General features: G+C 62.0%; 54 protein-coding genes and 1 tRNA gene (2 of these 55 only partly in view). 19 read left to right on the plus strand and 36 right to left on the minus strand.

Annotated elements, in window-relative coordinates; genetic code table 11:
• From rplD to ACFQ3C_RS14065, 21 genes are all read right to left on the minus strand, one after another.
• A protein-coding gene (rplD, locus tag ACFQ3C_RS13965; protein WP_380792990.1) for a 50S ribosomal protein L4 crosses the window boundary here: on the minus strand, positions 1-203 show its 5' end (the start). The gene continues 415 nt to the left of window position 1, outside the view; only the first 203 of its 618 coding nucleotides appear in the window; the start codon lies at positions 201-203; its stop codon lies off the left edge, out of view.
• Positions 200-937 (minus strand): 50S ribosomal protein L3, encoded by a 738-nt coding sequence (gene rplC, locus ACFQ3C_RS13970; protein ID WP_380792993.1) that lies wholly within the window; start codon positions 935-937, stop codon positions 200-202. Before rplC ends, rplD begins: the two co-directional genes overlap by 4 nt.
• Positions 938-954: 17 nt before the next feature.
• Positions 955-1269: a 30S ribosomal protein S10 gene (gene rpsJ, locus ACFQ3C_RS13975; RefSeq protein WP_068289216.1), complete on the minus strand. Its 315-nt coding sequence runs from the start codon at positions 1267-1269 to the stop codon at positions 955-957.
• An 80-nt stretch (positions 1270-1349) separates the two neighbouring features.
• Positions 1350-2525 (minus strand): elongation factor Tu, encoded by a 1176-nt coding sequence (gene tuf, locus ACFQ3C_RS13980; RefSeq protein ID WP_380793348.1) that lies wholly within the window; start codon positions 2523-2525, stop codon positions 1350-1352.
• An 86-nt stretch (positions 2526-2611) separates the two neighbouring features.
• Positions 2612-4735, minus strand: coding sequence for an elongation factor G (gene fusA / locus ACFQ3C_RS13985; RefSeq protein WP_380792997.1), 2124 nt, complete (start codon positions 4733-4735; stop codon positions 2612-2614).
• 14 nt (positions 4736-4749) lie between these two features.
• On the minus strand, positions 4750-5220 hold the full coding sequence (gene rpsG, locus ACFQ3C_RS13990; RefSeq protein WP_068289614.1) for a 30S ribosomal protein S7: 471 nt from the start codon (positions 5218-5220) through the stop codon (positions 4750-4752).
• Between the two features lie 14 nt (positions 5221-5234).
• On the minus strand, positions 5235-5606 hold the full coding sequence (gene rpsL / locus ACFQ3C_RS13995; protein ID WP_068289616.1) for a 30S ribosomal protein S12: 372 nt from the start codon (positions 5604-5606) through the stop codon (positions 5235-5237).
• Positions 5607-5913: 307 nt separating this feature from the next.
• Entirely contained in the window at positions 5914-6822 is a 909-nt protein-coding gene (locus tag ACFQ3C_RS14000; protein ID WP_380793006.1) for a DMT family transporter, read from the minus strand.
• Positions 6823-6941: 119 nt separating this feature from the next.
• A complete protein-coding gene (gene rpoC, locus ACFQ3C_RS14005; RefSeq protein WP_380793008.1) occupies positions 6942-11183 on the minus strand; it encodes a DNA-directed RNA polymerase subunit beta' in 4242 nt (1413 codons plus the stop codon).
• Between the two features lie 73 nt (positions 11184-11256).
• Positions 11257-15402, minus strand: coding sequence for a DNA-directed RNA polymerase subunit beta (gene rpoB, locus ACFQ3C_RS14010; protein WP_380793011.1), 4146 nt, complete (start codon positions 15400-15402; stop codon positions 11257-11259).
• A gap of 237 nt (positions 15403-15639) precedes the next feature.
• Positions 15640-16020 (minus strand): 50S ribosomal protein L7/L12, encoded by a 381-nt coding sequence (gene rplL / locus ACFQ3C_RS14015; RefSeq protein ID WP_068289620.1) that lies wholly within the window; start codon positions 16018-16020, stop codon positions 15640-15642.
• A gap of 69 nt (positions 16021-16089) precedes the next feature.
• The gene (gene rplJ / locus ACFQ3C_RS14020) at positions 16090-16605 is read right to left on the minus strand and encodes a 50S ribosomal protein L10 (RefSeq protein ID WP_380793015.1); all 516 of its coding nucleotides are present in this window, start codon (positions 16603-16605) and stop codon (positions 16090-16092) included.
• Between the two features lie 249 nt (positions 16606-16854).
• On the minus strand, positions 16855-17553 hold the full coding sequence (gene rplA / locus ACFQ3C_RS14025; protein WP_380793018.1) for a 50S ribosomal protein L1: 699 nt from the start codon (positions 17551-17553) through the stop codon (positions 16855-16857).
• The gene (gene rplK, locus ACFQ3C_RS14030) at positions 17553-17978 is read right to left on the minus strand and encodes a 50S ribosomal protein L11 (RefSeq protein ID WP_380793021.1); all 426 of its coding nucleotides are present in this window, start codon (positions 17976-17978) and stop codon (positions 17553-17555) included. The genes rplA and rplK overlap by 1 nt, the downstream gene beginning before the upstream one ends.
• A gap of 105 nt (positions 17979-18083) precedes the next feature.
• Positions 18084-18617, minus strand: coding sequence for a transcription termination/antitermination protein NusG (gene nusG / locus ACFQ3C_RS14035; RefSeq protein WP_380793024.1), 534 nt, complete (start codon positions 18615-18617; stop codon positions 18084-18086).
• A 194-nt stretch (positions 18618-18811) separates the two neighbouring features.
• Positions 18812-19009, minus strand: coding sequence for a preprotein translocase subunit SecE (gene secE / locus ACFQ3C_RS14040; RefSeq protein ID WP_380793027.1), 198 nt, complete (start codon positions 19007-19009; stop codon positions 18812-18814).
• Positions 19010-19170: 161 nt separating this feature from the next.
• Positions 19171-19246 (minus strand) — tRNA-Trp (locus tag ACFQ3C_RS14045).
• Positions 19247-19291: 45 nt separating this feature from the next.
• Positions 19292-20065, minus strand: a complete 774-nt coding sequence (locus ACFQ3C_RS14050; protein ID WP_380793030.1) for a hypothetical protein — start codon at positions 20063-20065, stop codon at positions 19292-19294.
• Complete coding sequence (locus ACFQ3C_RS14055; RefSeq protein ID WP_380793033.1) at positions 20049-21119, minus strand: GSCFA domain-containing protein; 1071 nt, start codon at positions 21117-21119, stop codon at positions 20049-20051. Before ACFQ3C_RS14055 ends, ACFQ3C_RS14050 begins: the two co-directional genes overlap by 17 nt.
• Before the next feature lie 146 nt (positions 21120-21265).
• Positions 21266-22441 carry an elongation factor Tu gene (gene tuf, locus ACFQ3C_RS14060; protein ID WP_380793348.1) on the minus strand — a complete coding sequence of 392 codons (1176 nt, stop codon included), beginning with the start codon at positions 22439-22441 and terminating at the stop codon, positions 21266-21268.
• 118 nt (positions 22442-22559) lie between these two features.
• A complete protein-coding gene (locus tag ACFQ3C_RS14065; RefSeq protein ID WP_380793036.1) occupies positions 22560-23282 on the minus strand; it encodes a hypothetical protein in 723 nt (240 codons plus the stop codon).
• Between the two features lie 142 nt (positions 23283-23424).
• On the opposite strand from ACFQ3C_RS14065, the gene ACFQ3C_RS14070 reads away from it, so the two are divergent.
• Complete coding sequence (locus ACFQ3C_RS14070) at positions 23425-24813, plus strand: cytochrome P450 (RefSeq protein ID WP_380793039.1); 1389 nt, start codon at positions 23425-23427, stop codon at positions 24811-24813.
• Positions 24814-24834: 21 nt separating this feature from the next.
• On the opposite strand, the gene ACFQ3C_RS14075 is transcribed toward ACFQ3C_RS14070, so the two are convergent.
• The gene (locus tag ACFQ3C_RS14075; protein ID WP_380793042.1) at positions 24835-27159 is read right to left on the minus strand and encodes a DNA topoisomerase IV subunit A; all 2325 of its coding nucleotides are present in this window, start codon (positions 27157-27159) and stop codon (positions 24835-24837) included.
• A gap of 404 nt (positions 27160-27563) precedes the next feature.
• On the opposite strand from ACFQ3C_RS14075, the gene ACFQ3C_RS14080 reads away from it, so the two are divergent.
• The 6 genes from ACFQ3C_RS14080 to ACFQ3C_RS14105 all read left to right on the plus strand — a co-directional run bounded on the left by ACFQ3C_RS14080 (position 27564) and on the right by ACFQ3C_RS14105 (position 31571).
• Positions 27564-27971, plus strand: a complete 408-nt coding sequence (locus ACFQ3C_RS14080) for an SH3 domain-containing protein (protein ID WP_380793045.1) — start codon at positions 27564-27566, stop codon at positions 27969-27971.
• A gap of 52 nt (positions 27972-28023) precedes the next feature.
• The gene (locus ACFQ3C_RS14085; protein WP_380793048.1) at positions 28024-28857 is read left to right on the plus strand and encodes an SDR family NAD(P)-dependent oxidoreductase; all 834 of its coding nucleotides are present in this window, start codon (positions 28024-28026) and stop codon (positions 28855-28857) included.
• An 87-nt stretch (positions 28858-28944) separates the two neighbouring features.
• The gene (locus ACFQ3C_RS14090) at positions 28945-29148 is read left to right on the plus strand and encodes a twin transmembrane helix small protein (protein WP_380793051.1); all 204 of its coding nucleotides are present in this window, start codon (positions 28945-28947) and stop codon (positions 29146-29148) included.
• Between the two features lie 3 nt (positions 29149-29151).
• The gene (locus ACFQ3C_RS14095) at positions 29152-29724 is read left to right on the plus strand and encodes a cob(I)yrinic acid a,c-diamide adenosyltransferase (protein ID WP_380793054.1); all 573 of its coding nucleotides are present in this window, start codon (positions 29152-29154) and stop codon (positions 29722-29724) included.
• A gap of 162 nt (positions 29725-29886) precedes the next feature.
• Positions 29887-30645: an electron transfer flavoprotein subunit beta/FixA family protein gene (locus tag ACFQ3C_RS14100; protein WP_380793057.1), complete on the plus strand. Its 759-nt coding sequence runs from the start codon at positions 29887-29889 to the stop codon at positions 30643-30645.
• On the plus strand, positions 30645-31571 hold the full coding sequence (locus ACFQ3C_RS14105) for an FAD-binding protein (protein ID WP_380793060.1): 927 nt from the start codon (positions 30645-30647) through the stop codon (positions 31569-31571). Before ACFQ3C_RS14100 ends, ACFQ3C_RS14105 begins: the two co-directional genes overlap by 1 nt.
• A 75-nt stretch (positions 31572-31646) precedes the next feature.
• Here the strand turns inward: ACFQ3C_RS14105 and ACFQ3C_RS14110 are convergent, their stop codons facing one another.
• Positions 31647-32522 (minus strand): DUF6473 family protein, encoded by an 876-nt coding sequence (locus ACFQ3C_RS14110; RefSeq protein WP_380793062.1) that lies wholly within the window; start codon positions 32520-32522, stop codon positions 31647-31649.
• Positions 32523-32701: 179 nt separating this feature from the next.
• On the opposite strand from ACFQ3C_RS14110, the gene ACFQ3C_RS14115 reads away from it, so the two are divergent.
• The gene (locus ACFQ3C_RS14115) at positions 32702-33577 is read left to right on the plus strand and encodes a 3-hydroxybutyryl-CoA dehydrogenase (protein WP_380793065.1); all 876 of its coding nucleotides are present in this window, start codon (positions 32702-32704) and stop codon (positions 33575-33577) included.
• 79 nt (positions 33578-33656) lie between these two features.
• Here ACFQ3C_RS14115 and ACFQ3C_RS14120 read toward each other — a convergent pair whose 3' ends face one another.
• Genes ACFQ3C_RS14120 through ACFQ3C_RS14150 form a run of 7 tightly spaced genes read right to left on the minus strand, consistent with a single transcriptional unit; the run spans position 33657 to position 39126 of the window.
• Entirely contained in the window at positions 33657-34532 is an 876-nt protein-coding gene (locus ACFQ3C_RS14120; RefSeq protein ID WP_380793350.1) for a lysophospholipid acyltransferase family protein, read from the minus strand.
• Positions 34533-34583: 51 nt separating this feature from the next.
• Positions 34584-34862 carry an HPr family phosphocarrier protein gene (locus ACFQ3C_RS14125; protein WP_380793068.1) on the minus strand — a complete coding sequence of 93 codons (279 nt, stop codon included), beginning with the start codon at positions 34860-34862 and terminating at the stop codon, positions 34584-34586.
• Complete coding sequence (locus tag ACFQ3C_RS14130; RefSeq protein ID WP_380793071.1) at positions 34859-35263, minus strand: PTS sugar transporter subunit IIA; 405 nt, start codon at positions 35261-35263, stop codon at positions 34859-34861. The genes ACFQ3C_RS14125 and ACFQ3C_RS14130 overlap by 4 nt, the downstream gene beginning before the upstream one ends.
• Positions 35264-35275: 12 nt before the next feature.
• Positions 35276-36229 (minus strand): RNase adapter RapZ, encoded by a 954-nt coding sequence (gene rapZ, locus ACFQ3C_RS14135; protein WP_380793075.1) that lies wholly within the window; start codon positions 36227-36229, stop codon positions 35276-35278.
• A 17-nt stretch (positions 36230-36246) separates the two neighbouring features.
• Positions 36247-36720, minus strand: coding sequence for an HPr kinase/phosphorylase (locus tag ACFQ3C_RS14140; protein WP_380793078.1), 474 nt, complete (start codon positions 36718-36720; stop codon positions 36247-36249).
• 1 nt (position 36721) lies between these two features.
• Complete coding sequence (locus ACFQ3C_RS14145; protein WP_380793080.1) at positions 36722-38425, minus strand: ATP-binding protein; 1704 nt, start codon at positions 38423-38425, stop codon at positions 36722-36724.
• Positions 38425-39126, minus strand: a complete 702-nt coding sequence (locus ACFQ3C_RS14150; protein ID WP_380793084.1) for a response regulator transcription factor — start codon at positions 39124-39126, stop codon at positions 38425-38427. Before ACFQ3C_RS14150 ends, ACFQ3C_RS14145 begins: the two co-directional genes overlap by 1 nt.
• Positions 39127-39499: 373 nt before the next feature.
• Here ACFQ3C_RS14150 and ACFQ3C_RS14155 point away from each other — a divergent pair, with 373 nt between their 5' ends.
• From ACFQ3C_RS14155 to ACFQ3C_RS14165, 3 genes are all read left to right on the plus strand, one after another.
• Positions 39500-41098 carry a phosphoenolpyruvate carboxykinase gene (locus tag ACFQ3C_RS14155; protein ID WP_380793087.1) on the plus strand — a complete coding sequence of 533 codons (1599 nt, stop codon included), beginning with the start codon at positions 39500-39502 and terminating at the stop codon, positions 41096-41098.
• Positions 41099-41283: 185 nt separating this feature from the next.
• The gene (locus ACFQ3C_RS14160; RefSeq protein WP_380793089.1) at positions 41284-42900 is read left to right on the plus strand and encodes an FAD-dependent monooxygenase; all 1617 of its coding nucleotides are present in this window, start codon (positions 41284-41286) and stop codon (positions 42898-42900) included.
• Positions 42897-43085: a hypothetical protein gene (locus tag ACFQ3C_RS14165; protein WP_380793091.1), complete on the plus strand. Its 189-nt coding sequence runs from the start codon at positions 42897-42899 to the stop codon at positions 43083-43085. The genes ACFQ3C_RS14160 and ACFQ3C_RS14165 overlap by 4 nt, the downstream gene beginning before the upstream one ends.
• A gap of 20 nt (positions 43086-43105) precedes the next feature.
• On the opposite strand, the gene ACFQ3C_RS14170 is transcribed toward ACFQ3C_RS14165, so the two are convergent.
• Positions 43106-43813, minus strand: coding sequence for a hypothetical protein (locus tag ACFQ3C_RS14170; RefSeq protein WP_380793093.1), 708 nt, complete (start codon positions 43811-43813; stop codon positions 43106-43108).
• Between the two features lie 69 nt (positions 43814-43882).
• The gene (locus ACFQ3C_RS14175) at positions 43883-44731 is read right to left on the minus strand and encodes a helix-turn-helix domain-containing protein (RefSeq protein ID WP_380793095.1); all 849 of its coding nucleotides are present in this window, start codon (positions 44729-44731) and stop codon (positions 43883-43885) included.
• Positions 44732-45015: 284 nt separating this feature from the next.
• Here ACFQ3C_RS14175 and ACFQ3C_RS14180 point away from each other — a divergent pair, with 284 nt between their 5' ends.
• On the plus strand, positions 45016-45393 hold the full coding sequence (locus tag ACFQ3C_RS14180; protein WP_380793097.1) for a helix-turn-helix domain-containing protein: 378 nt from the start codon (positions 45016-45018) through the stop codon (positions 45391-45393).
• A 41-nt stretch (positions 45394-45434) separates the two neighbouring features.
• On the opposite strand, the gene ACFQ3C_RS14185 is transcribed toward ACFQ3C_RS14180, so the two are convergent.
• Positions 45435-46205, minus strand: a complete 771-nt coding sequence (locus tag ACFQ3C_RS14185) for a sulfite exporter TauE/SafE family protein (RefSeq protein WP_380793099.1) — start codon at positions 46203-46205, stop codon at positions 45435-45437.
• A 157-nt stretch (positions 46206-46362) separates the two neighbouring features.
• Here ACFQ3C_RS14185 and ACFQ3C_RS14190 point away from each other — a divergent pair, with 157 nt between their 5' ends.
• The 4 genes from ACFQ3C_RS14190 to ACFQ3C_RS14205 all read left to right on the plus strand — a co-directional run bounded on the left by ACFQ3C_RS14190 (position 46363) and on the right by ACFQ3C_RS14205 (position 50310).
• Complete coding sequence (locus ACFQ3C_RS14190) at positions 46363-48051, plus strand: acyl-CoA dehydrogenase family protein (RefSeq protein ID WP_380793102.1); 1689 nt, start codon at positions 46363-46365, stop codon at positions 48049-48051.
• A gap of 192 nt (positions 48052-48243) precedes the next feature.
• Positions 48244-48756 carry a twin-arginine translocation pathway signal gene (locus tag ACFQ3C_RS14195; RefSeq protein ID WP_380793104.1) on the plus strand — a complete coding sequence of 171 codons (513 nt, stop codon included), beginning with the start codon at positions 48244-48246 and terminating at the stop codon, positions 48754-48756.
• Positions 48757-48865: 109 nt separating this feature from the next.
• Positions 48866-49372, plus strand: coding sequence for a ferric reductase-like transmembrane domain-containing protein (locus ACFQ3C_RS14200; RefSeq protein ID WP_380793106.1), 507 nt, complete (start codon positions 48866-48868; stop codon positions 49370-49372).
• A 107-nt stretch (positions 49373-49479) separates the two neighbouring features.
• Positions 49480-50310: a BKACE family enzyme gene (locus tag ACFQ3C_RS14205; RefSeq protein WP_380793108.1), complete on the plus strand. Its 831-nt coding sequence runs from the start codon at positions 49480-49482 to the stop codon at positions 50308-50310.
• Between the two features lie 33 nt (positions 50311-50343).
• On the opposite strand, the gene meaB is transcribed toward ACFQ3C_RS14205, so the two are convergent.
• Positions 50344-51327, minus strand: coding sequence for a methylmalonyl Co-A mutase-associated GTPase MeaB (meaB, locus tag ACFQ3C_RS14210; protein WP_380793110.1), 984 nt, complete (start codon positions 51325-51327; stop codon positions 50344-50346).
• A gap of 100 nt (positions 51328-51427) precedes the next feature.
• Between meaB and hrpB the strand changes: the two genes are divergently transcribed.
• The 3 genes from hrpB to ACFQ3C_RS14225 all read left to right on the plus strand — a co-directional run bounded on the left by hrpB (position 51428) and on the right by ACFQ3C_RS14225 (position 56068).
• Entirely contained in the window at positions 51428-53890 is a 2463-nt protein-coding gene (gene hrpB, locus ACFQ3C_RS14215; RefSeq protein WP_380793112.1) for an ATP-dependent helicase HrpB, read from the plus strand.
• Positions 53891-54038: 148 nt separating this feature from the next.
• Complete coding sequence (locus ACFQ3C_RS14220) at positions 54039-54497, plus strand: NUDIX hydrolase (RefSeq protein WP_380793114.1); 459 nt, start codon at positions 54039-54041, stop codon at positions 54495-54497.
• An 89-nt stretch (positions 54498-54586) separates the two neighbouring features.
• The gene (locus tag ACFQ3C_RS14225; RefSeq protein WP_380793116.1) at positions 54587-56068 is read left to right on the plus strand and encodes an inorganic phosphate transporter; all 1482 of its coding nucleotides are present in this window, start codon (positions 54587-54589) and stop codon (positions 56066-56068) included.
• A gap of 78 nt (positions 56069-56146) precedes the next feature.
• Here ACFQ3C_RS14225 and argF read toward each other — a convergent pair whose 3' ends face one another.
• Together argF and ACFQ3C_RS14235 are read right to left on the minus strand one after the other, a co-directional pair.
• A complete protein-coding gene (argF, locus tag ACFQ3C_RS14230; protein WP_380793118.1) occupies positions 56147-57073 on the minus strand; it encodes an ornithine carbamoyltransferase in 927 nt (308 codons plus the stop codon).
• A gap of 118 nt (positions 57074-57191) precedes the next feature.
• Positions 57192-57671, minus strand: the end of a protein-coding gene (locus tag ACFQ3C_RS14235; RefSeq protein ID WP_380793120.1) for an aspartate aminotransferase family protein. Its footprint extends 702 nt past the window's final position; the window shows 480 of its 1182 coding nt (coding positions 703-1182); its start codon lies beyond the right edge, outside the window — the gene reads right to left on this strand; its stop codon occupies positions 57192-57194.

The raw sequence follows: 57671 nt of genomic DNA on the forward strand, positions 1-57671 counted from the left end.
CCCTTCTGGCGATAGATCTTCTTGGTCGAATAGGAGGTCTCCGAACGGGTCTTCACCTTGTGGGTGCCGGCCTGCGCATTGTTGCGCTGCCAACGGACCACGCGGTGCAGGATGTCGGCGCGCGGCTCAAGACCGAACAGCGCCTCGTCCAGATCCACGGAACCGGCTTTGCTGCCGTCCAGATTGATCACATCAAGTTTCATGCTTCACCCCCTTCGGCGGGCGCTTCTGCGGCCGGTGCCTCGGCGGCAGCCGCGGCCATGGCCGATTTCAGGGCCGCCGGGAACGGAACGTTCTCGGGCAGCTTCTTCTTGACGGCGTCCTTGATCGTGACCCAGCCACCCTTGGAGCCGGGAACCGCGCCCTTGACCATGATCAGGCCACGTTCAGCATCGGTTTTCACGACTTCAAGGTTCTGCGTGGTCACACGCACGGCACCCATGTGGCCGGCCATCTTCTTGCCCTTGAACACCTTGCCGGGGTCCTGGCACTGACCGGTCGAACCATGCGAACGGTGGCTGATGGACACACCGTGCGAGGCCCGCAGACCGCCAAAGTTGTGGCGCTTCATCGCACCGGCAAAACCTTTACCGATGGATGTGCCTGCAACGTCGACCTTCTGACCTGCAACATAATGTTCGGCCGAGATTTCCTCGCCCACACCGATCATGTTGTCGGGGCTGACGCGGAATTCCGCGATCTTCCGCTTGGGGGCCACGTTGGCCACCGCGAAATGACCACGCATGGCCTTCGAGGTCCGCTTGGCCTTGGCATTGCCAGCGCCCAGCTGAACGGCGGTATAGCCGTCCCGCTCGGGCGTGCGCTGTGCCACGACCTGCAGGTTCTCAAGCTGGAGAACGGTCACAGGGATCTGCTTTCCGTCTTCCATGAAAAGCCGGGTCATGCCGACTTTCTTTGCGATTACACCAGAGCGCATCCTGGATACCCTCCTTCTTACGACTGCAGCTTGATCTCGACGTCCACACCAGCGGCCAGGTCGAGCTTCATCAGCGCGTCCACGGTCTGGGGGGTCGGATCAACGATGTCGAGCAGACGCTTGTGCGTGCGGATCTCGAACTGATCGCGGGATTTCTTGTCGATGTGCGGCCCACGGAGAACCGTGAACTTTTCGATCTTGTTCGGCAGCGGAATCGGGCCACGCACCGTTGCGCCAGTGCGCTTTGCGGTGTTGACGATTTCCTGCGTGCTGGCGTCCAGTACGCGGTAATCGAATGCCTTCAGCCGGATGCGAATGTTTTGGCTTTGCATAGTCTAGCCTTTCGCGGCGTTGGAGTTGATAGGAGGACCACCGGCTCATCCGGTGGCCCTCTTCGAACCCGAAGTGGTCTTTACTTCAGAATTTTCGACACGACACCCGCGCCGACGGTACGGCCGCCTTCACGGATGGCGAAGCGCAGGCCGTCTTCCATCGCGATCGGTGCGATCAGTTCGACGGTGAACTTCAGGTTGTCGCCCGGCATCACCATCTCGGTGCCCTCGGGCAGCGTCACGGTGCCGGTCACGTCGGTCGTGCGGAAGTAGAACTGCGGACGGTAGTTCGCGAAGAACGGCGTGTGACGGCCGCCTTCTTCCTTCGTCAGGATGTAGGCTTCTGCCTCGAACTGGGTGTGCGGGTTCACGGACTTCGGCTTGCAAAGAACCTGACCACGCTCAACGCCTTCACGGTCGATACCGCGCAGCAGAACGCCCACGTTGTCGCCGGCCTCACCACGATCCAGCAGCTTGCGGAACATTTCCACGCCCGTGCAGGTCGTCGTCTTGGTGTCCTTGATCCCCACGATCTCGATGCTGTCACCGACGTTGATCACGCCACGCTCGATACGGCCGGTCACAACGGTGCCACGACCCGAGATCGAGAACACGTCTTCGATCGGCATCAGGAACGGCTTGTCCACGGCGCGTTCGGGCGTCGGGATGTAGGTGTCGACCGCTTCCATCAGAGCGCGGATCGAGTTCTCGCCGATCTCCGGATCACGGCCTTCCATCGCCGCAAGAGCCGAACCCTTGATGATCGGAATATCGTCGCCCGGATACTCGTAGGAGGTCAGCAGCTCGCGGATCTCCATCTCCACCAGCTCCAGCAGCTCCTCGTCGTCAACCTGGTCAACCTTGTTCATGTACACGACCATGTAGGGGATGCCCACCTGGCGGCCCAGCAGGATGTGCTCGCGCGTCTGCGGCATCGGGCCGTCAGCGGCGTTCACAACCAGGATCGCGCCGTCCATCTGCGCCGCACCCGTGATCATGTTCTTCACATAGTCAGCGTGGCCGGGGCAATCGACATGCGCGTAGTGGCGCGTCTCGGTCTCGTATTCCACATGCGCCGTCGAGATCGTGATCCCGCGCGCCTTCTCTTCCGGTGCGCCGTCGATCTGGTCGTAGGCCCGGAACTCGCCGAAATACTTCGTGATCGCAGCCGTCAGCGTCGTCTTGCCGTGGTCAACGTGACCGATCGTGCCGATGTTAACGTGCGGTTTGTTACGTTCAAACTTTGCCTTGCCCATCAGGGAACTCCTTGTTTTGTCGTCGGTGGTGGGCATCGGCCCACCCTACGGGGTTGTGGTAGGGTGGGGGTGACCCCCACCAACCGTTATGCGTATTTCTTCTGGATCTCGTCCGAGATGTTCTGCGGCACAGCCTCGTAATGGTCGAACTGCATGGTGAAGTTCGCCCGGCCCGAGGACATCGAACGCAGCGTGTTGATGTAGCCGAACATGTTGGCCAGCGGCACGAAGGCGTCGATGACGTTCGCGTTGCCGCGGCTGTCCTGCCCGTTGACCATGCCACGACGGCTGGTCAGGTCGCCGATGATGCCGCCGGTATATTCTTCCGGGGTCACGACTTCCACGCGCATGATCGGTTCCAGCAGCTTCGCGCCGGCTTTCTTCAGGCCTTCGCGCATCCCGGCACGTGCCGCGATTTCGAACGCCAGAACCGAAGAGTCGACGTCATGGTAGGCACCGTCGATCAGGGCCACCTTGAAGTCGATCACCGGGAAGCCTGCCAGCGGACCGGAGTCCATGACCGACTTGATGCCTTTTTCGACACCGGGGATGTATTCCTTCGGCACCGAACCACCAACGATCTTGCTTTCGAACGAATAGCCTTCGCCCGGCTCGGTCGGCATGATGACCATCTTGACGCGCGCGAACTGACCCGAACCACCCGACTGTTTCTTGTGGGTGTAGTCGATCTCGGCTTCACGGCTGACGGTTTCACGATACGCCACCTGCGGTGCACCGATGTTCGCCTCGACCTTGAACTCGCGCTTCATGCGGTCGACGAGGATGTCGAGATGAAGTTCGCCCATGCCCTTCATGATCGTCTGACCGGATTCGAAATCGGTCTCGACGCGGAATGACGGATCCTCGGCGGCCAGGCGTGCCAGGGCGATGCCCATCTTTTCCTGGTCTGCTTTGGTCTTGGGCTCGACAGCGATCTCAATCACCGGCTCGGGGAAGGTCATGGTTTCCAGAACCACCGGATCCTTCTCCGAACACAGCGTGTCACCGGTCGTGGTGTCCTTCAGACCCGCAAGCGCAATGATGTCACCTGCATAGGCTTCATCGATCTCTTCGCGGTTGATGGCGTGCATCATCATCATCCGGCCAACGCGCTCTTTCTTGCCCTTGGTCGAGTTCAGCATCGCATCACCCTTCCGCAGAACGCCCGAGTAGAGACGCGTGAAGGTCAGCGAACCGACGAAGGGGTCGTTCATGATTTTGAACGCCAGGCCCGAGAAGGCCATGTTGTCGTCCGCGCGGCGCGGGATGTTGCGGGTTTCAGTCTCGTCGCCCGGCTTGAAGCCCATGTAATCGACCACGTCCAGCGGGCTGGGCAGGAAGTCGATCACGGCGTTCAGCAGCGGCTGGACACCTTTGTTCTTGAACGCGGAACCGGCCATCACGGGAACGAAGCTCAGCGACAGGCAACCCTTGCGGATCAGCTTGCGCAGCGTGTCCTCGTCGGGCTCGTTGCCCTCAAGGTAGGCTTCCATCGCCGCATCGTCCATTTCGACTGCGATCTCGATCAGGTTGGCGCGCCATTCGTCGGCCAGATCCTTGAGCTCGTCACGGATCGGCTGACGCACCCAGGACGCGCCCAGGTCTTCGCCTTTCCAGACCCACTCTTCCATCTTCAGCAGGTCGATGATGCCTTCCAGCTTGTCCTCGGCGCCGATCGGCAGGGCGATCGGTGCAGGGATCGCGCCGGTGCGGTCCTTGATCATCTTGACGCAGTTGAAGAAGTCGGCGCCGATCTTGTCCATCTTGTTGACGAACACGATGCGCGGCACCTTGTAGCGGTCAGCCTGACGCCACACGGTTTCGGTCTGCGGCTCGACACCGGCGTTGGCGTCCAGAAGGCAAACGGCGCCGTCCAGAACGGCCAGCGAACGCTCGACTTCGATGGTGAAGTCCACGTGGCCGGGGGTGTCGATGATGTTGAAGCGATACTTGGTATCCGACGTGCCTTCGACGCTGGGATCTTCCTGGCGCTGCCAGAAAGTCGTGGTCGCGGCCGAAGTGATCGTGATGCCGCGTTCCTGCTCCTGCTCCATCCAGTCCATCGTGGCGGCGCCGTCATGGACTTCGCCGATCTTGTGGGACTTGCCGGTGTAGTAGAGGATGCGCTCGGTCGTCGTGGTCTTGCCCGCGTCGATATGGGCCATGATCCCGAAGTTGCGATAACGCTGCAGCGGATATTCGCGTGCCATCTGGGGTGCTCCTCTTACCAGCGATAATGGCTGAACGCTTTGTTCGCGTCGGCCATCTTGTGGGTGTCTTCCCGCTTCTTCACGGCGGAACCGCGGCTGTTGACTGCATCAAGCAGCTCGCCAGCCAGGCGTTCTTCCATCGTGTTCTCGTTGCGGGCACGCGAGGCGTTGATCAGCCAGCGAATCGCCAGGGCTTCACGACGCTCGGGGCGCACTTCGACGGGAACCTGGTAGGTGGCACCACCAACACGGCGCGACCGGACTTCGACCGAGGGCTTGATGTTGTCGAGCGCTTCGTGGAACACTTCCACGGGCGCGCGCTTGATCTTGTCCTCGACGCGGCTCAGCGCGTTGTAGACGATACGCTCGGCGGCGGACTTCTTGCCGTCGATCATCAGGTTGTTCATGAACTTCGTCAGAACCCGATCACCATACTTGGCATCGGGCAGGATTTCGCGTTTTTCAGCGGCGTGACGGCGGGACATCTGTTTAGATCCTCTTACTTCGGACGCTTCGCGCCGTACTTCGAACGACGCTGCTTACGGTTCTTGACGCCCTGGGTATCCAGAACACCGCGCAGGATGTGATAGCGGACACCGGGAAGGTCTTTCACGCGGCCGCCACGGATCAGAACCACAGAGTGCTCCTGAAGGTTGTGGCTTTCACCGGGAATGTAGCTGATGACCTCAAAGCCGTTGGTCAGGCGCACCTTCGCAACCTTCCGCATGGCCGAGTTCGGTTTTTTCGGCGTCGTCGTATAAACGCGAGTGCAGACGCCACGCTTTTGCGGGCACTGCTCCAGGTGCATCGACTTGGACCGTTTGACTTTGGGCTGCCGCGGTTTGCGGATCAGCTGCTGGATCGTTGGCATTGGGCTTCTTTCCCCGTCTATCAACACATGTGTCTGCGCGGGCATCCCCGCGGGTTAATCTTGAGCACTTTGCGCGTCCACAAAGCACAATCACCGCCATCGTTCCCATTCCGAGGTGAACGACGCGGTGAGTTTCCAGAGGATCGAGGCAGCATTAGCCCGGATCTTGTCCACTACAGTTCTGAATTCGGCAAAGGGCACACGCCCGGCCGGATGGGGCGCGTATAGGGGGAGTCGCAGGGGTTGTCAACACACCGCCCCCCACCTGCCCAACATCGCGCAAGAACCGGTTCTTGCAACGTCCGGGTCAGTGTCCGATGCCCGTCCGCAGACGTGTCTCGGTCGCGATGCGGCGCTTCAACTGGGCTTCGCGATAGAGCATGAAAACCCCGCTGCCCACGACGATCACGGCTCCCAGCAGGGTCAGGGGCGCGGGCCAGTCACCGAAGACCAGCCACCCCAGGACAAGCGCCCAGATCAACCCCGTATAGCGGAACGGCGCCACGAAGCTGATCTCGCCCACGCGCATCACCATGACCGAAAACACATAGCCGAAGACAACCATGACCGCAGCCCCCAGTGTCATGGCGCTGCGATGCAGTGTCAGCGGCACCCACTCCACCGTCATGCTGGCGAGGCCAAAGGCAATCAGAAGCGCCAGCGAGGTGATGAAGGTCACCATCATCGAATGGGTCGCCCCCGACACGCGCCGCGTGACCAGGTCGCGCACCGTGACGAAGGCCACAGCGATCAGGGCATAGACCGAAAAGATATTGAAGCCTTCGGTGCCCGGCCGCACGATCAGCAGAACCCCGCAAAGGCCAACCATGATCGCCGTCAGGCGTCGCCAACCCAACTGTTCGCTGAAGAACAAGGCTGCGGCCAGTGTCACCACCAGCGGCAGCGACTGCATGATCGCACTCACATTGGCCAGTGGCATGTTGTAAAGCGCCGTCAGGAAGAAATAGGCCGAGCCAACTTCGGACAGCGCCCGGATCACGATCAGCCACCGGTCCCGCCGCGGAATACGCAGATGCAGCGCACCCAGATAAAGCGCCATCCCGCCGATGGCGACGGTCGTGAAAATGCTGCGCATGAAGATCAGCTGGAACAGCGGCATGTCGCCTGCCAGCGTCTTCATGAATGTGTCGTTCAGGGTGAAGGCGGCCATGCTGGCCATCATCAGAAGCGCGCCGCGCGTGTTGTCTGTCAGCATCGCTCTGCTCCGGATCGTGGCTTGCCGACGTTATCCTTGCCTGCGGCCGCCGCAAGGGGCTGACATGAAAAAACCCCCGCCACTGGCGGGGGTCTTCATTTTACGTGACCAGGAAGATCTTATTCTTCCCGGCTTTCCGGCGTATCGACCAGCGTGTCGAACGCGTCGCCACCGACGACATCGTCAACCGGTGCGGCCAGCGCGGCGGCGGCTTCGGCCTCCTCGCGGCGGGCTTCGATCACGACGTTGTCACGCTCGGCCGCGATGCGACGCACGCGGGCCGTGGCGCCACCTGTCCCGGCCGGGATCAGACGGCCAACGATCACGTTCTCTTTCAGGCCGACCAGCTTGTCACGCTTGCCCTGAACCGAGGCTTCGGTCAGCACGCGCGTGGTTTCCTGGAACGAGGCCGCCGAGATGAAGCTGCGGGTCTGCAGCGACGCCTTGGTGATCCCCAGAAGGATCGGCGCGCCCGTTGCCGGACGACCGCCCTTGGCCATGATCTTGTCGTTCACGGCGTCGAACTCGGCCTTGTCCAGATGCTCGCCCTTCAGCAGCGTGGTATCGCCGCTTTCGTCGATCTCCCACTTCTGGAGCATCTGGCGCACGATGACTTCGATGTGCTTGTCGTTGATCTTCACGCCCTGAAGACGGTAGACGTCCTGCACCTCGTCGATCATGTAATCGGCCAGCGCCTCGACACCCATGATGGCCAGGATGTCATGCGGCGCGGGGTTGCCGTCCATGATGTAGTCGCCCTTCTGCACGAAGTCGCCTTCCTGCACCGGGATGTGCTTGCCTTTCGGCACCATGTATTCGACCGGCTCCATCCCCTCGACCGAGGGTTCGATCGTGATGCGGCGCTTGTTCTTGTAGTCCTTGCCAAAGCGCACATAACCGTCGATTTCCGCGATGATCGCGTGATCCTTGGGGCGACGGGCTTCGAACAGTTCCGCCACGCGGGGAAGACCCCCGGTGATGTCCTTGGTCTTGGCACCCTCGCGCGGAATACGCGCAACCACGTCACCGGCCTTGATGTCCTGCCCTTCTTCGACGGACAGGATCGCGTCCACCGACATCGGATAGGTCACCGGGTTTCCGGCCTCGTTGCGGACAGGCTCGCCATCGGTGTCGACCAGGATGATCTCGGGCTTCAGCTCGTTGCCCTTGGGGGCCGCGCGCCAGTCCATCACGATCTTCTGGGTCATGCCAGTGGCATCGTCGGTTTCGTCGCGCACGGCGATACCGGACACCAGGTCGACATATTTCACCTGACCTGTCTTCTCGGCGATGATCGGCAGGGTGTAGGGGTCCCACTCGAACAGCTTGTCGCCGCGGGCAACCTTGGCGCCTTCCTTGACGAACAGCTTCGAGCCGTAGCCCAGCTTGTGGCTGGCACGCTCTTCACCGCTATCGTCACGGATGATCAGCTTCATGTTCCGGCCCATGACCAGCGTCTCGCCATTCGAGTTCTCGATGGTCGAGGCGTTTTCATAGGTCACGGTCCCGGCCTGGCTTGCTTCCAGGAAGGACTGCTGACCACCCTGGGCAACGCCGCCGATGTGGAAGGTCCGCATCGTCAGCTGGGTACCGGGTTCACCGATCGACTGCGCCGCGATGATGCCCACGGCTTCGCCGACGTTCACCATCGTACCGCGCGCCAGGTCACGACCATAGCAGGTGGCGCAGACGCCATCCTCGGCTTCACAGGTCAGCGGGCTGCGGATGCGGGCCGTCTGCAGGCTGGACACTTCGATCATGTCGGCCATGCGCTCGTCAATCAGAACGCCACGGGCCACCATCACCTCGCCAGTGGCGGGGTTGACCAGGTCCTCGGCCGCGACACGGCCCAGAACACGCTCAGCCAGCGAAGACACGACCTCACCGTCGTTCACCGCCGCTTCGGCCGTGATCGCACGTTCAGTGCCGCAATCCTTCTGACGCACGATGCAATCCTGCGCCACGTCCACCAGACGGCGTGTCAGGTAACCCGAGTTCGCAGTCTTCAGAGCGGTGTCCGACAGACCTTTCCGCGCGCCGTGGGTCGAGTTGAAGTATTCAAGAACGGTCAGACCTTCCTTGAAGTTCGAGATGATCGGCGTTTCGATGATGTCGCCGTTGGGCTTGGCCATCAGGCCGCGCATCCCGCCCAGCTGCTTCATCTGCGTGACCGAACCACGGGCGCCGGAGTGGGCCATCATGTAGACCGAGTTCGGCTCCAGTTCGGCACCATTCTCATCGTGCTTGCTGGCCGAGATCGTGCTCATCATGGCTTCGGTGACCTTGTCGTTACACTTCGACCAGGCATCCACGACCTTGTTGTACTTCTCACCCTGGGTGATCAGACCGTCCATGTACTGCTGTTCGAAATCCTTGACCTGATCACGTGTCTGATCAACGATCGTCCACTTGTTGTCGGGCACCACCATGTCGTCCTTGCCGAAGGAAATCCCGGCCTTGAACGCTTCGCGGAAACCCATGGTCATGATCTGGTCACAGAAGATGACCGACTCTTTCTGACCGCAGTAGCGGTAGACGGTGTCGATGACCTGCTGCACCTCTTTCTTGCGCAGAAGCCGGTTGACCAGTTCGAACGGCGCCTTGGCGTTCATCGGCAGAAGCGCACCCAGCCGGACACGGCCCGGGGTGGTTTCGAACCGCTTGACGACTTCGTTGCCTTCTTCGTCGATCTGGGTGACGCGCGCGGTGATCTTGGCGTGCAGGTGCACGACACCGGCATCCAGCGCGTGCTGGACTTCGTCGATCGAGGCAAAGGACATGCCCTCGCCCTTCATGCCTTCGCGCATGATCGAGGTGTAGTAGAGACCAAGGATCATGTCCTGCGAGGGCACGATGATCGGCGCGCCGTTTGCGGGCGACAGCACGTTGTTCGTGGACATCATCAGAACGCGCGCTTCCAGCTGGGCCTCAAGGCTCAGCGGGACGTGCACGGCCATCTGGTCACCGTCGAAGTCGGCGTTGAATGCCGAACAGACCAGCGGATGCAGCTGGATCGCCTTGCCTTCGATCAGGATCGGCTCGAAGGCCTGGAAACCAAGACGGTGCAGGGTGGGCGCACGGTTCAGCATCACGGGATGTTCGCGGATCACCTCGTCCAGGATATCCCAGACTTCGGGGCGTTCCTTTTCCACCAGCTTCTTGGCCTGCTTGACGGTCGAGGACAGACCCTTGGCTTCAAGGCGCGAATAGATGAACGGCTTGAACAGCTCCAGCGCCATCTTCTTGGGCAGACCGCACTGATGCAGTTTCAATTCCGGGCCGGTCACGATGACCGAACGACCCGAGAAGTCGACGCGCTTGCCCAGAAGGTTCTGGCGGAAGCGACCCTGCTTGCCTTTCAGCATGTCCGACAGCGATTTCAGCGGGCGCTTGTTGGCACCGGTGATCACGCGGCCACGACGGCCGTTATCGAACAGCGCATCAACCGATTCCTGCAGCATCCGCTTTTCGTTACGCACGATGATATCGGGCGCGCGCAGTTCGATCAGGCGCTTCAGACGGTTGTTGCGGTTGATCACACGACGGTAAAGGTCGTTCAGGTCGGAGGTCGCGAAACGGCCACCATCCAGCGGCACCAGCGGGCGCAGTTCCGGCGGAATGACCGGGATCACGGTCAGAACCATCCATTCCGGACGGTTGCCGGATTCCAGGAAGGATTCCACGACCTTCAGACGCTTGATGATCTTCTTGGGCTTCAGCTCGCCAGTGGCTTCCTTCAGCTCGGCGCGCAGGGTCTCTGCTTCCTGCTCAAGGTCGATGGCGGCCAGCATTTCGCGGATCGCCTCGGCGCCGATATTGGCGGTGAAAGCATCCGCGCCATAGGCATCCTGGGCGTCCATGAATTCTTCTTCGGTCAGCATCTGGCCATAGGTCAGATCGGTCAGACCGGGCTCGATCACAACGTAATTCTCGAAATAGAGAACCCGCTCCAGATCGCGCAGGGTCATGTCCAGCATCAGGCCGATGCGGCTGGGCAGCGACTTGAGGAACCAGATATGCGCCACCGGCGAGGCCAGTTCGATATGGCCCATCCGCTCGCGGCGGACCTTTTGCAGCGTGACTTCAACGCCGCATTTTTCGCAGACGACACCGCGATATTTCATGCGCTTGTACTTGCCGCACAGGCATTCGTAATCCTTGATCGGGCCGAAGATACGCGCGCAGAACAGACCGTCACGCTCGGGCTTGAACGTGCGGTAGTTGATGGTTTCGGGCTTCTTGATCTCGCCATAGGACCAAGACAGGATACGTTCTGGCGATGCCAGAGATACCTTGATCTCGTCAAATGTCTTGACGGGGGCAACCGGGTTGAACGGGTTGTTCGTGAGTTCCTGGTTCATTTTCAAATCCTTGATTTGGGGCAAAGGCAGAGCGGTCGAAGGGGCGCGCGGATTGGGCCGCGCGCCGCCCTGATCACTCGTCCTCGGCGTCCAGGAGTTCCATGTTCAGGCCAAGGCCGCGCACTTCTTTCACCAGAACGTTGAACGACTCGGGCACACCGGCCTCGAAGTTGTCTTCGCCCTTGACGATCGACTCGTACACCTTGGTCCGGCCTGCCACGTCATCCGACTTGACGGTCAGCATTTCCTGAAGCGTGTAGGCGGCACCGTAAGCTTCCAGTGCCCAGACCTCCATCTCGCCCAGACGCTGGCCACCGAACTGGGCCTTACCACCCAGCGGCTGCTGCGTGACAAGGCTGTAGGGCCCGGTCGAACGTGCGTGGATCTTTTCGTCCACCAGGTGATGCAGCTTCAGCAGGTACTTGATGCCCACGGTCACGGGGCGGATGAACTGCTCGCCCGTGCGCCCGTCGAACAGGATCGACTGACCGGATGTATCGAACCCTGCGCGCTTGAGCGCATCGTTCACATCCGCTTCCTTCGCACCGTCGAAGACCGGCGTCGCGATCGGCACACCCTTGGTGATCGTGCTGGCCGCCTCGACCAGCTGGACCTCGTCCATGCCTTCGATGCCTTCGTCATAGACATCGTCGCCGTAAGCCTGGCGCATCGCATCGCGCACCGGGGTCAGATCACCCGACCGGCGGTATTCCTGCAACGCCTCGTCCACCCGCAGACCCAGCGTACGCGACGCCCAGCCCATGTGGGTTTCAAGGATCTGACCGACGTTCATGCGCGACGGCACGCCCAGCGGGTTCAGACAGATATCGACCGGCGTACCGTCGGCAAGGAAGGGCATGTCCTCCATCGGGATGACCTTGGACACAACACCCTTGTTGCCGTGACGGCCGGCCATCTTGTCGCCCGGCTGCAGCTTGCGCTTCACCGCGATGAAGACCTTGACCATCTTCATCACGCCCGGCGGCAGATCGTCGCCACGGCGGACTTTTTCGACCTTGTCCTCGAACCGTGCATCAAGGGTCCGCTTCTGCACTTCGTACTGTGCGTTCAGCGCTTCCATGATCTGCGCGTCGGCCTCGTTCTCAAGCGCCAGCTGCCACCACTGGCCACGGCTGAGCATCGACAGCATATCTTCGTCGATGACCGAGTTCGGCTTGACGCCTTTCGGGCCTTTCACGGCCACCTTGCCCAGGATCATGTCCTTCAGACGGGCATAGATGTTGCGGTCCAGGATCGCCAGCTCGTCGTCGCGGTCACGCGCCAGACGCTCGACTTCTTCACGCTCGATCTGCAGCGCGCGTTCGTCTTTTTCCACACCATGGCGGTTGAACACGCGGACTTCCACGACCGTGCCGAAATCGCCGGGCTTCACGCGCAGCGATGTATCGCGCACGTCAGATGCCTTTTCACCAAAGATGGCGCGCAGCAGCTTTTCTTCCGGCGTCATCGGGCTTTCGCCTTTGGGCGTGATCTTGCCCACAAGGATGTCGCCCGGTTCGACGTCGGCACCGATATAGACGATCCCCGCCTCGTCAAGGTTGCGAAGGGCTTCCTCGCCGACGTTGGGGATGTCGCGCGTGATCTCTTCCGGCCCAAGCTTGGTGTCACGGGCGGCGACTTCGAATTCCTCGATATGGATCGAGGTAAAGACGTCATCGCGCGCGATACGCTCGGAAATCAGGATCGAGTCTTCGTAGTTGTAGCCATTCCACGGCATGAACGCGACGATGACGTTCCGGCCGACGGCCAGTTCGCCCATGTCGGTGCAGGGGCCATCGGCAATCACTTCGCCCTTGGCAACCACATCGCCCACCTTCACCAGCGGACGCTGGTTGATGCAGGAGTTCTGGTTGGACCGCTGGAACTTGCGCATGCGATAGATGTCCACACCCGCATCGCCCAGTTCCAGATCTTCCGTGGCGCGCACAACGATACGCATCGCGTCGACCTGGTCGATCACACCGGCGCGGCGCGCCATGATCGCAGCACCGGAATCCCGTGCCACGATACCTTCGATCCCGGTCCCGACCAGCGGCGCCTCGGTCTGCACCAGGGGCAGCGCCTGACGCATCATGTTCGACCCCATCAGGGCGCGGTTCGCGTCGTCGTTTTCAAGGAAGGGGATCAGCGATGCCGCAACCGACACCAGCTGCTTGGGGCTGACGTCGATCAGATCGACCTGCTCGCGCGGGGCCAGCGTATAGTCGCCCGACTGGCGCGTGGTGACCAGTTCGTTGACCAGGTTGCCATCTGCATCCAGCGTCGCGTTGGCCTGCGCCACGGTGTGACGCATTTCTTCCGTCGCGGACAGATACACAACCTCATCCGTCACCTTACCCTCTTTCACAAGACGGTAGGGTGTTTCGATGAAGCCGTACTTGTTCACGCGCGCATAGGTCGCGAGGCTGTTGATCAGACCGATGTTCTGACCTTCGGGCGTTTCAATCGGACACATCCGGCCATAGTGGGTCGGGTGAACGTCGCGCACCTCAAAGCCCGCACGCTCGCGGGTCAGACCGCCCGGCCCCAGCGCCGACAGGCGGCGCTTGTGCGTCACTTCGGACAGCGGGTTGGTCTGGTCCATGAACTGCGACAGCTGCGAAGAGCCGAAGAATTCACGCACCGCCGCAGCCGCCGGCTTGGCATTGATCAGGTCTTGCGGCATCACCGTGTCGATCTCGACCGAGGACATGCGCTCCTTGATGGCGCGCTCCATCCGCAGCAGACCGACGCGGTACTGGTTCTCCATCAGCTCACCGACAGAACGGACACGACGGTTGCCAAGGTGGTCGATGTCGTCGATATCGCCCTTGCCATCGCGCAGTTCGCACAGCGCCTTGATGCAGGCCACGATATCTTCGCGGCGCAGGGTACGCATCGTATCCGCGGCATCCAGGTCCAGACGCATGTTCATCTTGACGCGGCCCACGGCGGACAGGTCATAGCGATCCGCATCGAAAAACAGCGTGTCGAACAGCGCGCTTGCGGCCTCGACCGTGGGCGGCTCGCCGGGACGCATCACGCGGTAGATGTCCATCAGCGCGCCTTCGCGGCCGATGTTCTTGTCAGCCACCATGGTGTTGCGGATGTAGGGACCCACATTGATGTTGTCGATGTCCAGAACCGGGATGTCGGTGATACCCGCATCCATCAGCTCCTTCAGCGACCCACCGGTGATCGCACCGTCCTTGTCGCGGGTCAGCGTCAGCTCGTCGCCGGCTTCGACATAGATCGCGCCGGTTTCCTCGTTGATGATGTCCTTGGCGACGAACTTGCCCAGGATGTTCTCGAAGGGCACCAGCAGTTGGGTAACCTTGCCCTCATCCTTCAGCTGCTTGACCGCGCGGGGGGTGATCTTCTTGCCAGCCTCGGCAATCACCTCGCCAGTGGCGGCATCGACCAGGTCAAAGGTCGGACGGGTGCCACGCACACGATCCGGGAAGAACTTGGTCACCCAGCCCTGGCCGGCGCCCTTGGTCTTCGACAGCTTGTACTGAACCGTATCGTAATACGCGTCCATGATCGTTTCCTGGTCCATGCCGAGGGCATAGAGCAGCGTCGTCACCGGCAGTTTGCGGCGACGGTCGATCCGCGCGAACACGATGTCCTTGGCGTCGAATTCGAAATCCAGCCAGGAGCCGCGATAAGGAATGATCCGGCAGGCGAACAGCAGCTTGCCCGAGCTGTGCGTCTTGCCCTTGTCGTGGTCGAAGAACACGCCCGGCGACCGGTGCATCTGGGACACGATGACCCGCTCGGTCCCGTTCACCACGAAGGTGCCATTGGGCGTCATCAGGGGCATGTCGCCCATGAACACGTCTTGTTCCTTGATGTCCTTGACCGACTTCGCGCCAGTATCCTCGTCGACATCGAACACGATCAGACGCAGCGTGACCTTGAGCGGCGCGGCATAGGTCATGTCGCGCTGCATGCATTCATCAACATCGTATTTCGGCTTTTCCAGCTCGTATTTCACGAATTCCAGAACGCTGGATTCGTTGAAATCCTTGATCGGGAAGACGGACTGGAACACGCCCATGATCCCTTCGCCGTCAGCAGGCTGCAAGCCGCTGCCAGAGTTCAGGAACAGGTCATACGAGGATTTCTGCACCTCGATCAGGTTCGGCATTTCCAGCACTTCGCGGATCTTGCCGTAATATCTGCGCAAACGTTTCTGGCCGAGGAAGGTCTGAGCCATGGTCGATGTCACCTTTCGTTTCTCTCCGGTCACGCAGGTCGTCGGGCCACGACAGCGCACCTCTTTGAAACAGGACTGTTCTGATCCATTCGCGGCCCCTGTCCCACCAGAGGCCTCCCGATCCTTGAACCGCACCTTGGAAAGGGCTTTCGATAAAGCCCTTGCCGAGACGGGTTAGGCTGGGCCCGGAAAAACCGGACCCAGCCAAATCAGATTTCCGGGTTTCCCCGGAACCGATTACTTCAGCTCGACGGTGGCGCCAGCTGCTTCCAGCTTTGCCTTGATGTCGTCGGCTTCGGCTTTCGAAACCTGCTCTTTGACAGCCTTGCCGCCTGCATCGACCAGGTCCTTGGCTTCTTTCAGGCCCAGACCGGTGATGGCGCGGACTTCCTTGATCACGTTGATCTTGGAAGCGCCGGCATCCTTCAGGATGACGTCGAATTCGGTCTGCTCTTCAGCAGAATCGGCAGCGCCACCAGCGGCGGGGCCAGCCATCATCACTGCGCCGCCAGCTGCGGGCTCGATGCCGTACTCATCCTTCAGGATGGTTTTCAGTTCTTGTGCTTCGAGAAGCGTCAGACCAACGATCTCTTCTGCCAGTTTCTTCAGATCAGCCATTTTACTGTTTCCGTTCGTTTAAGATGTGTTCCAACGTGCGGGGTTTTCCACACGCAGATCAAAGGTTGCTCACGCAGCCGCCTTGTCCTCGATCGTGGACAGGATGGACGCGATATTCGAAGCAGGCGCACCAATCGCACCGGCGATGTTCGCAGCGGGTGCCCCAATGCAGCCCACGATGGAAGCGATAAGCTCCTCGCGCGACGGCATTTTCGACACGGCTTCGACACCGGCCCGGTCCAGAGCCGTGCTGCCCATAGCCCCGCCAAGGATTTCAAACTTCTTGTTGTCCTTGGCGAAGTCCTCGGTCACCTTGGCTGCTGCCACGGGATCCTCGGAATAGGTCAGTACGGTCATGCCCGTCAGAAGATTGGCGATGCTTTCGCAAGGCTTCCCTTCAAGGGCGATCTTGGCGAGCTTGTTCTTGGCGACGCGGACGGACCCACCCACTTTACGCATACGCGCGCGCAGGTCCTGCATCTCGGCAACCGTGAGACCTGCGTAATGGGCTACGACCACAACGCCAGAGCTTTCAAAGATCTGGCCGAGTTCCTCGACCACTTTCTCTTTTTGTGCTCTATCCACAGTTTCACTCCAAATTTGGGGGTCTCCCCCCGGCTCAGTTTTGCCCCCTGCGAACAAGGGGCGTTCGGGTCCAATTTCAGGGTCCCGAGGCCAGATCTACCCGAGGGATCACACCCAACGGTCAGGTTGTCTCGTTCCCCATCTCAGGAAGGATTTATTCAGGCGATTGCCTGAACCCTCCGTCTCGGACAGGACAGGGCCGGTAAAGGCCCCGTCATTCGACCCCGGGACAGGCCCGGGGCGGAATTCTTATTCAGCGCTGGCCGAGGCCAGGTCGATCGACACGCCCGGGCCCATCGTCGAGGACACCGACACCTTGCGCAGATAGGCGCCCTTGGCACCTGCCGGTTTGGCGCGCGACACGGCGCCCACGAAGGCGCGAATGTTTTCGACCAGTTTCGCCTCGTCGAAGGACACCTTGCCGACACCTGCGTGCACGACACCGGCCTTTTCGACCTTGAACTGCACTTCACCGCCCTTGGCAGCCTGCACAGCGGTTGCGACATCCATCGTCACCGTGCCGACCTTGGGGTTCGGCATCAGGTTGCGCGGACCAAGCACCTTGCCCAGACGACCGACGACCGGCATCATGTCAGGGGTGGCGATGCAGCGATCAAAGTCGATCTTGCCGGACAGGATTGTTTCCATCAGGTCCTCGGCACCGACGATGTCGGCACCTGCGGCGGTGGCTTCGTCAGCCTTGGCGCCACGTGCGAACACGGCGACGCGGACGTCCTTGCCGGTGCCGTTCGGCAGACCGACAACACCGCGAACCATCTGATCGGCATGACGGGGGTCAACGCCCAGGTTCATCGCGATCTCGACGGTTTCGTCGAACTTCGCCGTTGCATTCGCCTTGATCAGCTTGACGGCTTCTTCAACGCTCAGGTCTTCCTTGCCGGCCATGGCTTCGCGAGCGGCGCGGGTACGTTTTCCAAACTTCGCCATTACTTCACCTCGATGCCCATGGAGCGGGCAGAGCCCAGGATGATCTGCATTGCGCCTTCGATGTCGGTGGCGTTCAGATCGACCATCTTCGCTTCGGCGATTTCCTTCACCTGGGCGACGGTCACGGTGCCGGCGGTGGCGCGACCGGGGGTCTTGGACCCGGACTGCAGCTTTGCGGCCTTCTTCAGATAGTAAGACGCGGGCGGCGTCTTGATGTCCATCGTGAAGGATTTGTCCTGATAATAGGAAATCACGACCGGGGTCGGGGCACCAGGCTCGATGTCTGCGGTCTTGGCGTTGAACGCCTTGCAGAATTCCATGATGTTGATGCCGCGCTGACCCAGGGCCGGGCCGACAGGCGGGGAGGGGTTGGCTTGCCCGGCTTTCACCTGAAGCTTGAGCTTGCCGATCAGTTTCTTGGCCATATGGCCTCTCCTTTTTTCCAACGCCAGGCTGACGCGTCAGCCGGCACTTCGTGGCGTGGTCCGGTCCGGCGGTCGCGACCGCCTCGCCTCCCACGATCTACACACTCAGATCTGCTTGGAGACCTGGGTGAATTCCAGTTCGACCGGGGTTTCCCGGCCAAAGATCGAGACAGCAACCTTCAGACGCTGGTTGGCCTCGTCGATTTCTTCGATCATGCCGTCGAAATCTTCGAACGGGCCGTCGTTGACCTTCACCTTCTCGCCGATCTCGAAATGGATCAGGGTGCGCGGGCTTTCCTCGCCCTCCTGAACCCGGCCCAGAATCGACTGAACCTCGGCATCGCGCATCGGCATCGGGCGACCTTGCGGGCCCAGGAAGCCGGTGACGCGGTTGATCGAGTTGATCAGGTGATAACCCTTGTCGGACATCTCCATCCGCACCAGAACGTACCCCGGCATGAAGCGACGCTCGGTCGTCACCTTCTTGCCGCGGCGCACTTCGATCACCTCTTCAGTCGGCACAAGAACTTCTTCGATCTGATCTTCCAGACCGTTTTCGATGACGGCTTGCCTGATCTGTTCGGCGATCTTCTTCTCGAAGTTCGAGAGAACGCTCACCGAATACCACCGCTTAGCCATCGCTGTTCCAGTCCTCAACTTCCGACCTCGGTCGGTATTTCCTTTAATTTCCAAGAGCTTGTCAAAGCTCTCCCGAAAACAAAAATCGGCGTGCAACACGAATCGCCGCACGCCATTTCCGGATCAGGTGTGTCCCCTACAAAGGAAACGCTCCGGATTCAAGGGCAAGCGGTGCTTTTTGATCCGATCGGCGCTTAGCCAAACATGCCAAGAACAGTCCGCAGACCAAACTGGATCGACAGATCGACCAAAGAAAAGAACAGCGCCGTGAGCGCGGCCAGAATGAAAACCATCACGGTCGTCAGCAGAACTTCGCGACGGGTCGGCCAGACCACCTTGGAAACTTCCGCGCGGACCTGCTGGATATACTGAATAGGGTTGGTACGTGCCATGGATACGTCTTTTCTATCTGGGTCAGGGCAGCACATACGCGGGTGGGATGCGGATTTCAAGGCCCGCTGCACTGGGGTGTAGCACGGGGGTGTACCACGGGTTGCACGGGTGCTGGGCCTGGATAAGCCTGACCCATGGTCTTGTTGCACTGACGTGAAGGTGGCAGGGGCAGCAGGGCTCGAACCCGCGACCTACGGTTTTGGAGACCGTCGCTCTACCAGCTGAGCTATACCCCTAAGGCCGGAGCATCCGATACGACGCGCCGCCATCAATATCAAGGGCTAATCGTTGGTTTTCTCGCATCCACCCTGACTTGCTGTCGCAAGAAAGCTCCGCAGCATCAGGGCCGCGAATTCGGGCGATTTGTGCCCGGCATCACCGCTGGCCTGCGCCCCGTCGATCGCAAAGCGGGCATCCGTGAAGGCACCGTTCACCACCGTTTCATCCGGTTGCGCGATCAGCGTGATACCGTCCGACGCAAGGATCCGGGTGAACATCCCCCAGATCTGTGCCCGATCCTCGGCTGTTGCCGCGGCAGCGCAGGGATAAAGCGCCAGTGGCATGCCTGGCGCGGTTTGATCCAGCACCCCGTCCGTCATCAGCGGGGCGGGTGCAAAATATACCCTTGCCTTGCCACTTGCCGCGAAACTGCGGGCAATTCTGACCGCGCGGCATGACACCAGAAATTGCGCGGCCGCGGCCTGCATCACGTCACGGCTGACCGCGCGGTGCGGATCGCGCATGTAGTGCAGGTAAGGCAGCATGAATTCCGCGCTCCGCAGGCGCGCGCCGTAGAAGACGAAACAGTCGAAATCCGATGGTGCCAGGCTTGTGCGGCCCTTGGCGTTGACCATGGCAACGGCTTCGGCCGCCTCTTGGCCGATCGGGCGCACGACACCGTTCTTGATGTCGATCTGCCGGAACAACGGACCGGCTGCGCCCCAGAATTCGACCTCGTAGCCGTCCAGCCGCACAAGCCCCGCATCCAGGGCCCTGCGGACGCTGCCGATATGGCTGTCACCGAAAATGCACAGGGTTTCAGGTGGCGAAGGCACCCAGCAACTCCTCTTCACAGGTCACGTCATCATGATCCACGGCAATTGCTGCCGCCTTGCGCCGGTGCCTTGCCTTGACAGGTCCAAAGACACGGGCCTGATCGGCGAAGAAATGTTGCATCACGGTTTCGACACCCTGCGGCGCGACACTGCGCATGTTGGGGGCATAGAACATGCCCCGAAACACGGGATGTGTGATGATTTCATAAGATGGGAAATAATCGACCGCCTTCGTTTCCGCCTCAAGCTGGCCGGCCAGCGCACGCAGCACGGATTTCGAATAGGAGGTGGCCGTCAGCACATGCTGCCCCGAGGCCGTGGCCGTCAGCGGAACGGGCGAGACAGTCAGCAAAATCCTGAGTCTGGGGTTCTTGGCCCGCATCAGCTTGATCGCGGCCTGCATGTCGCGCAGCAGGGGCCGAAAGCCGCTGTTGCGGAACACATGCTTTTCGGGATCGAAGGCACAGCCTTTGACGGTGCCGGGGCATAGCGCATATTCCAGGCCGGTTTCAGCATTTGCCCAGGATTCCGTCAATCCAAGCGTGAACACGAAAATGTCCGCGCCGGTGACGGCGTCCCGCAGGGCCGCCAGCGTGGTGGCGCGGGCCGCGCGCAATTCAGCCTCGGAGGCAAAGCCATCAGGTTCGATCACAGGACGCAGCGGATCGAAGAAACGCCCGTCCTGCTGCCATATCTCGTCCGGCAGGTCGCTCTGTTCAAATGCCAGTTCAAGCCATTGCCGCAGCATCCTGGGCGTATAGATGTTGCCCGTGCGAAAACTGAAGACGCCATAGTTGAAACGACGCGCATCATGCGCGGCCAGGAAAGGCGGCGCAGGCTCGGCATCGACCCAGTCATAGCCGCGGCCAACCAGCGCCCGCCCGATATGCTGCGCGAAACAGCTACCCGCCGTGACGATGCGATCCTTCGGCAAAATGCGGAACTTGGGCGTCCACAGACCGGTCAGCCCAAAGGCCCCGACATCGGCGACAGCCGGGCGCCAATAGGCGCGGTCTTCAAGACCCAGATAGGGGTTCTTCAGATCATCGGACATGAGGGAACTCATAAGAGCGAAGCAATACTGGTCAATGTGAGAGAGGCTAGCAGCGAAGCATCAAGCCTTCAACAGGGCGCGGGATGACAAAAAAGGGCCCCCGCGAAGGGGGCCCTTTCCTGCAGGCTCAGCACCCGAAGTGGTCTTTACTTCAGAATTTTCGACACGACACCCGCGCCGACGGTACGGCCGCCTTCACGGATGGCGAAGCGCAGGCCGTCTTCCATCGCGATCGGTGCGATCAGTTCGACGGTGAACTTCAGGTTGTCGCCCGGCATCACCATCTCGGTGCCCTCGGGCAGCGTCACGGTGCCGGTCACGTCGGTCGTGCGGAAGTAGAACTGCGGACGGTAGTTCGCGAAGAACGGCGTGTGACGGCCGCCTTCTTCCTTCGTCAGGATGTAGGCTTCTGCCTCGAACTGGGTGTGCGGGTTCACGGACTTCGGCTTGCAAAGAACCTGACCACGCTCAACGCCTTCACGGTCGATACCGCGCAGCAGAACGCCCACGTTGTCGCCGGCCTCACCACGATCCAGCAGCTTGCGGAACATTTCCACGCCCGTGCAGGTCGTCGTCTTGGTGTCCTTGATCCCCACGATCTCGATGCTGTCACCGACGTTGATCACGCCACGCTCGATACGGCCGGTCACAACGGTGCCACGACCCGAGATCGAGAACACGTCTTCGATCGGCATCAGGAACGGCTTGTCCACGGCGCGTTCGGGCGTCGGGATGTAGGTGTCGACCGCTTCCATCAGAGCGCGGATCGAGTTCTCGCCGATCTCCGGATCACGGCCTTCCATCGCCGCAAGAGCCGAACCCTTGATGATCGGAATATCGTCGCCCGGATACTCGTAGGAGGTCAGCAGCTCGCGGATCTCCATCTCCACCAGCTCCAGCAGCTCCTCGTCGTCAACCTGGTCAACCTTGTTCATGTACACGACCATGTAGGGGATGCCCACCTGGCGGCCCAGCAGGATGTGCTCGCGCGTCTGCGGCATCGGGCCGTCAGCGGCGTTCACAACCAGGATCGCGCCGTCCATCTGCGCCGCACCCGTGATCATGTTCTTCACATAGTCAGCGTGGCCGGGGCAATCGACATGCGCGTAGTGGCGCGTCTCGGTCTCGTATTCCACATGCGCCGTCGAGATCGTGATCCCGCGCGCCTTCTCTTCCGGTGCGCCGTCGATCTGGTCGTAGGCCCGGAACTCGCCGAAATACTTCGTGATCGCAGCCGTCAGCGTCGTCTTGCCGTGGTCAACGTGACCGATCGTGCCGATGTTAACGTGCGGTTTGTTACGTTCAAACTTTGCCTTGCCCATCCTGCGCAGCGCCTTCTGTTCGGGGGCCGCCCGGTCGTCGGACAAACCCGTTTTCTATCTCCGCGCGCCGTTTATTGACTTGGGCGGGGAAAATCAAGCGTCTCTTGGCAAAGGCAGATTACTCGGCAGGCAGCGGGGCAACTTCCGGTTCATCCAGGATCGCACCGGCAGGAGGCGCGATGCGCGGCGGCTGCGGCACGGGGCGCAACGGCGGTTTGGTCGCGGACGCGGATGCGGCCACCGCAACTGCGGGCGCGTCGTCGCCGACCGGCGCGGCATCCGCATCCCCGGCCGCGTCATCCGCAGGACCGAACCAGCCTTCCGACGCGCGCCGACGCACCAGAAAGTTCTGGATCTGCTTGGCCGCATTGCGGCTGAGATTGCGCATCTGCACTTCCTTGGATTGGGTCAGACCCGAACCAAGGATCGTATTGCCTGAAATCGTCTCGATCACGGTGATCTGTTCGGGGGGGGTGTTCATCTTCTGGCTGGCCGCGTCATCCCAGACCGTCAGCAGCAGGATCAGGACCGAATTCGGCGATGCCACGATCGGAATGCCGGGTTGCGCCAGCACGTAACCTTCGACGCTGACCCCAAGGTGATAAAGGCGGTCACCCTCGTAACGACCGAAACGTTCGTCGATCGCGCCTTTCAGCGATTCCTGCCATTCCTCGGGCGTCGCCTCGCGCGATACCGGCCCGCGCGTCATCTTCGAGGCGACAACCACGTTATGGCCAAGACGGAAATCACCCAGATCGGCCGGCGCCTCATCCAGATCGTTCGGATTGGTGCATGCGGCCATAAACAGGACCGAGGAAAGCAGGGCAAGCAGGCGGAGCATGACAGTGTCCTTCGAAGCGATGCGTCGGGCATACCGCAGCGAACAGACCGGCGCAACGCGCCTGCGGCAGCTTGGCGCGCGCCGTGGCCAGTTTGCCGAACGCCACCGCGCGCTATATCCTGCACCAAGGAGGCATTTGCCCATGTCGCATGTTGAAACCCTCGTGCCGAACGATGCCGCACCGACACGCCTGCCCGTGCGTGTTCCCCTTGTCACGGAACCCTGGGGATTGCTGAAAAGCCTGAATGCCGCGCGCCAGAACGTGCTGTCGATCATCCCGCAGATCGCAACCCGCCAGCCCATGGTCAGCGGCAAGACCGGCAAGCGCTGGCACATGGTGATGGATCCGGACGCTATCCGCCACATGCTGCTGGAACGGCTGGAGGAATATCCGAAATCCGATGTCACCAAGAACCTTTTGCGTCCGGCCATCGGCGAATCGCTGTTTGTCGCGGAAGGCGCGCATTGGCGCTGGCAGCGCCGTGCGGCGGCACCGGTCTTTTCGCATCGCAACGTGATGAACCTGGCGCCGATCATGACGGCGGCGGCGGAACGATCCGCGGAACGGGTCGCGGCGGCAGGCCCGCGCGCCGTGGACATGTTCGACGAGATGGTGCGCGCCACATTCGACGTGATCAGCGACGTGACGTTTTCGGGCGGCGGCGGCTTTGACCGCGACGCGGTGCACAAGGCGATCGACGCCTACATCAGCGAGGCCGGCAAGATCAGCCTGTTCGACATCCTGGGCTTTCCCGACTGGGTGCCGCGTCCCGGGCGCATGATGTCCGGGGCGGCTCTGAAGCAGATGAAGGGCGTGGCCGATCAATCCATCGAACAGCGGCGGCATGGCGGGCGCGCCAAGGCGGTGCCCGATCTGCTGGACCTGCTGATGGCCGGGCAAGACCCCGAAACCATGCGGCAGATGGATACCGGAGAGCTGCGCGACAACCTGCTGACCTTCATCGTCGCGGGGCATGAAACCACCGCCCTCACCCTGGGCTGGGCGCTCTATCTATGCGCCTTCGATCCGCAGGTGCAGGACCGTGCCCGCGCCGAGGCGCAATCGGTTCTGGGCCAGCGCGCCGCGACCGGCGCCGATGTCGAGGCGCTTCCCTTCATCCGCCAGATCGTGGACGAGGCGTTGCGCCTCTACCCCCCTGCAGGCATCGTGTCGCGCACGGCACAGGCCGCCGACACCCTGGGCGGGCGCGAGATCAGGCCCGGCGATACCGTGATGATCCCGATCTATGCCCTGCACCGCAATCATCTGCTGTGGGACGATCCCGACGCGTTTCGGCCAGAACGGTTTGCGGATCGCAAGGCCGTTCCGCGCTATGCCTATCTTCCGTTCGGGGACGGGCCACGCATCTGCATCGGCGCCAGCTTTGCCTTGCAGGAGGCTGTCATCATCCTGGCCACATTGCTGGCGCGCTTCCGCTTTCGCCCGGTGCCGGGGCGGGATCCGAAACCCGTGATGATCCTGACCCTGCGGCCCGAAGGCGGCGTATGGCTGCAAGCCGACCCAGCCTAGACCGGCACGGCTGCGGCGGCGTCAGGTGAACTTGTTGTCGCGGGGGAAGCCGCGTGGCGCCATGCGGCCCGCGCTGGCGCGCTTGGCCAGCCATTCGGACAGGTCGCCTTCGGTGCGGGTGCGCCCGGCCGGATCGTGCCAGCTTAGCCCATCGGCAAGCGCGAAGGTGATGGCGTCGGACAGCCCGCCATCCTTGAACTTCTGCAGCCGCACGCCCTTGCCCCGCGCCATTTCCGGCAACTCGTCCAGCGGAAAGACCAGGACCTTGCGGTTCTCGCCCACGCAGGCCACGTGATCGCCCGACACCGGACGGCACACCAGCGCGCGCGCATCGCCCGACAGGTTCAGCACCTGCTTGCCGGCGCGGGTCTGGGCGACAACCTCATCCTCGGACACGACGAAACCATCACCTGCAGAGGACGCGACCAGCAGTTTGCGTCCCGGCTTGTGGATCAGGATATCCACGATCTGCGCCTCGTTCGGCAGATCCACCATCAGGCGCAGGGGTTCCCCCATGCCGCGCCCGCCCGGCAGGTTCATCGCGCCCACCGTGTAGAAACGTCCGTTCGATGCGAAGACCAGCAACTTGTCGGTGGTTTCCGCATGGAAGGCGAAACGCGGCCCGTCACCATCCTTGAACTTGATCTCGCGGGTCAGGTCGATATGGCCCGACATCGCCCGGATCCAGCCCATCTGCGAACAGATCACGGTCAGCGGCTCACGTTCGATCATCGCCTCCAGCGGCACATCCTCGACCTCGCCCGCCTCGGCGAACTGGGTGCGGCGCGCGCCACCGGGGCTGGACGCGCCGAACTGTTTACGCACGTCGCGCAATTGATCGGCAATCGCGGCCCATTGCAGCTTTTCACTGTCCAGCAGATCCTCAAGCGCGGCCCGCTCTTCCATCAGCGCATCGCGCTCGCGGATCAGCTCGATCTCCTCCAGCCGCCGCAACGACCGCAGGCGCATGTTCAGGATCGCCTCGGCCTGCACTTCGGACAGCGACGGCTCTTCAGCCTCGGGGATGGTCCGCGCCGTCAAGGGCGAGACATAATCCTTTTCGGATGTCGCCCGCGCATGGGGCTTGCCCCAGTCTTCGAACATCAGCGCCCGCTTGGGATCGTCGTCATAGCGGATGATGTCGATGACGCGGTCCAGGTTCAGGAAGGCAATGATGAACCCTTCCAGCACCTCAAGCCGGTGGTCGATCTTTTCCAGCCGGTGCCGCGACCGACGCTGCAACACCTCGCGCCGGTGATCCAGGAAGGCGCGCAGCACCTCTTTCAGCGAACAGACCTTGGGCGTCAGCCCGTCGATCAGCACGTTCATGTTCAGGCTGAACCGCAGCTCGAGGTCGGAGTTGCGGAACATCATCCCCATCAGCACGTTTGGATCGACCGTGCGCGCGCGCGGTTCCAGAACAAGGCGCACATCATCGGCGGATTCGTCGCGTACATCGGCCAGAATCGGGATCTTCTTGGTCTGGATCAGTTCCGCGATCTTTTCGATCAGCTTGGATTTCTGCACCTGATAGGGGATTTCCGTGACCACGATCTGCCACTGGCCGCGGCCCAGATCCTCGACCTCCCACTTGCAGCGCAGACGGAACGCCCCGCGCCCGGTGCGGTAAGCCTCGGCGATGCTCTCGCGCGGCTCGACGATCACGCCGCCGGTCGGGAAATCGGGACCCGGCACATATTGCAGCAGTGTCTCGTCGCGCGCATCGGGTGACTTGATCAGATGCAGGCAGGCGCCAACCAGTTCTTCGATGTTATGCGGGGGAATATTTGTCGCCATCCCTACGGCGATACCGGATGACCCGTTCGCCAGAAGGTTCGGAAAAGCCGCCGGAAACACGACAGGTTCTTCCAGCGTGCCGTCATAGTTGGGCCTGAAATCGACGGCGTTTTCCGCCAGCCCTTCCATCAGCGCCTCGGCGGCGGCGGTCATGCGCGCTTCGGTGTAACGCGCGGCGGCGGGGTTGTCGCCGTCGATATTGCCGAAGTTCCCCTGCCCGTCCACCAGCGGATAGCGGACGTTGAAATCCTGCGCCAGGCGGGCCATCGCGTCATAGATCGCCGCATCGCCATGCGGGTGATAGTTCCCCATCACATCGCCCGAAATCTTGGCCGACTTGCGGAATCCGCCGCTGCTGCTCAGGCGCAATTCGCGCATCGCATAGAGAATGCGGCGGTGAACCGGCTTCAGGCCATCCCGCGCATCGGGCAGCGCCCGGTGCATGATCGTCGACAAGGCATAGGTCAGGTAGCGCTCGCCAATGGCGCGGCGCAGCGGTTCGGACACCTCGGAAGGGTTCGGTACATTGTCGTCGATCAGATCGCTCATGCGACAGGTGATAGACGCCCGCCGCGACGGGGTAAAGCAACCAGCGCACCGAGACGGCGCGATTTCGGAAAAAATGCACGGAGGAAAAGCGCGAATCGGGTATAGGCGAGACCCTGCCCAGTCCGTTTTCGGCTGTTTCGTTGTGTTTTGTATGTTTGGGGGTATGCGGCATGTGGCGCTTTATCATTGCGACTTTTGCTTTTTTGGGATGGTCTTTCTACAGCTTGAGCGGCGGTGCCGACTACCAGCCGAAAGAAGGATCGCGTCAAGCCGAAGCCCGGAAGCAGCCCGCCGAATCCGCTGGACCAGCTGCAATCGCCCACGCGATGCCTGCGGCAGCGCCGAAATTGGCGCCCCTGCCAGACCCGGCGTCAGGGCCTGAAACCCCGCCCGAAACCCTCCAGATGGCAAGCATGGTCAATGCGGGCGCGACGATAGGCGCTTTTGGAAACCAACCCCTGGACAAGACGGTACGGGCAAGCGCCGCAACTGCGCCGCCACAGGACCCCGATCGCTGGACCGCGACACTGAACCTGGCGCAGCCTGCGACCCCCACGGATGTTGACCAGATCATCCAGACAGCCGCATCCCAAGAACGAGAGATCTCGCGCGATATCCGCAAGATCACCGCAGGACGCGTCAATTACCGCAACGGACCGGGCACCAGATATGGCGTGCTGGGCAAGCTGTCGCGCGGCGATGAGGTCGAAGTGCTGGAAGTTTTCGAAAATGGCTGGGTCAGGCTTCGCATACCGGACAGCAACCGCATCGGGTGGGTCGCCGGATCGCTGGTGTCCGGCGGTGATGGCTGACCCCCGCAAACCTGCCCTTGCAGCGGGGCGCGCCATGTATCATTGAAGCGCCATGAACCAGAAAACTATCCTTATCACTGGCTGCTCTTCCGGGATCGGCTATGACGCGGCGCACAGGCTCAAGGCTCGTGGCTGGCGTGTCTTTGCCACCTGCCGCAAGCAAACGGACGTTGACCGCCTAATCGCCGAAGGGCTGGAGGCAGTTCAGCTGGATTACGCCGATCCCGCGTCCATCCGCGCGGCCCTTGCCCATGTGCTGGCGCAGACGGGTGGCACGCTTGACGCGCTTTACAACAACGGCGCCTTTATCAGCCACGGTGCGGCCGAAGACCTGCCGCGCGAGGCATTGGCCGAGATATTCGAGGTCAATGTCTTCGGATGGCATGATCTGATCCGACTGGTGATCCCCGTGATGCGGGCACAGGGGCATGGTCGCATCATCAACTGCTCATCAATACTGGGATTTATCGTGGTCCCGTGGCGATCGGCCTACAATGCGACGAAATACGCCGTGGAAGCGCTCAGCGATACGCTGAGGATCGAGATGCGCGGCACCGGGATCCACGTGATCCTGATCGAACCGGGCCCCATCGCCAGCCGCATCGACGCCAATTCCATCCCGCATTTCGAACGCTGGATCGACTGGGAGAACAGCCCGCGGGCTGACCAGTACCGCGCGATACTTCTCAAGCGGCTTTATGAACCCAAGGTCCGAAAGGACCTGTTCGAATTGCCGCCATCTGCCGTGACGGCCAAACTGATCCGCGCCCTCGAAGCGCCACGCCCGAAGGCCCGGTATTACGTGACCATCCCGACCTATACGATGGGCATCCTGCGCCGCATCCTGCCCACATGGGCCCTGGACTGGCTGCTGGCCAAAGTCTGACGGAACAAAGCCGTCACGTAAAATCAGGTTCGCTTTTTGCCGCGCGCCCTCTACATGGGGCGTGACAAGGAAAGAAGGACTGAAGAGATGAGGGACGATCCCCTGTTTTATGTCGTGGTCGCGGCCTGCCTTGCCGTGCTGGGTATCCTGCTGCTGGGTATCGGCGGCTTTGCCAAGGGTGGCGAGTTCAACCGCAAATATGCCAACAGGATCATGCGCTGGCGCATCGGTGCACAGCTGGTTGCCGTCGTGCTCATACTTCTGTTCGTTTGGATCCGCAGACAGGGATAAGACATGATTGTTCTGAACAAGATTTACACCAAGACCGGCGATGATGGCGAAACCGCGCTGGGCAATGGCGCGCGCGTTGCGAAACATTCGATGCGCGTGACCGCTTACGGCACCGTGGACGAGGCGAATGCCACGGTCGGCATGGCGCGTCTGCATGCCGACCCTGACCTGGACGCGGCGCTGGCCCGCATCCAGAACGACCTGTTCGACCTTGGCGCGGATCTGTGCCGCCCCGATATGGAACGTGACGCGGATGCCGAATACCCGCCGCTGCGGATGGTCAAGGCGCAGGTGGACCGGCTGGAATCCGAAATCGACGCGATGAACAGCCGTCTTGAACCCCTGCGCAGCTTCATCCTGCCCGGCGGGTCCGCGCTGGCGGCCCATCTGCACCTGTGCCGCACGGTCAGCCGTCGCGCGGAACGTGAAACCGTGGAACTGGCGACGATGGAAACCGTGAACCCGGATGCGGTCAAATACCTCAACCGGCTGTCAGACTGGTTCTTCGTCGCGGCCCGCGTCGCCAATGATGACGGACGCGCCGATGTACTTTGGGTTCCGGGCGCAAATCGCTGAAATACCGCCCCCAGGGACGTCGCGAAAAGAAAACGCGGCGTCTTATGGACATGACGTGACGATTTTGCCCTGTTTCGCCGGCGCGCAAGATTATATCAACGCGCAGAGTGTTATCTGGGGAGTCGCAAACCGTCTTCCCGCAATCTGAGGGAGACCACGCCAATGAAGGTACTCGTGCCTGTCAAACGTGTGATCGACTATAACGTGAAGGTTCGCGTCAAGGCGGACGGAAGCGGTGTCGATCTCGCCAATGTAAAGATGTCGATGAACCCGTTCGACGAAATCGCTGTCGAAGAGGCGATCCGCCTGAAGGAAGCGGGCAAGGCCGACGAGGTCGTGGTTGTCTCCATCGGCGTGAAGCAGGCGCAGGAAACCCTGCGGACCGCGCTGGCGATGGGTGCGGATCGCGCGATCCTGGTCGTGGCCTCGGATGATGTGCACAATGACATCGAACCGCTGGCCGTGGCCAAGATCCTCAAGGCCGTCATCGCCGAGGAAGCCCCCGGTCTGGTGATCGCGGGCAAGCAGGCCATCGACAATGACATGAACGCGACCGGCCAGATGCTGTCGGCGCTGCTGGGCTGGTCCCAGGCGGCCTTCGCCTCGGACCTGGATGTGCAGGACGGTCATGCGCTGGTCACCCGCGAAGTGGACGGCGGCCTGCAGACCATCAAGGTGAAGATGCCCACGATCGTGACGGCCGACCTGCGCCTGAACGAGCCGCGCTATGCCAGCCTGCCCAACATCATGAAGGCGAAGAAAAAGCAGCTGGATGAAAAGACAGCCGCCGATTACGGCGTCGATGTCACCCCGCGCCTGACCGTGGTCAAGACCTCGGAACCGGCGGCGCGCGCGGCAGGTATCAAGGTGGGCTCGGTCGACGAGCTTGTGGCGAAACTCAAGGAAGCGGGGGCTGTGTAATGGCTGTTCTTCTGATTGGTGAAGTAACTGACGGCACGCTGGCGGTGGACGCCACCGCGAAAGCCGTGACCGCGGCCAAGCAACTGGGCGATGTGACCGTGCTTTGCACCGGCGCTTCGGCCAAGGCAGCAGCCGATGAGGCCGCCAAGATCGAAGGCGTGTCCAAGGTGCTGGTCGCCGAGGATGCACTTTACGGTCACCGCCTGGCCGAACCCGTGGCCGCCCTGATCGTCAGCCTGGCAGGCAATTATTCGCATATCGTGGCCCCTTCCACGACGGATGCGAAGAACATCATGCCGCGCGTGGCGGCCCTGCTGGACGTGATGATCCTGTCCGACGTGGTCGGCGTGGTCGATGCGGACACGTTTCAGCGTCCGATCTATGCCGGCAACGCGATCCAGACGGTGAAATCCACCGATGGCGTCAAGGTGATGACGATCCGCACCTCGACCTTCGATCTGGCCCCGATGGGCGGCTCCGCCCCGGTCGAGGCGATCGCAACGGGCGACAACCCCGGCCTGTCCGAATGGGTTGAAGACAAGGTTGCAGCCTCCGACCGTCCCGAACTGACCAGTGCGGGCGTGGTCGTGTCCGGCGGGCGCGGGGTGGGATCCGAGGCGGACTTCGCCCTGATCGAGAAACTGGCCGACAAGCTGGGGGCCGCCGTTGGCGCTTCCCGCGCGGCTGTTGACTCGGGCTATGCGCCGAACGACTGGCAGGTCGGACAGACCGGCAAGGTCGTGGCGCCGGATCTTTATGTCGCGGTCGGCATTTCGGGTGCGATCCAGCACCTGGCCGGCATGAAGGACAGCAAGATCATCGTCGCCATCAACAAGGATGAAGAGGCCCCGATCTTCCAGGTCGCCGATTACGGCCTGGTCGCAGACCTCTTCACCGCAGTGCCGGAACTGATCGAAAAGATCTGAGATCTGATACCGCGCGCAAGCGATCACCATAAGGCCCGCCATCACTGGCGGGCCTTTGTTCTTGCGGGGCAGGACCTATCGCGCCAGGGACCGCCCCCCCATCATCCGCTGCAAGCAGGGACCAAGAACATCAGCCACCTCCTGATGCGCCAAAGGACCCATCAGGCCCGCCGCAGCCGGGGCTTCCAGCGGCGAAAAGATCATGCCTTCGGTTCCGCGGGCAAGCGCCTGCGGGCTGGCCGAAACCTCGACCACCTCGGTGACCAAGGGGCGCAACACATCAATCATCTGTCCATCGACAAACAATGGATCGCGCCCAAGATCATCCCCCGGCGCGAATTTCAGGACGTCATCGCAAGTATCGGCCTGCCGTGCGGGATGATCGGCGAACCAAAGCAATACCGTCCGCCCGCCTATGCCCTGCAACAAGTGGCGCATGCGCGCGACCCAGGCTTCCTTCAATTCTTCCCGGATCATGAGGTAGCGATCAGGTGACAACTGCCGCAACGCCGATAGCATGTGCCGGTTAAAGGTGAAATCGGTGAAATCCACATCGCGGAACATCTGCTTCATCAAGCCGGACGCGTTCAGAAACCGGTCATTGCGCCGGGGATGCACCGCATAGAACCGGTTGGACATGTTCTGCGCGCCCATGATCTGCACGACCGTAACCCGCGCCTGGCTTGCAACCTCCATGACCGTGGCATCGTTCAGAAAGGCATCCACCCCGGCATTCTGCCAGCCGAAATTGACGCATTTCAGGCCGGTCGCGTCTTCGATCAGCGCGGGAAAAGGTTTCGCTATGAACCGGCCATATGTTTCGGTTCCCCCGAGAAACAGGGCATAATCCCCGGCAAGCCGCCGCCTTGGTCCGCGAAACAGCAGCCGCGACCGCCCGTAACGGCACGGAAAATAGTCCAGGCCACCCTGGCCAGTTGCATCATAAGTCATCCATCCCACCCGATTGTTCAAACTCACCCAGGGACAGAATCACGCAAACAGCTTGCGATTTCCCTAAACGCACAATTGATCGAAATTATTAACGATCCCTCCCGGCGCCTGTGCTCTTGCACGGCCCCGCCGCCCCGGCCTATTGTCACCGCCAGCAGGCATGAGGGAGCAGAACGCGCATGGATATTCAAAGCATCGGCATCGTTGGCGCAGGCCAGATGGGCAATGGCATCGCACATGTCATGGCCCTGGCCGGTTATGACGTGCTGATGACCGATATCAGCCAGGACGCGCTTGATGCCGCCGTGGCGCTGATCTCGCGCAATCTTGACCGTCAGGTCGGCCGCGGCAAGATCAGCCAGACCGACAAGGATGCCGCCATGGCGCGCATCCAGACGACACTCACGCTGACGGATCTGGGCCCCTGCGACCTGATCATCGAGGCGGCAACGGAACGCGAAACCGTCAAGCAGAAGATCTTCGACGACCTGCTGCCACACCTGGCCCCCCACACGATCCTGACGTCAAACACCTCGTCGATCTCGATCACCAGGCTGGCCAGCCGTACAGATCGGCCCGAACGATTCATGGGCTTCCACTTCATGAACCCGGTGCCGTTGATGCAGCTGGTCGAGTTGATCCGCGGTATCGCCACGGATGAACCGACCTATGCCGCCTGCCTCAAGGTGGTCGAGAAGCTGGGCAAGACGGCCGCGTCGGCCGAAGATTTTCCGGCTTTCATCGTCAACAGGATCCTGATGCCGATGATCAACGAAGCGGTCTACACGCTTTACGAAGGCGTCGGATCGGTGAAATCCATCGACGAATCCATGAAACTGGGGGCAAATCACCCGATGGGCCCGCTGGAGCTGGCGGATTTCATCGGGCTGGACACCTGTCTTGCCATCATGAACGTGCTGCATGACGGGCTGGCGGATACGAAATACCGCCCCTGCCCCTTGCTGACAAAATATGTCGAAGCGGGCTGGCTGGGTCGCAAGACGCAGCGCGGATTCTACGACTACCGGGGCGAGGTTCCGGTTCCCACGCGCTAGGCTTCTTCTTGCCCGAAATATCCTCGGGGGAAGTCCCGAAGGGACTGGGGGCAGACAGCCCCCTGCGCGCGTCTCCAGGTCAATCCCGCAGGGCCAGCGTGTGCTCTCGTAGCCAGGCCATGAACGCGCGCGGGTCGCGGCCACGGTGATCGGCTTCTTCGGGCGATATGGGATGACCGATGACGGGTGCCTGCGGCTTGTCGAAGGCATGCACGACTTCATGCAGCAAAAGACCCTGGCGCAAGACCGGCGAAATGCGGTTGGCAATCTGGTACCAGCGCGAATTCGACCCCGGGAAATAGCAGGGCACCACAGTCGCCCCGGAGCGCCGGATCATCTTTGCCGTGAAGACATTCCATTCCGCTTCTATCGCGGGGCCGAACATCGTTTTAGACGTCGCCACCACGCCCGAGGGGAATAGCGCGATCAATCCGCCCTGCCCCAGGTGATCCATCGCGGCATTTCGCATCTCGATCATCTTGCGCTGGGCATCGGGTTCATGCGGGAACGGAACCGGGATCATGTAGCTTGCGGCACTTTCGTCGATTCCCGTCAGCAAGGACCGCGTCAGGATTCTGTAGTCGTTGCGGACCCGGCCGATCAGATCGGCCAGGATCATGCCATCCACCAGACCATGCGGATGATTGGCCACGAACACGACCGGCCCTTCAGCCGGAATGCGCGCCAGCTGTTCGGCAGGGGTCAGCAGGTCGATACCCATGACGTCCATCGTTGCCGGCCAGAAGGCTTGACCGCTTGGCGCGCCGCGACGTTCGAATTCCTTGACACGCCGGATGATGCTGATCTTGCCGGTCATCCATTCCATCATGCGGATGATGGTCCCGTGCATCGGGCTGTCGAACGTATTCGAATAGGTCAGGCTGCCACGGTCATAGACAGGCTGATGGGGCGCAGCAGTGCCGTCATGCTCCGTTGCTGGGCTATGTTCTTGAATATCGACCACCTCGATCTCGCTGTCGTGCCGTCTTACGTTGCCAGGGCCGGCCTACATGCCTTCGCCGAACCTGTCGGCCACAAGGGCCTCAAGGGCGTCGGCAAGGGCCCCGGCATCCGGGCCGCTGGTCTGAACCTCAATAGTGGTTCCTTTCGATGCTGCCAACATCAAAAGCCCCATGATGCTGTCACCCGAGGCGCTGAGCCCCTCGCGGCTGACCTCGGCCGTGGCGTCGAAGCCTTCCACGACTTCGACCAGTTTGGCCGACGCGCGTGCGTGAAGACCCTTTTCATTTATGATCTTCAGGCGGCGATGCACTGTTTCCGTCATGGTTGTTCCAGGTCCGACGTTATGTTTTGCGTGTCAATGTACTTGCGCCCCGCTTCCAGCGCATGGCGCACGGCATCAGCTATCGGCAGATGGCGGCTTTTCGCCAGCTTGATCAGCATGGGAAGATTGGCGCCGTATAGAATGCGCCGGTCATCCGGGGCGCAGGCGCGCAAGGACAGATTGCTGGGCGAGCCGCCAAACATGTCCGTCACAACCACGACACCGCTGCCGGTGTCCACCGCATCGGCGGCTTCCATGATTTCCTGCTGTTTCTGGGCGCGGTCGTGATCAGCCTCGATCGAGATGGCAAGAATACCCTTTTGCTTGCCGACGACATGCTCGACTGCGGCAAGATATTCCTTGGCCAGACCACCATGGGCGACGATCACGATACCGATCACTGATGTTTTCCCTCACACCGATGTTGCGCCGGCCACGGGCCGGTTTGCTGGCAACGAGGCATTGCGTCGCTCCAGTTCGCGATGCCTTATTGACACTTGCCAGCCTTCCTTAGCAAGGGCCAAGGCCAGCTTTTCGGTCATGGCCACGGACCTGTGCTGGCCCCCGGTGCAGCCGAAACCGATTGCGAAATGGGATTTTCCTTCGTCCTTGTAGGCTGGAAGCAGCAAAAGCATCAGGTCAAGCACCTTGGCAAAAAATGCCTCTTCGCGCGGATCGCCGGCAATATGGGCCGCCACTTGGGGATCGCGCCCGTCCAGGGCGCGCAGGCTTTCTTCCCAATAGGGGTTCCGCAGGAAGCGGCAATCGATGACCATATCCATACCGCGCGGCATGCCCCGCTTGTAGGAAAAGGAATTGATCGTGACCGCAAGATGCGGCCCGCCGCCCCCGGTGAACATGCGCTCGATCTCGGCGCGCAATTCATGCGGGGTCAGATCCGACGTGTCGATCAGGATATCGGCCCGTGCGCGGATCGGCCCCAAGAGGTCAAGCTCGCGCGCGATGCCGATCTCGGGGCTTTCCGCGGGCGCCATCGGGTGACGGCGCCGCGTTTCGGAATAACGCCGTTCCAGAACCTCTGCCCGGCTATCAAGGTAAAGCAGCGCAGGCACGAAACCGGGGGTCAGGCCAAGCCTGTCGATCGTTTCGATCAGGGCATTGGTGGAAAAGTCTCGGTTGCGCACATCGATACCCAGGGCCAGGGGGCGGCTGATCGGCGGGCCGTCCAGCAGGCGCGGCAGCATCGACAAGGGCAGGTTGTCGATCGCCTCGAAGCCCGAATCCTCCAGCGCGTTGATCGCGGTTGATCGTCCGGCACCGGAAGGACCGGTCACCAGAACCACGCGCTGCCCCGGATTGGCCGGTTGCGGGTCTTTTTGCGTCGTCTGTGCCGTCTTGACGGTCATGTTGGTTCGCCTTTCGCCTAGGCCACACGCCCTGCAACAAGATATTGCAGAATTCCGGCAGGAAAAGCGGGTGTCTCGACCCTGTGAAGAAGCGGCAGGGCTATACCCAGAATCTCGGCTGTCCGAAAGGGCGGCAGGCGCGCCTCCTCGGTCCGGTCGAGATCCACGATCAGGCCGATTCGACAGGGTCCGACCGCCGCAGCGCCCAGGATACCGATCCCGCGCGCCTCGATCCGGCCGCGCAGCACGTCGGGCGCATCCGCAACGATCTGGCCTCCTTCGGCGCCGTGATCCTCCCGCCAGATGCAGGTGCGATCATCCGCGACAAGCCCGGCGCCAAGCGCCATCAGGTGCAGCGCCAGCGATGACTTGCCCTGCCCGGACGCACCTTTGATCAGAACACCGGCACCATGCAGGGCAACCGTGGTGGCATGCAGGACGAGCCGTGTATCGCTACCGGCTGGTCCGGCATCCTGCCGATGCTCCTGCATCTCAGACTGGCAGGCCCACGACAAAACGCGCGCCTAGCGGTTCGGATGTCGGATCCGCATCTGTGGGGCGGATGTTCTCTGCCCAGATCACGCCGTCATGCGCTTCGACGATCTGCTTGGAAATGGCCAACCCAAGACCCGAATTGTTGCCGAACTGGCCTGCGGGCCGTTCCGAATAGAAACGCTTGAAGACTTTCGTCAGCGCCTCTTCGGGGATGCCGGGGCCGGTATCCTCGACCACGACAAGAACACGGTTCTCGCGTTGCCGGGCCCAGACACGGATCGCGTCGCCGTCTTCACAAAAGCTGATCGCGTTGGTGATCAGATTGACGAAAACCTGTGCCAGCCGCGCTTCAAGCCCATGCACGACAATCGGCTCGTCGGGAAGATCGGTGATGAAGTCGATCCCCTGCGAGCGGGCTTCCTGACCCAGGTAATCCCCCAGATTGCCCAGCATCTTGAGAAGATCGAAGGGCTCCTGTTCTTCCTTGACCAGTTCACTGTCCAGACGGGATGCGTTCGAAATATCCGAGACAAGGCGATCCAGCCGGCGCACGTCATGTTCGATCACGTCCAGCAGCTTTTCCCGCTGATCGTCGCGCTTGGCGACACGCAATGTCCCCACCGCCGACCGCAGCGATGCCAGCGGGTTCTTGATCTCATGGGCCACATCCGCGGCAAACTGCTCGTTCCCGTCGATACGGTCATAAAGCGCCGAGACCATCCCGCGCAGCGCGCCCGACAGGCGCCCGATCTCGTCGGGGCGTGCGGTCATGTCCGGGATCCGGATGCGTCCGTTGGCGGCCTTGCGACGGTCGCGGTCGCGCCCAATCTCGGCTGCGGCCGCCAGATCGGAAATCGGATTGGCGATGGTCGAGGCAAGAACGATGCTCAGCCCGATCGATACCAGCGTCGCGATCAGGAACATCTGCAACACGCGTTCCCGCTCGACACGCACCAGTGTGTCGATCTCGCCACCCGCGTTGACCAGGGCGACGGCCCCGAAGGGTTTTCCATCCTTGATGACCGGGCTTGCCACGGTAAACGTCGTCGTCCCGCTGACGTCTTGCGCCGTGCTGAAGGTTGTGCCGTTGGCCAGCGCCAGTTCAACCTGGGCGCGCGCCAGCTGCTCATGGGTCAGCCCGGGCTTGTCCTCACCGAAAGGCGTCAATCCGGCCACGCCAGACCACAGCCAGGACAGGAAATCGACGATGATGGTCGGCTCTTCGCGCACCTTGCCGCCCGATTGCAGGATACCTGCACCGGTTCCCTGGCTCAAAAGGGTGCCCGCCGGATCGAAGACGAAGACTTCAAGACCGCTACGCAGGTCCAGCGCGTTGATCGTAGAGGCCGCATTCGCGCCCACATCCCCTGCCAGGCCGGTTGCGGCCTGCACTTCGAAGACGCTTGCGATCAGCTCTGCCTCGCCCAGAAGGCTGTTGATGCGCTGCACCGCCAACGGCTCCCGAGAGGAGTTCATCAGCAGGATACCCGCCACCAGGATGTTCAGGGCCACAAGATTGAACGTAATGATCTTGCGGGTCAGCGGAGAGTCCTTGAGTGAGAACAAACCCCGCCGCTCGCGCCGGTGACGCAACTCCCCCTGGCCAATGGCATCCGGGGCGACGAAATCGTCACCCAGAATGACATCACCGTCCCGACGGGGCGTCGCGTCGCGCAAGCTGATCCTTTCTGCGAGTGCCATTACTCTTCGTTGTATCTGTAGCCGATACCATACAGGGTCTCGATCGCCGAAAATTCAGGATCTGCCGTCCGCATCTTCTTGCGCAGCCGCTTGATATGGCTGTCGATCGTGCGGTCATCCACATACACCTGATCATCATAGGCCACGTCCATCAGCTGGTCACGGCTTTTCACGAAACCGGGACGCTGGGCCAGGGCCTGAAGCAACAGGAATTCGGTGACCGTCAGCGAAACGTCACGGCCTTTCCAGGTCACGGAATGGCGCAGCGGATCCATCCGCAATTCGCCCCGCTCCATCACCTTGGTTTCCTCGGTATCCCCGACAATGTCACCGGCGACGGCATCCTGCCGGCGCAGAAGGGCGCGGATACGCTCTACCAGAAGGCGTTGCGAAAAGGGTTTCTTGACGTAGTCATCGGCCCCCATCCGAAGGCCCAGCACTTCGTCGATCTCATCATCCTTGGAGGTCAGGAAAATGACCGGCATCGAGGTCTTCTGGCGCAACCGCTGCAGAAGATCCATCCCGTCCATGCGTGGCATCTTGATGTCCAGCACGGCCATATCGGGCAATTGCTTGTTGAATGCATCGAGGGCGGATTGCCCATCGTTATAGGTTTCGACTTCAAATCCCTCGGCCTCGAGGGTCATGGCAACCGATGTCAGAATATTCCTGTCATCGTCCACAAGGGCGATTTTTGACATGGCGGATTTCCTTGTACTGCTCGTTACGCCTGATTTTTTCCTTAATTCATCGCCCTTTTGGTCTTTGCAATCAATCCCTAACTGCGAATCGGGTCCAAGCTGTGTCTCATTTGATCACAAAATAACAAAGCAATGGCTAAATTGCATCAGTTACAGTTTCGGCTGCAGCGACAGTCAAACGGGGATTTCCGCCATGGTTGCGCTAACCTGCGATTGGTTGCGCTAACTGCGAAAAACCCTTCTGTTACTCTATCGGACCATCATGTTAAGAGGCGTGGCATCGGCCCCGGTAGAGGCCGGAATGACGGGCATTTGCCCGCAAGACGTGAACACGGGACCGCCGCCCCAAGCGCGGCTACAGGAGTTTGGCAATATGGCATTTGGACGGGTAAACCCGCAATTCCGGCTTGAAGATCAAGGGATCAGCGGGCTGGGCAATGTCTTTTACAACCTTATGGAGCCTGCGCTGATCGAATCGGCGCTTAAAAATGGCGAGGGCACGCTGGGCAACGGCGGCGCTTTCCTTGTGACCACCGGCAAGTTCACGGGCCGCTCGCCCAAGGACAAGCACGTGGTTCGCACCGCATCGGTCGAAGACAGCATCTGGTGGGAAAACAACGCCGCCATGTCGCCCGAAGGCTTTGACGCGCTCCATGCCGACATGCTTGAGCACATGAAGGGCGGCACCTATTACGTGCAGGATCTTGTTGCCGGCGCCGACCCGGAGCTGGCGATCAACGTGCGTATGGTGACAGAGCTTGCCTGGCACGGCCTGTTCATCCGGCATCTGCTGCGCCGCCCCGAGCGCGAAGCGCTGGACCGGTTCACGGCCGATTTCACCGTGATCAACTGCCCCAGCTTCAAGGCCGATCCCGCGCGGCACAACTGCCGCTCCGAAACCGTCATCGCGATGAACTTCGACGCCAGGATGATCCTGATCGGCGGCACCGAATATGCAGGTGAGAACAAGAAATCCGTCTTCACCCTGCTGAACTATCTTCTGCCGGAAAAAGGCGTGATGCCGATGCATTGCTCGGCCAACCATGCCACCGGCAATCCGGTCGACACGGCCGTGTTCTTCGGCCTTTCGGGCACTGGCAAGACGACGCTGTCGGCCGATCCCGCGCGCACGCTGATCGGGGATGACGAACATGGCTGGTCCGATCGTGGCACCTTCAACTTCGAAGGCGGCTGCTACGCCAAGACCATCAACCTCAGCCCCGAGGCTGAACCCGAGATCTATGCCACCACCACCAAATTCGGCACCGTGATCGAAAACATGATCTTCGATCCCGAAACATTCGAGCTGGATTTCGACGATGACAGCCTGACCGCGAACATGCGTTGCGCCTATCCGCTGGGCTATATCTCGAACGCGTCCGAGACAGCGCTTGGCGGACATCCGAAGAACGTCATCATGCTGACATGCGATGCCTTCGGTGTTCTGCCGCCGATCGCGCGGCTGACACCGGCGCAGGCGATGTATCATTTCCTGTCGGGCTTCACCTCGAAGGTCGCTGGAACCGAGCGTGGCGTGACCGAGCCCGAGCCCACCTTCTCGACCTGCTTCGGCGCCCCCTTCATGCCGCGCCGCCCCGAGACATATGGCAAGCTGCTGCAAGCCAAGATCGCCAAGCATGGCGCGACCTGCTGGCTGGTCAACACCGGCTGGACCGGCGGCGCCTATGGCACCGGCAGCCGCATGCCCATCCGCGCGACCCGCGCACTTCTGACCGCAGCACTGGACGGAAGCCTGAACGACGTCGAGTTCCGCAAGGACGAGAATTTCGGCTTCGACGTGCCCGTGTCCGTCGATGGCGTGGCCGAAGTCCTGCTGGACCCGCGCCGGACCTGGCACGACCCGGAGTCATACGATCGTCAGGCCGCCAAGCTGGTCCAGATGTTCGCAAACAACTTCGCCCAATACGTGCCCTTCATCGACGATGACGTCAAAGCCGCTGCAATCGGCTGATCCGACTGCACGTGCTGATGTTCTGACAGGCGCACAAGCCTGACACGACAGACCCCGGCCATGACTGGCCGGGGTTTTTTCTTGGCCGTACACCCGCAGCCTCGTAAGAGTCGCGTGACGGCTCGGCAGCGCGCAGGAATGCGCGCCGCGACGGCCCACAGACCGGCAGAAGGATCACATCCCGCATGAGACCCGCAGGACGCGACGATACCGACTCGCTTTACTTCACTTACCCGCGATTTGCCGCACCGCCCCCTGATGCCGCGCGGCAAGGCCACCACCAGGTTATCGTGGCGGGGGCCGGCCCGATCGGAATGACCACCGCCCTGACGCTTGCGGGCGAAGGCGTCCCGGTCTTGTTGCTGGATCGCAAGGACACGTTCAACGACGGCAGCCGCGCCATCTGCATCGCAAGGTCCAGCTTTCACATCCTTGAACGGATCGGTGCGCTGTCTCCGTTTCTTGACAAGGCGCTTGGCTGGACCACGGGCCGCAGCTTTTTTCGCGGCCGCCAGATCCTTGAATTCCACATGCCCGACAGCCCGGACGAAAAGTTCCGGCCCATGTACAACCTGCAACAGCAATATATAGAGGATTATCTGTGGCAGGCGGTTGCCGCCCATCCCCTGATCGAAACGCGCTGGCAGACCGAAGTGATCGGCGTCAGTGACCTGTCACACGGCGTCGCACTCGGCCTGCGCGACCCCGGCGGCGATTACACGTTGACCGCCGATTGGTTGCTTGCCGCCGATGGCGCAAGGTCGCCCATCCGGGCCATGCGCGGCCTGCGTCTGGCGGGCGAGAATTACGAAGGCCGCTATGTGATCGCGGATGTGCAGATGGATCACGATTATCCCACCATCCGCCGCGCCCTGTTCGATCCGGCTTGCCGTCCGGGCGGCACGGTCTTGATCCATCGTCAGCCCGACAACATCTGGCGCATCGACTACCAGCTCCAAGAGGGCGAAACCGCCGAGGCGGCCACCCAAGAGGCCACTGTGCGCGCCAGCGTCGCGGCGGTGCTGGACGAGATCGGCCACAAAGGCCCCTGGGACCTGGAATGGTGGAGCGTCTATTCCGCCAATACCCTGGCCCTGGACGATTACCGCGACGGGCCTGTCTTCTTTGTCGGTGACAGCGCCCATATCGTGCCGATCTTCGGGGTGCGCGGGCTGAACAACGGGCTGGCCGACGCACAGAACATCGGCTGGAAACTGGGCTGGGTCCTGACAGGGCGCGCGGGCCAGGCTTTGCTGGACAGCTATACGCCAGAGCGGCGCGGCGCCACGCTGGATGTCTTTGCCAATGCCACCAAAAGCACCCGCTTCATGACACCGCCGACACGCGGCTGGCAAATCCTGCGTGACGCGGCTCTGTCGCTGGCCCTGCAACGGGAATGGGCCGGCCAACTGGCCAATCCGCGCCAGATGCAGCCCTATTCCTATGCGGACAGCCCCGCGACGCTGACGGATGTTCACGGCGGCGTCAGCGGTCCTGTGCCGGGCACCGTGCTACCCTCTGCCGCCCTGACCGGCGGCGGTTTCCTGACCGACCGGCTGGGTCGCGGCTTTACGCTGCTCTGCTTTGGGCAAGCCCCCGGTCTGACCGACACCCCGGACCTTGCAACCCTTGCGCTTGACCCGGCGGATCATGCCGCCACGGTGCTTGGCGCGACAGCGGGCAGCGCCTGGCTGATCCGGCCCGATCTGCACATTGCAGCCCGCTGGCATGAAATGCCGTCAGCCGCTTCGGTACAGGCCGCCATGGACCATGTGACAGCAAGACAGGATATCCGGACATGACCACGCATTCCCAGATCGAAGCCATCTATGAGGCGCTTGCCACGGCGATAGACAAGACCGAAGCGGCAGCGGGCCAATCCGCCACCCCGGTTTATCTCGCCAAGCTGGTCCTGGCGCTGTCACATGCGCTGAATGACTCTGCGCGGGTTCATCAACTCATCGACCAATGCCAGGAAGATATCTGACCCCCTGATGCACCCGGTTGTCAGCAGACCAGATCTTCCAGCGGCAGTCGCAGAAGATACCGCAGGTCTTCACGCGACAGATAGGCCGTAAACGCCTCGATCGCGCGATCCTTGTCGCGCAGTTTCCATGACAGCGAGGCGGGTTCGGTGTGCATGAACCCGGCCCTTTCCGCCAGCCCCTTGAAGGCGACCGACCGGACCATGAAGGCAAAGATGAAATCCGGGTTCAGATCGCGCAGGGCGATGGCAAAACCCAATCGCGACAGCACGGAAGACATCCCGCGGCCGCGGTAATTGCCTGCTTCCTCATCAATCCACATCTCGCCATGGTAGCAAAGCCTTCCCTTGATTCGCCGCGCACCGGGCCCCGCGCGATACCGCGAGGCCGCCATGTCCAAAGGCACACCGGCAGGCGGGAAATCACGGAACGACCGCCTGAGATAACCGCCCAGGGACTGGTCTCCCACGTCCACCAAACGCACGGCCTGCGTATGGGCAAGCTGTCCCTCAGCGGTGTGACCACATACCCAAAAAGCATTTGATTTCGAAAGGTTATGCAATTCCGCCCTGAAAGGAAGGCTGACCTGTTGATGAGGTCGCCCCGCCGTGACGATCCTGTTATACTCGTTAAAGTCGTGACCGATCGTCACGATCATTTTCTGCTCAAGCAGGATTGTTGCCGCTTCTGAAAGGAGCGGCCAACGCAAAAAAACATCATGTATCGACATGAAAAGGATCTCCCTGGAGGTTAAAGGCCCACCAGGAATTGTAAACTAAAGGTTAGTTTCGCGCAGGTGTTATGCGCGGCGGCTTACAATTTCATGTTTCACTGTTTCAATCCCGCTCGCGGCTTCGATGATTCCGGGGTCCAGTCCGGGGATGTCGATCTGGCTGGATCGATCCACCATCGAGATCATCGCAAAGCTGCCATCGGGAAATCTGCTTCCAAGCAAAAGGCGTGCAAAACAGATCGGGCGCATTTCGTCATCGGGGCCATGCGGCATCTGCGTTGCCACATGATCCAGGCGCAAACCCTGCGCCGCGCGCAATTCATCGTAGGATTGTGCTGCGGAAAAGTTGAACCTGCCTGCACCGGGCAAGCCGTCAACCTTCAGGCCGACACTGCTGCGCGCCCAGCTCCACCCGTACCAATGGGCAAAATCAGATCGCTCGCCGACCTCGGCGCAGAGCCAGTAATTGTCGATATACCTGAACACAAGCGCATGCGGGCGCACCGACTGGAACGCGGGATGTTCGATCTGCCCCTCGGACAGCGCCCATGATTTGATGGTTTCCCGCAGGATCGGCCCCTCATGCGTCCAGATCCGCGATATCGGGTGTTGTTGAAGATGATAGAAATAACCGTCGTCACGCTTGAGCGTGAAATTGAACAGGCCATCTCGGTGCGCGGCCTGTCCATCCAGCCAGGCCCGCCCGCGGGCCAGAAGGCTGCGCGCCTCATGCAACGCGTCCTGGCCATCCTCGGTCAGGTGATATTGCCGGTCCTCAAGGTGGAACAGCGGTTTGCCCCGCGCATCTTCCAGCAGCTCAATGTGACGGCGCAGGGTCTGGCGGGTGACGCCCAACTCGTTCACGGCACGCGACACGTTCAAGGTATCCGCGAGGGTCACGAAGGATCGCAGCATCTCGAAGAGTAAGGATTGGTTGCTCTGCTGTTTCACCTTGTTTGCCCCTGAACAGGCTCGTCACTTGACCACACAACACTTTGATGCAGGCATCATTGGCAGGCTGGAGCATTGACGACAGACTGTAAATTTATAACCCATTAACACAAAATATATCATACGTTCGGGGTATATTTATGTCAATTTTTTCATCATTGATTATTGGAAAGCGTAAAAAACTAACAAGTTGATTGATTCGCAGGTTGCGCCATTCTCTCAATAGTAGAAATATATGAGAGTATACCATGTCACATCCGGTAGACGTCCATGTTGGACAGAAATTGAAACAGCTGCGCATCCTGCGCGGGATGACCCAGACCGACGTTGCCGACGGCCTGAACATTTCGTTTCAGCAAGTCCAGAAATACGAACTTGGCCGCAACCGCATCTCTGCCAGCAAACTGTTCGAACTGTCGCATATCCTGAAGGTACCGCCGTCCTATTTCTTCGACGGGCTGGAAAGCGGTGCGACCTCGCCGCAGGTGCTGGATGAGGAAGCAACCAAGATCGCCTCGATGCTGACCCGGATCAAGGACGATCGTCTGCGGGGCCAGATCCGCAGCTTCATCACAGAGATCGCCAACAGCCAGTCGTCAGAGCCGCGCAGCAGCGCTGCACGCTGAACAATCTTTTCTTGCGGAACCAGGGGCGCGGCGCCGTGGGATCACCCCATCAATCCGCGCCGCACCAAATTCAGGCCAGCGATCAGCAGAATAGCCAGCGTTGCCTTGCGAAAGGCACGCTGATCAATCCTGTCCTGAATCTGGAACCCGATCCAGGTGCCAAGCACGGCTGGCACAACCATCGCCACCGAGAATGGTAGCGTTTCGGCCCGCATCACGCCCGATCCGACATGCGCCCCGAACAGCGCCACGGCCCCCAGGCCATAGATCACCCCCTGAACGCGCATCTGTTCGGCCTTCGGTGTCTCGAGCGCCGTAAGATACATGACCGTGGGCGGCCCCCAGACCCCCGAGAACCCGCCGATGAACCCGGCAAAACCGCCAATCGCACCCTCGATCCAGTTGCGTCCGCGCGCGGGCAGGCGCAGCTGCACCCCTATAAGTTGCAGCGCGCAGAACAGCACGACAGGCAGCCCGATCATCAGCAGAAGCGTCTCTTGCGGCAGGATGCGTACCAGCTGCGCACTGACCAGCATGGCCACCAGCCCGATCAGCATGAACAACCGGAACCGCTTGATCGAGGACCAGGCCTGCCCCCAGCCCTGGCGTAGCGCCTGCATCCCGTTCGTGACCAGCGTCGGCAGGATCAGCCCGGCAAGGGCAACATCCGGTGCGACAAATGACCCAAGCAGAGAGATCATGATCATCGGCATGGCAAAGCCCACCATGCCCTTGACGATGCCCGCCAGCAGCGCGACCAGCACGGCAAAGCCAAGTATTTCAGGCGTCATGAGGGACAGGATGCTGCTCATCCGCCACTCATACCATGCAGTGCGGCAGCTTCTAGTGCCGCGGTGCAATAATTCAATGCGCAACTTTCAGTTATCCAAATGGCATTACTGGGTATTTTTGTTGCGCTGCAACTGCGAAATGGCTAGGACGGGTCCGAGCGAAAAAAGGATGTGATTCATGGCCCATGACGGACAAGATATTGCAATGACCGATGCGGTGATTCTGCCAGACCTGCTGTCGCGCACCGGCGCGGCATTGATCCCTGTCGAAAAGCTGTTCGACAAGGCAAAGGATCGCGTGCGCGCCCGCGTCAGCGAAGGTGGCAAGGTGTCGGGCGCATTGATCGAAGCCGAGCAGACCGCCGCACACGGCCTGGCCTGGCTGGCGACCTATGTCGAATCCCTGCGCCAGATGCAGAAATGGGCCGAAGGGCTGACAGCGCAGGGCAAGTTCGGCGAAGTCGAGCAGTTGATCCAGCAGATCGCCTTCGGGGAATATCTGTCCCAGATCGCCGGCGGCATCCAGATGAACCAGGGCGAAGTTGTCCGCCTGCAGGATCTGGGCCTGTCGGCGGATGACGCGCGCGGCCTGGCCGATCCGGCCGTGACGGCCCTGACCCAGGGCGGCAATACCCAGGCGGCCCGGACCCGCCTTGTCGAACTGATGCAGGAACAGGCGGCCAATATCACCGTCGGCGCCTCTGGCCTTGAAGACGAGCTTGAGATGATCCGCGAGCAGTTCCGCCGCTTCGCCATCGAAAAGGTCGAACCCTTCGCCCATGAATGGCACCTCAAGGATGAGCTGATCCCGATGGAGATCATCACCGAACTGGCCGAAATGGGCGTGTTCGGTCTGACCATCCCGGAAGAATACGGCGGCTTCGGCCTGTCCAAGGCCTCGATGGCCGTCGTGTCCGAAGAACTCTCGCGCGGCTATATCGGCGTGGGCAGCCTTGGCACCCGGTCCGAGATCGCGGCCGAACTGATCCTGTGCGGCGGCACCGAAGAGCAAAAGCAGAAATGGCTGCCCGGTCTTGCCAGCGCCGAAATCCTGCCGACAGCCGTGTTCACCGAACCCAACACGGGATCGGACCTTGGCAGCCTGCGCACCCGCGCCGTCAAGACCGATGCGGGCGACTACAGCATCACCGGCAACAAGACCTGGATCACCCATGCGGCGCGCACCCATGTGATGACCCTGCTGGCCCGCACCGATCCCGCCAGCACCGACCATCGCGGCCTGTCGATGTTCCTGGCCGAAAAGACCCCCGGCACCGATGACGCCCCCTTCCCGACCCCCGGCATGACCGGCGGCGAGATCGAGGTTCTGGGCTATCGCGGCATGAAGGAATACGAGCTTGGCTTCGACAACTTCCACGTCAAGGGCGAGAACCTGCTGGGCGGCGAAGAAGGCAAAGGCTTCAAGCAGCTGATGCAGACCTTTGAATCCGCCCGCATCCAGACGGCGGCGCGCGCCGTCGGCGTGGCGCAGGCTGCACTTGACGTGTCGATGCAATACGCGATCGACCGCAAGCAGTTCGGCAAGTCGCTGATCAACTTCCCCCGCGTGTCCGGCAAGCTGGCGATGATGGCGGTGGAAATCATGGTGGCGCGGCAGCTGACCTATTTCTCGGCCTTCGAGAAAGACAATGACCGCCGCTGCGACCTTGAGGCTGGCATGGCCAAGCTGCTGGGCGCGCGCGTGGCCTGGGCTGCGGCGGACAACGGCCTGCAGATCCATGGCGGCAACGGTTTCGCGCTGGAATACAAGATCAGCCGCATCCTCTGTGATGCGCGTATCCTGAACATCTTCGAAGGTGCCGCCGAAATCCAGGCGCAGGTGATCGCGCGGCGTCTGTTCGACTGATCGCCTCCAGATTTCTTGACCAAAGCCCCGCAGCGCCAAGCTGTGGGGCTTTTTCGTTCTGCCCACATCAGGCCCGATCACAAATCCGTAGACCCGGTTCAAAGACCGCTCTTTCGCGCCATAATTATCTTGAAGGCCTCCGCATTCGCAGCGGCCCCGTTCTTGTCAGACCAAAGCAGGAGACAGATTGCGATGACCCAGACACCGCCAACCCGCCGCCGCTTTCTTCTGGCCGGCAGCGCCACAGCAGGCGCCATACTGACGACCGGAACCACCGGGCTGCTGGGTCCGGCCCGCGCGCAATCCCTTGCCCCGACCCCCACGATGCGCGGCGGCGCCAACAACTATCGCCCCGGCGCGCCGATCGTGGAACGGATCGGCGGCGGCGGATTCTGGATGACAGGCACCGTCCGCCGCGCTGGAGACGGCCTGCCTCTGGAAGGCATCCGCATCCAGATCTGGGCTCATACGACCGAAGGTCACGAACGTGATGCCCATAGCCATGGCGCCACCTTGACCGCCGCCGACGGCACCTTCCGCCTTGAGATGCCGCAGATCGTGCCTGCTTTCGGCCAGCCGCACGGGCATCTGGCCTATGATCGCGACATCGACAACACCCCCTTCAGGACCGTGTTCCTCCGCCCCGTCATGCGCAGTCCCGACGACAGGACGCTGCACGCCGATTTCGTGCTGGAACCGGTCTGACCCTGTGTCCGAAACGCGTTCTCTTCTGATCTGGGCGGCATTGGGCCTGGCCATAACCGTGCCAATTGCCATCGCCGCAACCAGCCCACTCCTGACTTGGCGGCAGCCTGTGTATATCGTCGCGGGTTTTGCCGGCGTGGTCGGCATGGCACTGATCCTGCTGCAACCCCTGCTGGCAGGGGGCTACCTTCCCGGCCTGCCCGCACGACGCGGCCGTGCGGTTCATCGGTGGACCGGCGCGGCGCTGGTCGTGGCGGTCTTGGTCCATGTCTTGGGTCTCTGGATCACCAGCCCCCCCGATGTGATCGACGCCTTGCTGCTCGCCTCACCCACACCCTTCTCGGTCTGGGGTGTGATCGCGATGTGGGCGATCTTCGCCACAGCCATGCTCGCCCTGCTACGCGCCCGCCGCGCCCTTGGCCCGCGCGCTTGGCGCCTCGGCCATTCGGCGCTGGCCTTCGTCATTGCAGCAGGCACGGTTTTGCACGCGCTTCTGATCGAGGGCACGATGGGCCAGGTCTCCAAAATCATCCTTGCCATCCTTGTTATGGCCGCAACCCTCAAGGCCTTGTCCGACCTGCGCGCCTGGGTGCTGCTGCGCCGCCGGCGGGGCTGACCCATCCCTTTCATCGTTCCGCAAATACTCAAATCCGGCCCGCTCTTGCAGGGCGCGGCATCTATGTGGCAGTGTCAATCAACTCGCGCAGCAGAAAGCCCCGTGCCATGACCAAACCCTGCATCATCTGTGTCGCCATCACCGGGTCCGTCCCGACAAAGGCTGACAACCCCGCCGTGCCGATCACCGTCGCCGAGCAAGTCGAAAGCACGCAGGAGGCATTCGAGGCCGGCGCCACCATCTGTCACGCCCATGTACGCAACGATGATGGCACGCCCTCATCGGACCCGGAAAAATTTGCCCGTCTCAAGGAAGGTCTGGAAAAGCACTGCCCCGGCATGATCATCCAGTTCTCGACCGGTGGACGCTCCGGCGCGGGCAAGACGCGCGGCGGGATGCTCAGCCTCAGGCCCGATATGGCCTCGTTGTCGGTCGGGTCCAACAACTTCCCCACCCGCGTCTACGAGAACCCGCCGGATCTGGTCGATTGGCTGGCCGCGGAAATGGTCAAATACGATGTGAAACCCGAGATCGAGTGCTTCGACCTCAGCCATATTCACCAGGCCGCCAGGATGAACCGCGACGGGCGCATTCCGGGATCGCTTTACGTGCAGTTCGTGATGGGCGTGAAAAACGCCATGCCCGTGGACCGCGAGACCTTTGATTTCTACATCAAGACCGTCGAACGGCTGATGCCGGGCGCTGAATGGTGCGCGGCCGGGATCGGACCGGGACAGATCGTCCTGAATGAATGGTCCGTCGCCGCCGGTGGCCATACCCGCGCCGGGCTCGAGGATAACATCAGGCTGGATCGTGACACCTTGGCGCCCTCCAACGCGGCTCTGATCCGGCGTATCACCGACCTGTGCGAGACATACGAACGCCCCGTGGCAACCCCGGCGCAGGCGCGTCAGATACTGGGTCTGCGCCCGGCATGACACAGCGCGTTTGACGCAACACGATTGCGCGCATCAGCGGTTTGCGCGCAATTTTTCCAGAATTTCCAGTGCGGCAGCGGTAGGTGTGACGCGCCCTTGCGCCACTTCGCGCCCCATGTCCTGCATCAGCGCCCTGACCTCGGGCTGGTCCAACTGGGCCAGCAAGCCTTGCCGCACCTCCTGCCCGAACCAGTATTCCGCCTGCGCGGCACGGCGCGACGCGAAATGCCCGGTCTCGCGCCGCCATCGGGTCAGCGCCCGCATCTCGGACCAGGCCGTTTCCAGCCCTTCGACCTGTAGGGCCGATACGGTCATGGCCTTGGGAAACCCCTCGGGGTCCTGCGGCCGTTTGCGCAGCAACCGCAATGCACCCGCATAATCCGCGCAGGTCCGTTGCGCCGCCGCTTTCAGATCGCCATCGGCCTTGTTGACCAGGATCAGGTCGGCCATCTCCATGATGCCACGCTTGACGCCTTGCAACTCGTCGCCGCCGGCAGGGGCCAACAGCAGCACGAACAGGTCCGACATCTCTGCCACCACGGTTTCGGACTGCCCCACACCCACGGTTTCGATCAGCACCACGTCGAACCCGGCCGCCTCGCACAGCGCCACCGCCTCACGCGTGCGCCGCGCCACCCCGCCCAGATGCGATTGCGCGGGCGAAGGGCGGATAAAGGCGTTCGGCTCGCGGCTCAGATGTTCCATCCGCGTCTTGTCTCCCAGGATCGAGCCGCCCGACCGGGCCGAGCTTGGGTCGACCGCAAGAACCGCGACGCGCAGCCCCTCGCGCAGCAGCATCAGGCCGAAACTTTCGATGAAGGTGGATTTGCCCACGCCCGGCGTCCCCGACAGCCCGACGCGCAATGCCTGGCTGTCAGAAGTCTCGCGCAGGATCTCGATCAACGCTGTTGTCTGGGCGCGGTGGTCGGCGCGACTGCTTTCGACCAGCGTGATCGCACGGGCCAGCGCGCGGCGGTCCTGCGCCATGATGCGCCGGGCAAGCTCGGTCATGTCCATCGGGTCGATCCTTCGTTCTGTCCGGTCTTCATGCCTTGGCAGGCTTGGCCTGTCCAGTCAGGCGATGGACGGGGCGTGTGAAATCGCTGATAAGGCGGGCATGCACACCGCCCTTCCGATCCATGATGCCCTGGCCCCGCTGATCGCGGCCCTGCACACCCATGGCCGCGCCGTGCTGCAGGCGCCCCCCGGTGCAGGGAAAACCACGGTCGTGCCGCTGGCGATGCTGGAGGCAGGCTTGACCACGGGCCGCATCCTGATGCTGGAACCCCGCCGCCTTGCCGCCCGCGCGGCAGCCGAACGCATGGCCGACACCATGGGTGAACCCATGGGCCAGACTGTCGGCTACCGCATCCGGGGCGACAGCAAGGTGAGCGCGAAGACCCGGATCGAGGTGGTAACCGAAGGGATCCTGACCCGGATGATCCAGTCCGATCCTGGTCTGGCGGGCGTCGGTGCGGTGATCTTCGACGAATTTCATGAACGTTCGCTGAATGCTGACCTGGGGCTGGCGCTCTGCCTTGAAATCGCGGGCGCGCTGCGCGACGATCTGATCCTGCTGGCCATGTCCGCCACGCTGGACGCAGAGCCCGTTGCCGCGCTGATGGGCGATGGCATCCCGGTCATCACCTCGGAAGGGCGCAGCTATCCGGTGGATCTGCGCTGGCTGGACGCACCCCTGCCCAAAACCGCCCGGATGGAAGAGGCCTGCGCCGATCTGGTCGTGCAAGCCCTGGGCGAAACCCAAGGCGGCGTGCTGGTCTTCCTGCCCGGCGAGGGCGAGATCCGGCGGGTTGAAGCGCTTTTGTCCAAACGCCTGCCCGCAGGCTGCGCCATCCGCCCGCTGTTCGGCGCGATGGATTTCGCCGCCCAGCGTGCGGCTATCGCGCCAGTCGCACCAGGCCAGGGGCGCAAGATCGTGCTCGCCACCTCCATCGCGGAAACCTCACTGACCATCGAAGACATCCGCGTTGTCGTCGATGCAGGCCGGTCCCGCCGCGCCCGTTTCGATCCCGGCGCAGGGATGTCGCGACTGGTCACCGAACGCGTGACGCGGGCCGAAGCCACGCAGCGCGCCGGCCGCGCCGGCCGTGTCGCGCCGGGGGTCTGCTATCGCCTCTGGACGCGGGGCGAGGAAGGCGCGCTGGCCGCCTATCCCCCCGCCGAGATCGAGGCGGCCGATCTGTCAGCTCTGGCACTGGAACTGGCCCTCTGGGGGGCAACACCGGATCAGCTGGCCTTTCTCACACCGCCCAACGCGGGCGTATATGCCGAAGCGCAAGCGCTTTTGCAGATGCTGGGCGCATTGGACAGCACGAACCGGATCACAGCCCACGGCCGCACGCTGGCAGCCCTGCCCTTGCATCCGCGTCTGGCGCATATGCTGGCCCTCGCCGGACGCCAGGCCGAGCCGCTGGCGGCGCTGCTGGCGGACCGCGACCCGCTGCCACGCGGCGCCCCGGTCGATCTGACCCTGCGGATCGAGGCGATCACCGACCTGCGGCGCTACAATGACACGCGCCCCCATCCCGCCAATCGCGCCGCTGTCGAACGGATCAAGGCCGAGGCAAAGCGCCTGGCCGCCGGCGCCGGGGACGGCAGCACCGGCAAGATCGGTCTGGCTGAAATGGCGGCACTGGCCTATCCCGACAGGATCGGACAGCGGCGCAAGGGCGATGCGGCGCGCTTCATCCTTTCGGGCGGGAAAGGCGCTGTTCTGGACGATCACGACCCGCTGGCAGGCACGCGCCTGATCGTCGCCACCGACCTTGACGGCAACCCGCGCGAGGCCCGGATCAGGCAGGCGACGGCGATATCAGAAGGCGCCCTGCGCGGCCTCTTTGCAGATCAGATCGGCTGGATTGAACTGTGCGAATGGTCCCGTCGCGAACGTCGCGTCATCGCGCGGCGGCAGGAGCGTTTCGGCGCCCTGGTCCTTGATGATCGCACCTGGTCCGATGCGCCCGCCGATATGGTCGCCCGCGCCATGCTCGACGGTGTGCAGGATCTGGGCCTGTCACCCTCGCCCGCAGCACAACGCTTTCGCGCACGTGTGGCGCTTGGGCGCAAGGGTGGCCTGGACCTGCCCGACATGTCCGATGCCGCGTTGATGGACGGTCTTGGCGACTGGCTGCTGCCTCATCTGACCGGGGTCCGAAGCGCCGCGGATTGGAAAACCTTCGACCTTCTGCCCCCGCTGCGCGCAATGCTGGACTGGGACAGGCAACAGGCCCTTGACCGCGCGGCGCCGTCGCATTTCACCACGCCACTGGGGCGCAATATCCCGATCGACTATGACGGTGAGACACCCGCCATCGAACTGCGCCTGCAAGAGATGTTCGGCCAGACAACCCACCCCACCGTGGCAGGGCAACCGCTGCGCGTCACGTTGTTGTCCCCCGCGGGCCGGCCGGTGCAGACCACCATGGACATTCCAGGGTTCTGGGACAGCTCTTACGCCGATGTCCGCCGCGACATGCGCGGACGCTACCCCCGCCATCCCTGGCCCGACAACCCGCGCGAAGCCGATCCCACCCTGCGCGCCAAACCGCGCGGCACATGATATCTGCCGCTTTTTTGCGCCATCCGGACCAGTGCACTGCCCAGCAAATGCGCATTACTTTGCGTTTTCGCCCCGCACACGGTAAGATCAGAGAATAACGACAAAAAGAAACGGGCAGAAACTGCCAGGCAGGCGCGGACGATATCGTATGTTTAATCCATTGAAAGCAGCTTGGACCGGTATGGTCCAACCCCTTATGGCACGGCCGAAGCGATTGCAGGTCGCGGCCCTTTGCTTGCGCGGCGACGGCGCGGACCGCGAGGTTCTGCTGATCACCTCGCGCGACACTGGCCGCTGGATCCTTCCCAAGGGATGGCCCATCGACGGGCTGTCCGCCCCCGGCGCCGCCCTCCAGGAAGCCTGGGAAGAGGCCGGGGTCAAGACCGGCCGCATCGCCGAAGAACCGATCGGCAGCTATGACTATGCAAAGCGGATGGAAGGCGGCGTACCCGTCCCGGTCGAGGTGAAGGTCTTTGTCGTCACGGACGTGCAGATGTCCGAAGACTACCCCGAAGCCGACGAACGCAATCGCCGCTGGTTCACCCCGCTCAAGGCCGCCACCCTTGTGGACGAGCCCGGCTTGCAGGAAATCCTGCGGGCATTGTAACGGTTTTGTTACAATTTCATGACGCATTGCTTGAATTGAAGGGCAAACCCCTCTAGGGCCGTGACTGATTGTTAACGGAACAAGGGCGCATGACGATGTCAGAGCATGGCAACAGCTGGGCCACGCTGGACAAGGACCTCAACCGCATCTCCAGGGTGGAATCCGCGACGGCCTATGTCTCGCGCCCGCTGGTGGGCATGGGGATCGCCCTGGCCTTCATCGTTCTGGCTGGGCTGATGGCCGCCATGCTGATGGGCACCGAGGACCTTAACATCGTGGTCGTCGCGGCGGCCGTTTTCGGGGCCTATATGGCGCTGAACATCGGTGCCAACGACGTGGCCAACAACATGGGCCCGGCCGTGGGCGCCAATGCCCTGACCATGGGTGGCGCGATCGTGATCGCCGCGATCTTCGAAAGCGCCGGCGCCCTTCTGGCGGGGGGCGACGTGGTATCGACAATCTCGCGCGGGATTATCGATCCGGCCGGTATCGCCGATCCGCGGACCTTCGTCTGGGCGATGATGGCGGCGCTGATCTCGTCGGCGCTATGGGTCAATCTGGCCACATGGATCGGCGCGCCGGTCTCGACGACACATTCCGTGGTTGGCGGTGTGATGGGGGCCGGTATCGTCGCGGCCGGTCTTGGCGCGGTCAACTGGTCCAGCATGAGCGCGATTGCCGCCAGCTGGGTAATTTCGCCCCTGCTGGGTGGCCTGATCGCCGCGGCCTTCCTGGCCCTGATCAAAAGCCGGATCATCTACCGCCAGGACAAGATCGCGGCGGCACGTGTCTGGGTGCCGATCCTCTTGGGCATCATGGCCGGGGCCTTCGGCACCTACCTCTCGCTCAAGGGGCTGAGCAAGGTCGTCAAGATCGACATCGGCACGGCGCTTCTGATCGGACTTGCCGCAGGGATCATTTGCTACGCGGCCTGCGTGCCCCTGATCCGTCGCCAGTCAGAGGGCATGGAGAACCGGAACAAGTCGCTCAAGCTGCTGTTCGGCCTGCCGCTTGTCTTCTCGGCCGCGCTTCTGTCCTTCGCCCATGGCGCCAATGACGTGGCCAATGCGGTCGGGCCGCTGGCTGCCATTGTTCATGCGATCGAAGATGGCGGCACCGCGGCCAAGGTCTCTATCCCGACCTGGGTCATGGTGATCGGGGCGTTCGGCATCTCCTTCGGGCTGTTCCTGTTCGGCCCCAAGCTGATCCGCATGGTGGGCAGCCAGATCACCAAACTCAACCCGATGCGCGCCTATTGCGTGTCACTTTCTGCGGCCATTACCGTGATCGTGGCCAGCTGGCTGGGCCTGCCTGTCAGTTCCACCCATATTGCGGTGGGCGCGGTCTTCGGTGTGGGCTTCTTCCGCGAATGGGATCACGACAGACGCGCCCGCAACGGCAGCCACATCCCGGCAGAGGCCAAGCGCATCGCCCCCGAAGAACGCCGCCGCCGCAAGCTGGTGCGCCGCTCGCATTTCCTGACAATCATCGCGGCCTGGGTGATCACCGTTCCGGCCGCCGCCCTGTTGTCCGGTGTCATCTTCCTTGGCCTGTCCAGGCTGCCGGGCTGATCCCGCCCGGCAGTTTCTTCTTGCCCGAAATATCCCGGGGGGAGTCAGCAGGACGGGGGCAGCGCCCCCCACCGGTGATCACAGCCGCAGGCACCAGCGCATGATCGCCTTTTGCGCATGCAGGCGGTTCTCGGCCTCGTCGAAGATCACGGAATGTGGCCCGTCCATCACGGCGCTTGTCGCCTCGTCATCGCGATGCGCGGGCAGGCAATGCATGAAGAGCGCGTCAGGTTTGGCACGCGCCATCAGCGCTTCGTTCACCTGATAGGCGCGCAGCTGGTTGTGCCGCCGCTCACGCGCGGACTGGGGATCGTGCATGCTGACCCAGGTGTCGGTCACCACCAGATCGGCCCCTTCGACAGCCTTGAACGGGTCGCGCTCGATGGTGACGCTGACGCCTTTGGCGCGCGCTTCCTCGATGAAGACATGTTCGGGGTCCAGCGGCGGCGGTCCGGTGAAGACCAGATCGAAACCGAACTGCCCTGCCGCCTGAGCGAAACTGGCAAAGACATTGTTGCCATCCCCCGACCAGACCACCTTGCGCCCGCGGATCGGGCCGCGATGCTCCTCGAAGGTCATGATATCCGCCATGATCTGGCAGGGATGGGTGCGGTTTGTCAGCCCGTTGATCACTGGAACCGTCGCATATTCTGCCATTTCCAGCAGCGTCGCCTCCTCGAAGGTGCGGATCATGATCATGTCCACATAGCGCGACAGCACGCGGGCCGTATCAGCGATGGTTTCGCCATGCCCCAGTTGCATGTCCGCGCCGGACAATACCATGGTCTGCCCGCCCATCTGGCGCACGCCCACATCAAAGGACACGCGCGTACGGGTCGAGGGTTTCTCGAAGATCAGCGCGACCACACGACCCGCCAGCGACTGATCGTCATCCGGCATGCCCTTTGGCCGACCGGCCCGGGCATCCTTGATCGCGCGCGCATCGTCGATCATGTGGCGCAGATCAGCAGAGGAGGTTTTGTTGATATCCAGAAAATGCGGCATGACAATCGGTTCCTGAAACCCGGAAGGAAGGGGGGCCGACCCCCCAAACGTCGAACTCTGTTCGACGATGTTCAACGTCGTCGAACGTCCCCCCGGGATATTTATGGCAAGAAGAAGCTCAGGCGGTTTTCACCTCGAGCGCGGTAGCAGCACGGTCAAGGCGGTCGATCGCCTCGGCAATCTCCTCTTCCGACAGGTTGAGCGGGGGTAGAAGGCGGATGACATTGTCACCGGCGGGAACAGTGATCAATTGCTGGGCATAGCCCGCGGCCACGACATCGAGGTTTGAGGGCTTGCATTTCAGGCCCAGCATCAGGCCGGTGCCGCGTACGGATTCAAAAACGTCCGGATGCGCGGCAACAAGCCCCTCGAGCTTCTGACGAAGCGCGCCGGCGCGGGCGCGCACCCCCTCCAGAAAGGCCGGATCGGCCACGATCTCCATCACGGCCATACCCACGGCACAGGCCAGCGGGTTGCCGCCATAGGTCGACCCATGGGTGCCCGCGGTCATGCCGGATGCCGCATCTTCGGTCGCCAGAACGGCCCCGAGGGGGAAACCGCCGCCGATGCCCTTGGCAACCATCATGATATCGGGTGT

Origin of the sequence: Seohaeicola saemankumensis, assembly GCF_042678485.1 — a bacterium.
Taxonomy (GTDB): Bacteria; Pseudomonadota; Alphaproteobacteria; order Rhodobacterales; family Rhodobacteraceae; genus Seohaeicola; species Seohaeicola saemankumensis.

Coding starts and splice junctions, on each gene's coding strand:
- ACFQ3C_RS14055 (WP_380793033.1), bottom strand. CDS start 21,119: ATGTCCGATGATCTGAAGAACCCCTATCTGGGTCTTGAAGACCGCGCC.
- rplC (WP_380792993.1), bottom strand. CDS start 937: ATGCGCTCTGGTGTAATCGCAAAGAAAGTCGGCATGACCCGGCTTTTC.
- ACFQ3C_RS14075 (WP_380793042.1), bottom strand. CDS start 27,159: ATGAGCGATCTGATCGACGACAATGTACCGAACCCTTCCGAGGTGTCC.
- ACFQ3C_RS14085 (WP_380793048.1), top strand. CDS start 28,024: ATGAACCAGAAAACTATCCTTATCACTGGCTGCTCTTCCGGGATCGGC.
- ACFQ3C_RS14165 (WP_380793091.1), top strand. CDS start 42,897: ATGACCACGCATTCCCAGATCGAAGCCATCTATGAGGCGCTTGCCACG.
- ACFQ3C_RS14195 (WP_380793104.1), top strand. CDS start 48,244: ATGACCCAGACACCGCCAACCCGCCGCCGCTTTCTTCTGGCCGGCAGC.
- ACFQ3C_RS14190 (WP_380793102.1), top strand. CDS start 46,363: ATGGCCCATGACGGACAAGATATTGCAATGACCGATGCGGTGATTCTG.
- rpsL (WP_068289616.1), bottom strand. CDS start 5,606: ATGCCAACGATCCAGCAGCTGATCCGCAAACCGCGGCAGCCCAAAGTC.
- fusA (WP_380792997.1), bottom strand. CDS start 4,735: ATGGCACGCGAATATCCGCTGCAGCGTTATCGCAACTTCGGGATCATG.
- tuf (WP_380793348.1), bottom strand. CDS start 22,441: ATGGGCAAGGCAAAGTTTGAACGTAACAAACCGCACGTTAACATCGGC.
- nusG (WP_380793024.1), bottom strand. CDS start 18,617: ATGGCTAAGCGGTGGTATTCGGTGAGCGTTCTCTCGAACTTCGAGAAG.
- rplL (WP_068289620.1), bottom strand. CDS start 16,020: ATGGCTGATCTGAAGAAACTGGCAGAAGAGATCGTTGGTCTGACGCTT.
- argF (WP_380793118.1), bottom strand. CDS start 57,073: ATGCCGCATTTTCTGGATATCAACAAAACCTCCTCTGCTGATCTGCGC.
- ACFQ3C_RS14105 (WP_380793060.1), top strand. CDS start 30,645: ATGGCTGTTCTTCTGATTGGTGAAGTAACTGACGGCACGCTGGCGGTG.
- ACFQ3C_RS14090 (WP_380793051.1), top strand. CDS start 28,945: ATGAGGGACGATCCCCTGTTTTATGTCGTGGTCGCGGCCTGCCTTGCC.
- tuf (WP_380793348.1), bottom strand. CDS start 2,525: ATGGGCAAGGCAAAGTTTGAACGTAACAAACCGCACGTTAACATCGGC.
- ACFQ3C_RS14000 (WP_380793006.1), bottom strand. CDS start 6,822: ATGCTGACAGACAACACGCGCGGCGCGCTTCTGATGATGGCCAGCATG.
- ACFQ3C_RS14080 (WP_380793045.1), top strand. CDS start 27,564: ATGGCAAGCATGGTCAATGCGGGCGCGACGATAGGCGCTTTTGGAAAC.
- rpoB (WP_380793011.1), bottom strand. CDS start 15,402: ATGGCTCAGACCTTCCTCGGCCAGAAACGTTTGCGCAGATATTACGGC.
- ACFQ3C_RS14225 (WP_380793116.1), top strand. CDS start 54,587: ATGACGATGTCAGAGCATGGCAACAGCTGGGCCACGCTGGACAAGGAC.
- ACFQ3C_RS14115 (WP_380793065.1), top strand. CDS start 32,702: ATGGATATTCAAAGCATCGGCATCGTTGGCGCAGGCCAGATGGGCAAT.
- ACFQ3C_RS14170 (WP_380793093.1), bottom strand. CDS start 43,813: ATGTCGATACATGATGTTTTTTTGCGTTGGCCGCTCCTTTCAGAAGCG.
- ACFQ3C_RS14145 (WP_380793080.1), bottom strand. CDS start 38,425: ATGGCACTCGCAGAAAGGATCAGCTTGCGCGACGCGACGCCCCGTCGG.
- ACFQ3C_RS14100 (WP_380793057.1), top strand. CDS start 29,887: ATGAAGGTACTCGTGCCTGTCAAACGTGTGATCGACTATAACGTGAAG.
- ACFQ3C_RS14095 (WP_380793054.1), top strand. CDS start 29,152: ATGATTGTTCTGAACAAGATTTACACCAAGACCGGCGATGATGGCGAA.
- meaB (WP_380793110.1), bottom strand. CDS start 51,327: ATGGACATGACCGAGCTTGCCCGGCGCATCATGGCGCAGGACCGCCGC.
- rplA (WP_380793018.1), bottom strand. CDS start 17,553: ATGGCGAAGTTTGGAAAACGTACCCGCGCCGCTCGCGAAGCCATGGCC.
- ACFQ3C_RS14065 (WP_380793036.1), bottom strand. CDS start 23,282: ATGCTCCGCCTGCTTGCCCTGCTTTCCTCGGTCCTGTTTATGGCCGCA.
- rapZ (WP_380793075.1), bottom strand. CDS start 36,229: ATGACCGTCAAGACGGCACAGACGACGCAAAAAGACCCGCAACCGGCC.
- rpsG (WP_068289614.1), bottom strand. CDS start 5,220: ATGTCCCGCCGTCACGCCGCTGAAAAACGCGAAATCCTGCCCGATGCC.
- ACFQ3C_RS14070 (WP_380793039.1), top strand. CDS start 23,425: ATGTCGCATGTTGAAACCCTCGTGCCGAACGATGCCGCACCGACACGC.
- ACFQ3C_RS14220 (WP_380793114.1), top strand. CDS start 54,039: ATGTTTAATCCATTGAAAGCAGCTTGGACCGGTATGGTCCAACCCCTT.
- rplK (WP_380793021.1), bottom strand. CDS start 17,978: ATGGCCAAGAAACTGATCGGCAAGCTCAAGCTTCAGGTGAAAGCCGGG.
- ACFQ3C_RS14160 (WP_380793089.1), top strand. CDS start 41,284: ATGAGACCCGCAGGACGCGACGATACCGACTCGCTTTACTTCACTTAC.
- rpsJ (WP_068289216.1), bottom strand. CDS start 1,269: ATGCAAAGCCAAAACATTCGCATCCGGCTGAAGGCATTCGATTACCGC.
- hrpB (WP_380793112.1), top strand. CDS start 51,428: ATGCACACCGCCCTTCCGATCCATGATGCCCTGGCCCCGCTGATCGCG.
- ACFQ3C_RS14180 (WP_380793097.1), top strand. CDS start 45,016: ATGTCACATCCGGTAGACGTCCATGTTGGACAGAAATTGAAACAGCTG.
- ACFQ3C_RS14205 (WP_380793108.1), top strand. CDS start 49,480: ATGACCAAACCCTGCATCATCTGTGTCGCCATCACCGGGTCCGTCCCG.
- secE (WP_380793027.1), bottom strand. CDS start 19,009: ATGGCACGTACCAACCCTATTCAGTATATCCAGCAGGTCCGCGCGGAA.
- ACFQ3C_RS14155 (WP_380793087.1), top strand. CDS start 39,500: ATGGCATTTGGACGGGTAAACCCGCAATTCCGGCTTGAAGATCAAGGG.
- rpoC (WP_380793008.1), bottom strand. CDS start 11,183: ATGAACCAGGAACTCACGAACAACCCGTTCAACCCGGTTGCCCCCGTC.
- ACFQ3C_RS14110 (WP_380793062.1), bottom strand. CDS start 32,522: ATGACTTATGATGCAACTGGCCAGGGTGGCCTGGACTATTTTCCGTGC.
- ACFQ3C_RS14140 (WP_380793078.1), bottom strand. CDS start 36,720: ATGCAGGAGCATCGGCAGGATGCCGGACCAGCCGGTAGCGATACACGG.
- ACFQ3C_RS14150 (WP_380793084.1), bottom strand. CDS start 39,126: ATGTCAAAAATCGCCCTTGTGGACGATGACAGGAATATTCTGACATCG.
- ACFQ3C_RS14175 (WP_380793095.1), bottom strand. CDS start 44,731: ATGCTGCGATCCTTCGTGACCCTCGCGGATACCTTGAACGTGTCGCGT.
- ACFQ3C_RS14125 (WP_380793068.1), bottom strand. CDS start 34,862: ATGACGGAAACAGTGCATCGCCGCCTGAAGATCATAAATGAAAAGGGT.
- ACFQ3C_RS14185 (WP_380793099.1), bottom strand. CDS start 46,205: ATGAGCAGCATCCTGTCCCTCATGACGCCTGAAATACTTGGCTTTGCC.